This is a genomic window from Pontibacter sp. MBLB2868 (genome assembly GCF_051904785.1).
In the GTDB taxonomy this organism is placed as follows: Bacteria; Bacteroidota; Bacteroidia; order Cytophagales; family Hymenobacteraceae; genus Pontibacter.
On record NZ_CP196710.1, the window covers coordinates 461372 to 519042 of the forward strand.

Annotated in this window: 53 protein-coding genes (2 of these 53 running past the window's edge); 35 read left to right on the plus strand and 18 right to left on the minus strand. The window is 45.2% G+C overall.

Annotated elements, in window-relative coordinates; genetic code table 11:
* The 24 genes from ACSX1A_RS01990 to ftsZ all read left to right on the plus strand — a co-directional run.
* On the plus strand, nucleotides 1-704 hold the 3' portion of the coding sequence (locus ACSX1A_RS01990) for an enoyl-CoA hydratase/isomerase family protein (RefSeq protein ID WP_439881935.1). It extends 106 nt beyond the left edge of the window; 704 of the gene's 810 nt are visible here — the last part of the coding sequence; the start codon falls outside the window, past its left edge; its stop codon occupies nucleotides 702-704.
* 44 nt (nucleotides 705-748) lie between these two features.
* Nucleotides 749-1246 (plus strand): fatty acid hydroxylase, encoded by a 498-nt coding sequence (locus tag ACSX1A_RS01995; protein ID WP_439881936.1) that lies wholly within the window; start codon nucleotides 749-751, stop codon nucleotides 1244-1246.
* On the plus strand, nucleotides 1227-2102 hold the full coding sequence (locus ACSX1A_RS02000; protein ID WP_439881937.1) for a MerR family transcriptional regulator: 876 nt from the start codon (nucleotides 1227-1229) through the stop codon (nucleotides 2100-2102). Before ACSX1A_RS01995 ends, ACSX1A_RS02000 begins: the two co-directional genes overlap by 20 nt.
* Before the next feature lie 226 nt (nucleotides 2103-2328).
* The gene (locus ACSX1A_RS02005; RefSeq protein WP_439881938.1) at nucleotides 2329-2844 is read left to right on the plus strand and encodes an RNA polymerase sigma factor; all 516 of its coding nucleotides are present in this window, start codon (nucleotides 2329-2331) and stop codon (nucleotides 2842-2844) included.
* 23 nt (nucleotides 2845-2867) lie between these two features.
* Nucleotides 2868-4364 carry a phytoene desaturase family protein gene (locus ACSX1A_RS02010; RefSeq protein ID WP_439881939.1) on the plus strand — a complete coding sequence of 499 codons (1497 nt, stop codon included), beginning with the start codon at nucleotides 2868-2870 and terminating at the stop codon, nucleotides 4362-4364.
* Nucleotides 4365-4387: 23 nt separating this feature from the next.
* Nucleotides 4388-5221, plus strand: a complete 834-nt coding sequence (locus ACSX1A_RS02015; RefSeq protein ID WP_439881940.1) for a phytoene/squalene synthase family protein — start codon at nucleotides 4388-4390, stop codon at nucleotides 5219-5221.
* Nucleotides 5221-5754: a hypothetical protein gene (locus ACSX1A_RS02020; protein WP_439881941.1), complete on the plus strand. Its 534-nt coding sequence runs from the start codon at nucleotides 5221-5223 to the stop codon at nucleotides 5752-5754. Before ACSX1A_RS02015 ends, ACSX1A_RS02020 begins: the two co-directional genes overlap by 1 nt.
* A 90-nt stretch (nucleotides 5755-5844) precedes the next feature.
* Entirely contained in the window at nucleotides 5845-6543 is a 699-nt protein-coding gene (locus tag ACSX1A_RS02025; RefSeq protein WP_439881942.1) for a lycopene cyclase domain-containing protein, read from the plus strand.
* A 5-nt stretch (nucleotides 6544-6548) separates the two neighbouring features.
* Nucleotides 6549-7400 carry a 4-hydroxy-3-methylbut-2-enyl diphosphate reductase gene (locus ACSX1A_RS02030; protein WP_439881943.1) on the plus strand — a complete coding sequence of 284 codons (852 nt, stop codon included), beginning with the start codon at nucleotides 6549-6551 and terminating at the stop codon, nucleotides 7398-7400.
* Between the two features lie 75 nt (nucleotides 7401-7475).
* Nucleotides 7476-8168 (plus strand): fatty acid desaturase, encoded by a 693-nt coding sequence (locus ACSX1A_RS02035; RefSeq protein ID WP_439881944.1) that lies wholly within the window; start codon nucleotides 7476-7478, stop codon nucleotides 8166-8168.
* Between the two features lie 201 nt (nucleotides 8169-8369).
* Nucleotides 8370-8936 carry a hypothetical protein gene (locus tag ACSX1A_RS02040; RefSeq protein ID WP_439881945.1) on the plus strand — a complete coding sequence of 189 codons (567 nt, stop codon included), beginning with the start codon at nucleotides 8370-8372 and terminating at the stop codon, nucleotides 8934-8936.
* Between the two features lie 410 nt (nucleotides 8937-9346).
* On the plus strand, nucleotides 9347-9814 hold the full coding sequence (gene mraZ, locus ACSX1A_RS02045) for a division/cell wall cluster transcriptional repressor MraZ (protein WP_439881946.1): 468 nt from the start codon (nucleotides 9347-9349) through the stop codon (nucleotides 9812-9814).
* Nucleotides 9814-10728 (plus strand): 16S rRNA (cytosine(1402)-N(4))-methyltransferase RsmH, encoded by a 915-nt coding sequence (rsmH, locus tag ACSX1A_RS02050; RefSeq protein WP_439881947.1) that lies wholly within the window; start codon nucleotides 9814-9816, stop codon nucleotides 10726-10728. The genes mraZ and rsmH overlap by 1 nt, the downstream gene beginning before the upstream one ends.
* A gap of 56 nt (nucleotides 10729-10784) precedes the next feature.
* A complete protein-coding gene (locus ACSX1A_RS02055) occupies nucleotides 10785-11198 on the plus strand; it encodes an FtsL-like putative cell division protein (RefSeq protein ID WP_439881948.1) in 414 nt (137 codons plus the stop codon).
* On the plus strand, nucleotides 11188-13287 hold the full coding sequence (locus tag ACSX1A_RS02060) for a penicillin-binding protein (protein WP_439881949.1): 2100 nt from the start codon (nucleotides 11188-11190) through the stop codon (nucleotides 13285-13287). Before ACSX1A_RS02055 ends, ACSX1A_RS02060 begins: the two co-directional genes overlap by 11 nt.
* Entirely contained in the window at nucleotides 13287-14750 is a 1464-nt protein-coding gene (locus ACSX1A_RS02065; RefSeq protein WP_439881950.1) for a UDP-N-acetylmuramoyl-L-alanyl-D-glutamate--2,6-diaminopimelate ligase, read from the plus strand. The genes ACSX1A_RS02060 and ACSX1A_RS02065 overlap by 1 nt, the downstream gene beginning before the upstream one ends.
* Nucleotides 14751-14793: 43 nt before the next feature.
* Nucleotides 14794-16014, plus strand: coding sequence for a phospho-N-acetylmuramoyl-pentapeptide-transferase (gene mraY, locus ACSX1A_RS02070; protein WP_439881951.1), 1221 nt, complete (start codon nucleotides 14794-14796; stop codon nucleotides 16012-16014).
* Nucleotides 16015-16032: 18 nt separating this feature from the next.
* Complete coding sequence (gene murD, locus ACSX1A_RS02075) at nucleotides 16033-17376, plus strand: UDP-N-acetylmuramoyl-L-alanine--D-glutamate ligase (protein ID WP_439881952.1); 1344 nt, start codon at nucleotides 16033-16035, stop codon at nucleotides 17374-17376.
* 31 nt (nucleotides 17377-17407) lie between these two features.
* Nucleotides 17408-18571 (plus strand): FtsW/RodA/SpoVE family cell cycle protein, encoded by a 1164-nt coding sequence (locus tag ACSX1A_RS02080; protein ID WP_439881953.1) that lies wholly within the window; start codon nucleotides 17408-17410, stop codon nucleotides 18569-18571.
* Nucleotides 18564-19676, plus strand: a complete 1113-nt coding sequence (murG, locus tag ACSX1A_RS02085) for an undecaprenyldiphospho-muramoylpentapeptide beta-N-acetylglucosaminyltransferase (protein ID WP_439881954.1) — start codon at nucleotides 18564-18566, stop codon at nucleotides 19674-19676. The genes ACSX1A_RS02080 and murG overlap by 8 nt, the downstream gene beginning before the upstream one ends.
* Nucleotides 19673-21082 (plus strand): UDP-N-acetylmuramate--L-alanine ligase, encoded by a 1410-nt coding sequence (gene murC / locus ACSX1A_RS02090; protein ID WP_439881955.1) that lies wholly within the window; start codon nucleotides 19673-19675, stop codon nucleotides 21080-21082. The genes murG and murC overlap by 4 nt, the downstream gene beginning before the upstream one ends.
* Before the next feature lie 100 nt (nucleotides 21083-21182).
* Entirely contained in the window at nucleotides 21183-21830 is a 648-nt protein-coding gene (locus ACSX1A_RS02095; protein WP_439881956.1) for a cell division protein FtsQ/DivIB, read from the plus strand.
* A 10-nt stretch (nucleotides 21831-21840) separates the two neighbouring features.
* Nucleotides 21841-23142 carry a cell division protein FtsA gene (ftsA, locus tag ACSX1A_RS02100; protein ID WP_439881957.1) on the plus strand — a complete coding sequence of 434 codons (1302 nt, stop codon included), beginning with the start codon at nucleotides 21841-21843 and terminating at the stop codon, nucleotides 23140-23142.
* A 25-nt stretch (nucleotides 23143-23167) separates the two neighbouring features.
* Nucleotides 23168-24730, plus strand: coding sequence for a cell division protein FtsZ (gene ftsZ / locus ACSX1A_RS02105; RefSeq protein WP_439881958.1), 1563 nt, complete (start codon nucleotides 23168-23170; stop codon nucleotides 24728-24730).
* A gap of 122 nt (nucleotides 24731-24852) precedes the next feature.
* Here the strand turns inward: ftsZ and ACSX1A_RS02110 are convergent, their stop codons facing one another.
* The 4 genes from ACSX1A_RS02110 to ACSX1A_RS02125 all read right to left on the minus strand — a co-directional run bounded on the left by ACSX1A_RS02110 (nucleotide 24853) and on the right by ACSX1A_RS02125 (nucleotide 29082).
* Nucleotides 24853-25377 carry an NADPH-dependent FMN reductase gene (locus ACSX1A_RS02110; protein WP_439881959.1) on the minus strand — a complete coding sequence of 175 codons (525 nt, stop codon included), beginning with the start codon at nucleotides 25375-25377 and terminating at the stop codon, nucleotides 24853-24855.
* A 160-nt stretch (nucleotides 25378-25537) separates the two neighbouring features.
* On the minus strand, nucleotides 25538-26296 hold the full coding sequence (locus tag ACSX1A_RS02115) for a succinate dehydrogenase/fumarate reductase iron-sulfur subunit (RefSeq protein WP_439883578.1): 759 nt from the start codon (nucleotides 26294-26296) through the stop codon (nucleotides 25538-25540).
* 154 nt (nucleotides 26297-26450) lie between these two features.
* The gene (locus ACSX1A_RS02120) at nucleotides 26451-28385 is read right to left on the minus strand and encodes a fumarate reductase/succinate dehydrogenase flavoprotein subunit (protein WP_439881960.1); all 1935 of its coding nucleotides are present in this window, start codon (nucleotides 28383-28385) and stop codon (nucleotides 26451-26453) included.
* A gap of 25 nt (nucleotides 28386-28410) precedes the next feature.
* Nucleotides 28411-29082 carry a succinate dehydrogenase cytochrome b subunit gene (locus tag ACSX1A_RS02125; RefSeq protein ID WP_439881961.1) on the minus strand — a complete coding sequence of 224 codons (672 nt, stop codon included), beginning with the start codon at nucleotides 29080-29082 and terminating at the stop codon, nucleotides 28411-28413.
* Between the two features lie 225 nt (nucleotides 29083-29307).
* On the opposite strand from ACSX1A_RS02125, the gene ACSX1A_RS02130 reads away from it, so the two are divergent.
* The 3 genes from ACSX1A_RS02130 to fabD all read left to right on the plus strand — a co-directional run bounded on the left by ACSX1A_RS02130 (nucleotide 29308) and on the right by fabD (nucleotide 33551).
* Nucleotides 29308-32088: a gliding motility-associated C-terminal domain-containing protein gene (locus tag ACSX1A_RS02130; protein ID WP_439881962.1), complete on the plus strand. Its 2781-nt coding sequence runs from the start codon at nucleotides 29308-29310 to the stop codon at nucleotides 32086-32088.
* Nucleotides 32089-32100: 12 nt separating this feature from the next.
* On the plus strand, nucleotides 32101-32529 hold the full coding sequence (locus ACSX1A_RS02135) for a thiol-disulfide oxidoreductase DCC family protein (RefSeq protein WP_439881963.1): 429 nt from the start codon (nucleotides 32101-32103) through the stop codon (nucleotides 32527-32529).
* A gap of 143 nt (nucleotides 32530-32672) precedes the next feature.
* Complete coding sequence (fabD, locus tag ACSX1A_RS02140) at nucleotides 32673-33551, plus strand: ACP S-malonyltransferase (protein ID WP_439881964.1); 879 nt, start codon at nucleotides 32673-32675, stop codon at nucleotides 33549-33551.
* A gap of 90 nt (nucleotides 33552-33641) precedes the next feature.
* On the opposite strand, the gene ACSX1A_RS02145 is transcribed toward fabD, so the two are convergent.
* From ACSX1A_RS02145 to ACSX1A_RS02155, 3 genes are read right to left on the minus strand one after another with little or no spacing between them, the layout of a single operon-like run.
* On the minus strand, nucleotides 33642-34175 hold the full coding sequence (locus tag ACSX1A_RS02145) for a GNAT family N-acetyltransferase (protein ID WP_439881965.1): 534 nt from the start codon (nucleotides 34173-34175) through the stop codon (nucleotides 33642-33644).
* Between the two features lie 38 nt (nucleotides 34176-34213).
* A complete protein-coding gene (gene folK, locus ACSX1A_RS02150) occupies nucleotides 34214-34699 on the minus strand; it encodes a 2-amino-4-hydroxy-6-hydroxymethyldihydropteridine diphosphokinase (RefSeq protein WP_439881966.1) in 486 nt (161 codons plus the stop codon).
* On the minus strand, nucleotides 34692-35537 hold the full coding sequence (locus ACSX1A_RS02155; RefSeq protein ID WP_439881967.1) for an alpha/beta hydrolase family protein: 846 nt from the start codon (nucleotides 35535-35537) through the stop codon (nucleotides 34692-34694). The genes folK and ACSX1A_RS02155 overlap by 8 nt, the downstream gene beginning before the upstream one ends.
* A gap of 191 nt (nucleotides 35538-35728) precedes the next feature.
* Between ACSX1A_RS02155 and ACSX1A_RS02160 the strand changes: the two genes are divergently transcribed.
* Nucleotides 35729-36706 carry a polyprenyl synthetase family protein gene (locus ACSX1A_RS02160; RefSeq protein WP_439881968.1) on the plus strand — a complete coding sequence of 326 codons (978 nt, stop codon included), beginning with the start codon at nucleotides 35729-35731 and terminating at the stop codon, nucleotides 36704-36706.
* 101 nt (nucleotides 36707-36807) lie between these two features.
* Nucleotides 36808-37428 (plus strand): class I SAM-dependent methyltransferase, encoded by a 621-nt coding sequence (locus ACSX1A_RS02165; protein WP_439881969.1) that lies wholly within the window; start codon nucleotides 36808-36810, stop codon nucleotides 37426-37428.
* Nucleotides 37429-37522: 94 nt separating this feature from the next.
* On the opposite strand, the gene ACSX1A_RS02170 is transcribed toward ACSX1A_RS02165, so the two are convergent.
* Nucleotides 37523-38788: a peroxiredoxin family protein gene (locus ACSX1A_RS02170; RefSeq protein ID WP_439881970.1), complete on the minus strand. Its 1266-nt coding sequence runs from the start codon at nucleotides 38786-38788 to the stop codon at nucleotides 37523-37525.
* A 171-nt stretch (nucleotides 38789-38959) separates the two neighbouring features.
* Here ACSX1A_RS02170 and ACSX1A_RS02175 point away from each other — a divergent pair, with 171 nt between their 5' ends.
* Nucleotides 38960-41239, plus strand: coding sequence for an aconitate hydratase (locus tag ACSX1A_RS02175; RefSeq protein WP_439881971.1), 2280 nt, complete (start codon nucleotides 38960-38962; stop codon nucleotides 41237-41239).
* A gap of 74 nt (nucleotides 41240-41313) precedes the next feature.
* On the opposite strand, the gene ACSX1A_RS02180 is transcribed toward ACSX1A_RS02175, so the two are convergent.
* Nucleotides 41314-44571 carry a S8 family serine peptidase gene (locus ACSX1A_RS02180; RefSeq protein WP_439881972.1) on the minus strand — a complete coding sequence of 1086 codons (3258 nt, stop codon included), beginning with the start codon at nucleotides 44569-44571 and terminating at the stop codon, nucleotides 41314-41316.
* A 245-nt stretch (nucleotides 44572-44816) separates the two neighbouring features.
* Here ACSX1A_RS02180 and paaN point away from each other — a divergent pair, with 245 nt between their 5' ends.
* Complete coding sequence (paaN, locus tag ACSX1A_RS02185; protein ID WP_439881973.1) at nucleotides 44817-46490, plus strand: phenylacetic acid degradation protein PaaN; 1674 nt, start codon at nucleotides 44817-44819, stop codon at nucleotides 46488-46490.
* 80 nt (nucleotides 46491-46570) lie between these two features.
* Here the strand turns inward: paaN and ACSX1A_RS02190 are convergent, their stop codons facing one another.
* Nucleotides 46571-46867: a hypothetical protein gene (locus ACSX1A_RS02190; RefSeq protein ID WP_439881974.1), complete on the minus strand. Its 297-nt coding sequence runs from the start codon at nucleotides 46865-46867 to the stop codon at nucleotides 46571-46573.
* Nucleotides 46868-47225: 358 nt separating this feature from the next.
* Between ACSX1A_RS02190 and ACSX1A_RS02195 the strand changes: the two genes are divergently transcribed.
* A complete protein-coding gene (locus tag ACSX1A_RS02195; protein ID WP_439881975.1) occupies nucleotides 47226-47675 on the plus strand; it encodes a response regulator in 450 nt (149 codons plus the stop codon).
* Nucleotides 47676-47707: 32 nt separating this feature from the next.
* Here the strand turns inward: ACSX1A_RS02195 and ACSX1A_RS02200 are convergent, their stop codons facing one another.
* From ACSX1A_RS02200 to ACSX1A_RS02220, 5 genes are read right to left on the minus strand one after another with little or no spacing between them, the layout of a single operon-like run.
* Nucleotides 47708-49063: an ATP-binding protein gene (locus ACSX1A_RS02200; protein WP_439881976.1), complete on the minus strand. Its 1356-nt coding sequence runs from the start codon at nucleotides 49061-49063 to the stop codon at nucleotides 47708-47710.
* A gap of 7 nt (nucleotides 49064-49070) precedes the next feature.
* On the minus strand, nucleotides 49071-50105 hold the full coding sequence (locus tag ACSX1A_RS02205) for a SpoIIE family protein phosphatase (RefSeq protein ID WP_439881977.1): 1035 nt from the start codon (nucleotides 50103-50105) through the stop codon (nucleotides 49071-49073).
* The gene (locus tag ACSX1A_RS02210; protein WP_439881978.1) at nucleotides 50095-50544 is read right to left on the minus strand and encodes an anti-sigma regulatory factor; all 450 of its coding nucleotides are present in this window, start codon (nucleotides 50542-50544) and stop codon (nucleotides 50095-50097) included. Before ACSX1A_RS02210 ends, ACSX1A_RS02205 begins: the two co-directional genes overlap by 11 nt.
* Nucleotides 50492-50902, minus strand: coding sequence for an STAS domain-containing protein (locus ACSX1A_RS02215; protein ID WP_439881979.1), 411 nt, complete (start codon nucleotides 50900-50902; stop codon nucleotides 50492-50494). Before ACSX1A_RS02215 ends, ACSX1A_RS02210 begins: the two co-directional genes overlap by 53 nt.
* Before the next feature lie 7 nt (nucleotides 50903-50909).
* Nucleotides 50910-51782 (minus strand): STAS domain-containing protein, encoded by an 873-nt coding sequence (locus ACSX1A_RS02220; RefSeq protein WP_439881980.1) that lies wholly within the window; start codon nucleotides 51780-51782, stop codon nucleotides 50910-50912.
* 357 nt (nucleotides 51783-52139) lie between these two features.
* On the opposite strand from ACSX1A_RS02220, the gene ACSX1A_RS02225 reads away from it, so the two are divergent.
* Entirely contained in the window at nucleotides 52140-53228 is a 1089-nt protein-coding gene (locus tag ACSX1A_RS02225) for a PAS domain-containing sensor histidine kinase (RefSeq protein ID WP_439881981.1), read from the plus strand.
* A gap of 57 nt (nucleotides 53229-53285) precedes the next feature.
* Here the strand turns inward: ACSX1A_RS02225 and ACSX1A_RS02230 are convergent, their stop codons facing one another.
* The 3 genes from ACSX1A_RS02230 to ACSX1A_RS02240 all read right to left on the minus strand — a co-directional run bounded on the left by ACSX1A_RS02230 (nucleotide 53286) and on the right by ACSX1A_RS02240 (nucleotide 56596).
* Nucleotides 53286-53948 carry a cation transporter gene (locus ACSX1A_RS02230; protein WP_439881982.1) on the minus strand — a complete coding sequence of 221 codons (663 nt, stop codon included), beginning with the start codon at nucleotides 53946-53948 and terminating at the stop codon, nucleotides 53286-53288.
* Nucleotides 53949-54017: 69 nt separating this feature from the next.
* Nucleotides 54018-56207: a TonB-dependent receptor gene (locus tag ACSX1A_RS02235; protein ID WP_439881983.1), complete on the minus strand. Its 2190-nt coding sequence runs from the start codon at nucleotides 56205-56207 to the stop codon at nucleotides 54018-54020.
* Between the two features lie 80 nt (nucleotides 56208-56287).
* A complete protein-coding gene (locus tag ACSX1A_RS02240; RefSeq protein WP_439881984.1) occupies nucleotides 56288-56596 on the minus strand; it encodes a DUF6660 family protein in 309 nt (102 codons plus the stop codon).
* Nucleotides 56597-56805: 209 nt separating this feature from the next.
* On the opposite strand from ACSX1A_RS02240, the gene ACSX1A_RS02245 reads away from it, so the two are divergent.
* Both ACSX1A_RS02245 and ACSX1A_RS02250 read left to right on the plus strand, forming a co-directional pair.
* Complete coding sequence (locus ACSX1A_RS02245) at nucleotides 56806-57582, plus strand: LuxR C-terminal-related transcriptional regulator (protein ID WP_439881985.1); 777 nt, start codon at nucleotides 56806-56808, stop codon at nucleotides 57580-57582.
* A gap of 81 nt (nucleotides 57583-57663) precedes the next feature.
* A protein-coding gene (locus ACSX1A_RS02250) for a DUF4136 domain-containing protein (RefSeq protein ID WP_439881986.1) crosses the window boundary here: on the plus strand, nucleotides 57664-57671 show its 5' portion. It continues 535 nt past the right edge of the window; only the first 8 of its 543 coding nucleotides appear in the window; its start codon is at nucleotides 57664-57666; the stop codon falls past the right edge of the window.

Sequence of the window (57671 nt, forward strand, 5' to 3'; positions counted from 1 at the left end):
ATGCTCTTAACTTCGAGGTGGTATCTGAGCTGAAGCGAGCTTTTGCTTTTGCCGAGGAAGATGATGCCTGTAAGGTGATCGTGTTGCGTGCGGAAGGTAAGGTTTTTTGTGCAGGCGCCGACCTGGAGTATATCCAGCGCCTGCAGGAGAATGATTACCACGAGAATCTGCTTGACTCTACGCACCTGATGGAGTTGTTTAGGATGATCTATACGTTGAAAAAAGTAGTGATCGCGCAGATTCACGGTCACGCAATAGCAGGAGGTTGTGGCCTGGCTGCCATCTGCGACTTCGGATTTACGGTGCCAGAGGCCAAATTTGGTTATACAGAGGTTAAGATAGGTTTCATTCCTGCAATTGTAAAAGTATTCCTGCTGCGCAAAATAGGCGAGTCAAGAGCTAAGCAGTTGCTGCTTACCGGCGATCTGATAACTGCTGAAGAGGCAGAAAAGTATGGCTTGGTAAACTATGTAGTACCTGCAGATGAACTGGAGAAGCGTGTGTTTGCCTTTGCCCAAAAGTTGTGCAACGAAAACTCTAAGCAGTCGATGGAAGTGACGAAGGAAATGATTGCCAGGGTGCAGGGCATGGGACTGGAGGAAGGCCTGCAATATGCTGCTGAGATGAATGCTGTTGCCCGTGGTAGTGAAGACTGCCAACGTGGAATAGCTTCCTTCTTAAATAAGGAACAGATTAAATGGTAAAATTTTGTTTAAAGCTTAAAACTATTTATTAAACTGCTTGTTCAATGGGTATGCTATCGGGAATAGGAATCATGCTATTGACTTTTGTGGCAATGGAAGGAGTAGCTTGGTTTATGCACAAGTACGTGTTGCATGGGTTTTTGTGGGTACTCCATAAGTCACACCATACAAATCATAAACACGCTTTTGAGCTAAATGACTTGTTTTTTGCCTACTATGGAACACTGGCGATGCTCTTTTTTATCTTCGGCAGCGACCCCATTGACTATAGGTTTTGGATAGGTGCCGGCATTACATTATATGGTGTGGCCTATTTTGTGATCCATGATGTTTTCATACATCGGCGCATCAGGTTTTTTGGTAAATCGTCTAACGTTTATCTTAAAGCATTAAACATTGCACATAAGGTTCATCATAAAACCCAGGGGAAATATGGCTCTGAATCCTTTGGTATGCTTTGGGTTGCTCCAAGGTATTTTAAGACGGCATATAATATTTTAAGGAAAAAAGAAGAAGGGAAACGTGGCTCAGTATACTATTAAAGAACTCGAACAATTATCAGGCATTAAGGCGCATACCATCCGTGTCTGGGAGCAACGATACAGTATACTATCCCCGAAAAGAACAGAAACCAACATTCGTTTCTATGATGATGCTGACCTGAAGTCAATCCTTAATATTTCGTTGCTGAACGAGCAAGGCTATAAGATATCGAAGATAGCCAAAATGCCCCCTGAGCAGATATTGCAGAAAGTGCAGCAACTCTGTGAGGATTCGTGTCACGGCTCTCACCACATCAACACTTTGGTGCAGGCGATGATAGACATGGATGAAGATATGTTTGACAAAGCTTTATCTACAGCTACCCTCCAGATCGGCTTCAAAGAAACAATGGACAGTGTTATCTATCCATTTCTTAATAAGATAGGGGTGCTTTGGCAGACTGGTAATATTACCCCGGCACACGAGCATTTTGTGAGCAACCTGATCAGGCAAAAACTAATAGTTGCCATAGACGGCCAGGTTGTCCGGAAGCAGGAGGGAGCACCAACGTACCTATTATATCTACCCGAGGGAGAGCTGCATGAGCTGGCGCTCCTCTATATGAATTATACTTTAAGAGCGAATAACAAGCATGTTGTTTATTTGGGGCAAAATCTCCCTTTTAAAGATCTTGAGCTAACTTATAACCAGTTTAAGGCAGACTTCATCTGTACTGTATTAACTTCTAACCCAGAAAGGCATCAGTTGCAGGAATACATCAATCATCTTTCTGCCAGTTTTCCCAAAGCTACTGTTGTCCTCTATGGCTATCAGGTGCAAAGTAATCCCGTGGTGTTTCCTGATAATGTGAAGCGCGTAGATAAGATTGGTGAGGTTGTCCTTCTAAATAAATAATAGATATAACTTAAATCCAAGGCCCCTGCGGCTGTCGTTTATATGGCAGCCGCAGGGGCTGTTTTTGTTACATGCCGTTTGCCGTTAAAATATGTACATACACGCGTTTATTCTTGCTGTTTGTCTAAAACTGTTTAATAAATATCAATAAATTCTAGACAAAACAAGCTATAAATAAATTATAGTCGTATATTTGTTTAGAGTTTACACTAAAACACTAAACAAAATGACTGCTCTGGAATTCAATAACTTGGTACAGAACGTAGCCCAGTCCCTGAGGCCGGTAGCTATGAACCTAACCCGCGATGCGGATGATGCCAAAGACCTTGTTCAGGAAACAATGTTGAAGGCTTTAACAAACCGCGACAAATTTAAATCAGGTACTAACCTGAAGGCATGGCTCTACACGATCATGCGTAATACATTTATTAATAATTACAATAAGATCACCAAGCGTAGTAGCAACATCGACAGTTCTGAGTATCTCCAGTACCTGAACACGGATGAAAATTACGTTACTCAAAACAAAGGCACGGCTACTTTCGTCATGAACGATATTAATAAAGCTATTGCCAATTTAAACGAGGAGCACCGTACCCCTTTCATGATGTACTACCTGGGGTATAAGTACCTTGAGATTGCTGAAAAACTCAAAATTCCTATCGGAACAGTAAAAAACCGAATCCATATTGCCCGTAAAGAGCTGAAAAGCGTGTTAAAAGTATACAGGCAAGACGTATAACATCAAAACCCTTATCTGTCTTTATGGCGCAAACAAAAGTGATCGTGATCGGCTCCGGATTTTCCGGATTATCGGCAGCTACCAGTCTGGCCGATAAAGGATACGACGTGGTTGTACTCGAGAAGAACAGTACGCCCGGCGGACGAGCCAGAAGTTTTTCGGATCAGGGTTTTACGTTTGATATGGGCCCCAGCTGGTACTGGATGCCGGATGTTTTTGAATCATACTTTAACCGGTTTGGGAAAAGCGCCGCAGACTATTACGATCTAAAGCGTCTGGATCCGTCTTATACTGTTGTATTTGGGCAGGATGACTTTATGCAAGTACCTGCCTCCCTGGATGAGTTGCGCTCACTTTTTGAGCGTTTGGAAAGTGGTAGTGGCAGCAAGTTGGACAAGTTTCTGGAGCAGGCAGCCTATAAGTATGATGTAGGCATCAATCAACTTGTCTATAAGCCTGGACTTTCATTAACAGAATTTATGAGCCTGGGCCTGCTGCGCGATGTGCTTCGCATGGATGTGTTTCAGTCCTTCCACAAGCATATCAGGCGATTCTTTTCGAATGAAAAGATAATTAAGCTTATGGAATTCCCTATTCTTTTCCTGGGGGCGCTACCTGAGAATACCCCAGCCCTATATAGCCTCATGAACTATGCTGATATCAAATTAGGTACCTGGTACCCAATGGGAGGCATGTATAAAATTGTGGAGGGGATGGTGAAGCTGGCTGAAGAAAAGGGGGTGAAGTTTATTTTTGATCAGGATGTGCAACGGATAGAGGTGAAAAATGGCATAGCTTCTCAGGTGCTGACTGCTACGGATATCTTTGAAGCCGATGTTGTGGTGGCAAGCGCTGACTACCATCATGTAGAAAAAGAACTACTGCCTGGTGCTAGCCAAAGCTATTCTGATACTTACTGGGAAAAACGGGTGATGGCCCCATCGTCGCTCTTGTTCTACCTGGGGGTTAACAAGCGCCTAAACAACCTGCAGCACCACAACCTGTTTTTTGATGAAGATTTCGGGCCTCATGCTCATGAAATATACACAGATCCTAAATGGCCAGGCAAACCTTTGTTTTACGTTTCTGCGCCGTCAGTTACGGACACTTCCGTTGCGCCGGCGGGCTGTGAAAACCTGTTTTTGCTAATGCCTGTGGCACCAGGCCTGCAGGATACTCCTGAAATACGTGAGAAATATTTTGATATCATCCTGGAAAGGCTGGAGCGACTTACAGGTCAGAATATACGTAATTCAATAGTATACAAGCGCAGTTATGCGCATCGTGATTTTATAAATGATTACAATGCCTTTAAAGGCAATGCTTACGGATTGGCCAATACCCTGATGCAGACAGCCCTGCTAAAGCCAAGCCTTAAAAGTAAGAAAGTAAAGAACCTATATTATACCGGGCAGTTAACAGTTCCCGGGCCAGGCGTGCCACCATCACTAATTTCAGGCCAGGTGGTGGCAAAGGAGATAGAGAAGGAGTACGCAGTGCCGGTTGCAGTAAAAGTATAACATACCAATACCACCCAAAGCGCATGGAGCTATTTAAAAACACTTGCCTGCAATGCAGCAAAATCATTACTGAGGCCTACAGCACCTCCTTTACCCTGGGCATTAAAACGCTGGATAAAAAGCTGCATGCCCCCATCTATGCCATCTATGGCTTTGTTCGCTGTGCCGACGAGATTGTGGATACCTTCCATGAGTTTAACAAACGTAAGTTGCTCCAGGATTTCAAAAAGCAAACTTTTGAGGCTATCGAGACAGGTATCAGCCTGAACCCTGTGTTGCACGCTTTTCAGTGTGTGGTCAAAGAATATAGCATCAACCATGATTACATCGAAGCCTTTCTTAAAAGTATGGAAATGGACCTTGATGATCATCAATACGACCATAATCTATACGAAGAGTATATTTACGGCTCTGCAGAAGTAGTAGGATTGATGTGCCTGAAAGTATTTTGCAATGGAAACGAAGAGCAGTTTGAGCGCCTGAAGAAGCCTGCGTGCAGCCTTGGTGCTGCGTTTCAGAAGGTAAATTTTCTGCGCGACATGAAGAGCGATTATAAAGAACGGGGACGGGTATACTTTCCTAAAGTAGAATACCAGAAATTCAACAATGCCAGCAAAGCCGAAATAGAGGCCGATATCCTGAAAGACTTTAATGATGCTTACGTGGGCATTATGGCCTTGCCCCGTTCAGCACGCATGGGGGTTTACCTGGCTTATGTTTATTATCTCAAACTTTTCCGAAAGATACAGAGGGTGTCTGCAACCCACATCCTTAAAGAGCGCGTAAGAGTACCTGACAATACGAAGCTGGCATTGCTGCTAAGCTCCTACCTCAAGTACAGACTTAATGCAATCTAATGATCAAACCCTTTTTACTACTATTTCTGACATTTACTTGTAACGTGGTTCTGGCAGATACAAATAGCCGTTACAAACTCACAGATCTTAGGAAAGAATACCTGGAAGCAAGTAAAAATGAAAAGGCCGGTGGGCGGTTTTATGATAAAATGAGTGCTTATCATCAAAAAGACCCCATAATTCTGGCCTATAAAGCAGCATCTGAGGCAGTAATGGCAAAATATGTCTGGAACCCTTATACAAAGCTGAAGCACCTGAAAGCGGCGGCAAGCTTTTTTGAAGATGCTGTTAAACTGGATAAGTATGCGCCGGAGGTTCGGTTTTTACGTTTTACAGTAGAATTTTATGTACCGCGCTATCTGAATCTGAGTGAGCACCTGGAGGAAGATAAAAAGGTAGTTATACTTGGTTTAAAACAGCACCCTGAGTCTGGAATGACAACGGAGCTGGCGCGTGCCATCCGTGAATTTATGCTGTCTAAAGATCACTGCACACAAAGGGAGAAAAAGCAACTGGAGGAGATTCGGATCTGAGTTTAACCGGAGTGCATAAAGGTATAGAACAGGGCGAACTGCGTGTGCGCCGGTTAGTAACTTCTTATTTTAACTGTCATCCTTGATCAAATGCACATTTACCTGTACCTGAACATTTTTACTATTCTTTTTCCATTGCTACTTTCTTTTGATAAGAAAGTAGCCTTTTACAGGAATTGGCCTGCTTTGTGGCCTGCTATACTTGTAAACGCTGCTATATTTATTGTTTGGGATGTGCTCTTTACCAAAGCAGGTGTCTGGGGCTTTAATGAGGCTTACCTTACTGGTATTTATTTCTTTAACCTGCCCCTGGAAGAAATCCTGTTTTTTATTACAGTGCCCTATGCCTGTGTTTTTATCTATGATGTACTGATCGCTTATGTTCAAAAGGACATTCTTCAGCCTTATGCAAAAATTATAGCTTTTGTATTGCTACTGGTTCTGCCACTGATCGCTATTTTCAACATAGGGCAGCTTTATACCTCCATTACATTTATTCTCCTGGCCATAGTACATCTGGTGCACCTGCGATATTTTAACACACACTATTTGGGCCGGTTTTACATGGCTTACCTGGTACACCTGGTTCCTTTCCTTCTGATTAATGGTGTATTGACATATTTGCCGGTTGTGTGGTACAATGACAATTATAACCTCGGATTACGTATAATATCCATACCTGTGGAGGATACCATGTACTCCATGTTAATGTTGCTCATCACCATTTCTGTGTACGAAGGGTTGCGACAACGAAAGACAGTTAAACAAAGTGAAGCTTTAGTTGTATAGAAAGTATGGCAAGTTTAAGCGTAACCATAGACCCAAATTCCGGCTTCTGCTTTGGTGTAGTATATGCTATCCAGATGGCTGAAGACTTGCTGGCAGAGCAAGGTTATCTGTACTGTCTGGGTGATATCGTACACAACGATGAAGAGGTTGAGCGACTTCAGAAGCGTGGTTTACGCATTATCAACCATCAGCAGCTGCGCGAGCTTCGAGATGAGGCAGTGCTGATACGTGCACACGGCGAACCTCCTGAGACCTACCAAACTGCGCTGCACAACAACCTTACACTCGTAGATGCTTCCTGCCCTGTTGTGTTAAAGCTGCAGAACCGTATTAAATCATCTTACGACAAAGATGATAAGATCTTTATCTATGGCAAACACGGGCACGCAGAAGTGCTCGGGCTGCTAGGCCAGACAAATAACCAGGCCGTTGTATTCGAAAGCATGGAAGAGTTGTTGCAGCATGAGTTGCCGAATAACATCACGCTTTACAGCCAGACGACCAAAAGCACTGATAGCTTTTATCGAATAAAAGGGGCTTTGGAGGAGCGTGGCTTTGAAGTGAATGCAAATGATACGATCTGCAGGCAGGTGTCAAACCGAGACAAAGAATTGCGTAAATTTGCTTCTCAATATGCAAAGGTCGTTTTTGTGTCCGGCACTAAATCATCTAATGGTAAAGTGCTGTACCAGGTGTGCAAAGACACAAACCCTGACACACATTTTATCTCTAAAGTAGAAGAGTTGCTGCCGGAGTGGTTTAAGCCAGGTGATTCTGTTGGTATTTGTGGGGCTACTTCTACGCCTATGTGGCTTATGGAGGAGGTCAGGGACTATCTGTTACACGTGGAAGTATAAACCTGGCATGCTGTGCAACAGGTAAGTATGAAGCGGATTTTTGTTTCGGATAGTGTTCCAGAGTTATAAAACCGGATGGCAATAGCAAGAAAAGCAGATTATAGGGGTGTTGTAGTAGCTAGCCTGATAGGAGCAGCCTGGATGGGGTTGCTGGTGTATTTACTTGCTTTTTACACAGTTGATTTTAACTCTCCGCTAACATACCTGTTAGCTTTACTACAGATGCACCTGTATACCGGTTTGTTTATTACGGCCCATGATGCCATGCATGGCGTTGTTGCCCCCGGTAAGCCAGCTCTGAATAGGGCTGTCGGTACGATTGCAGCTTTTCTTTTTGCTTATAACTGGTACCCCCGTTTGCTGCCTAAGCACCACGAGCATCACCGGTTTGTGGCTACGGAGCATGATCCGGATTACCACCATGGCTCCTTCTGGCCCTGGTATTTCAGCTTTCTGAAAAACTACATTACCTGGTGGCAGATATTGCTAATGGCTGTTACTTACAATGTGTTGCAGCTGTTTTTTCCGCTGGAGAATGTGGTATTATTCTGGATGCTGCCTGCTATACTTGCAACCTTCCAGTTGTTCTACTTCGGAACTTACCTGCCACACCGCGGAGAGCATGCGCCTGATAACCCACATAAGTCTACCTCCCAAAGCAAAAATCATTTGTGGGCTTTCTTAAGCTGCTATTTCTTTGGGTATCATTACGAGCATCATGATAAGCCTTACCTACCTTGGTGGCAGCTGTATAAGACCAAAGCATAAGTGCAGGGTGTTACCGGTTATTCAGCCATGAATGAAGGGGGTTGGTGTTGCTTTGAAATATACATTTTTAAGTGATGTGATTTTTAGATTGTGTAATGTAACAATTTGAGGTGTTGTAAGTATAGGGAGGAGATACTTCGCACTCCGAACACTAATAAATCTGAAAAACAGCGTATAGCTTTACACCCTTATAACCTAACTATGAAGTTACCTTTCCGCATTCTGTTCCTTTTTATAATTCTATTTTTGGCAAATACTTCCAGGGCTTCGGCGCAAAGAGATCCGACCATGCTGAAAGCCGGGGTTAGCTTTGTGTGGCTTTCAGACTATGATAGCCAGGGGTTGATGTTTAGTAACAAACTCAGCCACTATTTCACAAAGAACATCACTGTCGGTATGAATGTGGGCTTACTTTCAGCCTTTCGATACGATGACATCAAGGAGATCTATTCTATACAAAACACTTTCCTGATGGCCACGCTTGAGGGGAGTGTAGACATGATCAACAATGAGTCAGTTATTTTTAGGGTCGGCGGGGGGCCTGGTATCCGATACCGGGCAGAAATTAATTCCGATGCAGAGGATGTAGGTACTGTTGACGGATCTGTGGTGCATGTGAAAAGTACGGATATAGGGTTTGACGGATACCTCGAAAATGATTTTAATATTCTGCGTAACGGGGTGGCCGGCGGTAGGATAGACTATTTCTACTACACGAGTGGTACACCCGTCCTGGCACTCGGATTTCACATCGGGTTTAAGTTTTAATAAGATCCAAAAGTACTAGTATAAAGGGGAGCCCGTGTAGGCTCCCCTTTTTTGTTTTCCTCCATTTCATAGGTAACTCCTCCCACTTTGCCCCACATCCTCCACTTTGACCCACTTTACCTGTGGGAAACTATATAAAATACTATATATGCTATATGTCGATGGTTAAAATGTTGATAATCAGTTTGTTTAACTTTGTGAAGCTCGTATTTTAGTTAAAAGCATGATGCATTGCAAAAAAACTTATACCCAAAATATAGCGTTTATGATGTGGATAATGTGGATAAGTGGGGTGGATAACCATAATTTATCCACAAAGTGGTAAAAAGTGGTAGATAGTGGTTGTGAGAAATCGTTGAATCGCTACATTTGTAAAGTCCGAATACCATACGGACTAAACTGTTATTGTTATGAACTTCCTCTCTGGCGAATATGAGTGCAAGATTGACCCAAAGGGAAGGTTGGTTTTACCTGCAAAGATAAAAACCAATCTGCCGGAGGCATCTGGTAATCATGTTGTGCTGATGCGGGGCTTTGAGCCTTGCCTGGTATTGTACCCGAAGGCAGAGTGGAAGGTGATTTATGATAAGGTAGCAGGCTTAAATGAGTTTAATGAAGAGTACAGGCATTTTCAGCGTAACTTCTTTCGTGGCAACACAGAGATAGAACTGGATGGCGCTGGACGCTTTATAGTGCCAAAAACAATGGCACGCTTTGCTTCTCTAGAGAAAGAGGCTATTGTGGTAGGATTGGGTAATCGGGTAGAGATATGGAACCCTGATCAGTATGAAGAATTCCTGATCAAGGACCAGCAGAATTTCTCTCAGCTTGCCCAGAAGTTCTTAGGAGATAAACCGGCAGAAGAGCCTTTGATCTAATGGAGTACCATCGCCCAGTATTATTTGAGGAGTCAGTAGATGCTTTGGCAATTAAACCAGATGGTGTTTACGTGGACGTAACGTTTGGTGGTGGCGGGCATTCCTCCTCCATCGTGAGCAGGCTTACAACCGGTAAGCTGTATGGTTTTGACCAGGATAAAGATGCGGAAGAGCAGTCGAAGAAAATAGCTAGCCCTAATTTTCAATTTGTGCGAGCTAATTTCAGAGACCTCAAAAAGTACCTGCGACTGTATCGAGTGAAGGAGGTAGATGGGATACTGGCTGACCTGGGAGTTTCGTCGCATCAGTTTGATGTTCCGGAAAGAGGCTTCTCTACTCGTTTTGAAGGTCCTCTGGATATGCGAATGAACGCCGAGGCTGGTATGACAGCAGAGGAAGTGTTAGAAACATATTCTGAAGAACAGCTGCACCGCATGTTCGGGATTTACGGGGAGGTAAAAAATGCCAGAACCCTTGCCAGAACGATCGTGGAGAAGAGAGCACGGGGCGCATTTCAGTCAATAGGTGATTTTAAGAAAGCCATAAGCTCGTGCACACCGAAGGGGAAAGAGAATAAGTATCTGGCGCAGGTGTTTCAGGCACTCCGTATTGAAGTGAACGATGAGATGAAGGCCCTGGAGGAGATGTTGGAGCAGGCGGCAGAAGTACTTAAGCCCGGAGGCAGGTTGGTTGTAATATCCTATCATTCACTGGAAGACAGGCTGGTAAAGAACTTTATTGCGAAGGGTAAGTTCTTTGGCGAGGTGGAAAAGGATCTGTTTGGGAATGAGATCAAGCCACTGGATGCTGTAACAAGAAAACCGATTGTACCATCAGAGCAGGAACTGCTCGAAAACAGTCGCTCCAGAAGCGCAAAACTCAGAATAGCGGAGAAAAGAAAATTAGATGATTGATTAATTGAGCTAGTGAATAGCTTTTAAAATAACTGAATAATATGGCTTCTAACGTTATGATTAAGCAAGCAGGCACGCCAAGATCAAACTCGGTGCGCATGAAGCCAGAACAGAAGTCAGAGAAACCGAAGCGTAAAGGCTTCAGCCTTTTTAAGTTTTTAGATAAGTATGCCAACGTTGATGCGTTGTTTGAGGAGGGGGTGCCGCTAAAGTACCTGCCCTACATACTTTACCTGACACTTATCACCCTCTTTTACATCGGTAATACCCACTTTGCCGAGAAAACCATCCGTAGAATTGATAAGATTAAAATAGAGACAGAAGATCTGCGTGCGGACTATACCACGCTGAAATCTGACTATATGGAGGCTAGCAAGCAATCGGAGGTCGCGCGAAATGTGGCGCCGCTGGGTCTTATTGAAAGTTCATCACCCCCTTACCAGGTAATAGTTCCGGCTGATGAATATTAAGAAATCCATAGTGATCCGGGTGCGGATAGCCTTTTTGGCTGTCTGCCTTTTTGCATGTGCTATTGTGTATAAAGTAGTATACATACAGTTCATGGACGGAGCCCGCTGGAAAAAAATCTCTAAGGAGCGCCGGATCCGTTACCAGCCTGTGTATGCTACCCGCGGAAACATTTATTCTGATAACGGGAGCATCCTGGCAACTTCACTGCCATTTTACCGTGTAGCTTTCGACCCAACGGTTTCTGACGCGGCCTTATTCAACTCCGGCGTTGATTCGCTGGCATTGTTGCTCTCCCGGTTTTACCAGGATAAGAGTGAGGATTACTACAAGCGTAAGATCAAGAACGCCCGTCATTCCGGGAAAAGATACATCCGCCTGAACAGTGGACAGATCAATTACCAGGAAAAGAAAATGATGGCAAAATGGCCTATTTTCAGGGCTGGTAAGAACAAAGGCGGGGTAATATTCGAGAAAGTAGAGAAACGCTTCAAGCCTTTCGGGCTGCTGGCAGAGCGTACCATTGGCTTTATAAACGAAGATAAAAACGGAGCCGGTCTGGAATTCAGTTTTAACAGTGATCTGGCAGGTACTGACGGGGAGGCACTTTTTGAACGTATTGCAGGAGGCAACAAGCCTATTTATGATGGAACAGAGGTAAAGCCTCAGCATGGATATGACATACAAACGACCATTGATATAAACCTGCAGGACGTTGCTGAAAATGCCCTTTACAAAGCTCTTGAAAAAACCGATGCCGAATATGGGTGCGTAATACTGATGGAGGTAAAGACGGGTGAGATAAAGGCTTTGGCTAACTTAGGGAAGACAAAAGGGGGGTATATCGAAGATTATAACTATGCTGTTGGTAACCAGGGACGTACAGAACCAGGGTCTACTTTTAAGTTGGCTTCGATGATGGCTCTGTTTGAGCATAACCCTGAGGTGAGCCTGACAGACACCATCGATACTGGTGATGGTACTTACCGGATCAAGAACACTACCATGTCTGATTCCAAACATGGCGGTTATGGGAAACTGGCAGTGCATCAGATCTTTGAAAAGTCTTCTAATATTGGAGTCGCCAAGCTCATGGAGCAGTACTTCAGCGATCACCAGACAGCTTATGTGGATTATCTGAATAAGTTTGGTTTAAATACTACACTTGGTTTCCAGATGGAAGGTGAAGCCCGGCCATACATGAAGAGCCCACAGGATAAAAACTGGTATGGTACAACTTTAACGTCCATGGCCATCGGGTATGAAATGAAGATCTCACCACTCCAGACGCTGGCTTTTTACAATGCTGTAGCTAACAACGGAGTAAAGGTTCAGCCTATCATTGTTAAAGAGATACGTAAAGCAGATAAAGTGATACAGTCTTTTCAGACGCGTGTGCTTAATGAAAAGATATGTTCTGATGAGACCCTGAAAAAACTGAGGATCATGCTGGAAGGGGTTGTGGAAAATGGTACAGCAAAGAACATTCATAGCAATGACTATAAAGTAGCCGGTAAAACAGGTACGGCGCGCAAAGTGAAAGACGGGCATTATGTGAGGGAATATTCTACTTCATTTGCAGGTTTTTTCCCGGCAGATAATCCAAAGTATAGCTGTATCGTGATCATTGATAGTCCGCAGGGAGTGAATGTGTACGGTGGCGACGTAGCTGCACCGGTTTTCAAAGAACTGGCCGATAAAGCTTATGCCCGTGACCTGGCGATGCATAAACCGTTGCGCGCACGAGTAGCACCTAACAAAGACAGTATGCCGGGTGTCGCGGCTGGCAACCAGGAGGACTTGGCGTACATCTGCAACATGATCGGGGTCAGCAACCATCCGAATGGTAGTGATGAGGAATGGGTGAAAGTGGAGCAGAAACGACGCTCACTAGAGTTTAAGCCAAATCCGGTTTTAAATCAAAAAGTGCCTGATGTAACAGGTATGACGCTACGCGATGCCCTGTTTATACTGGGTAATCAGCACATTAAAGTTCATGTACAGGGGGCCGGCAAGCGAGTGCAGAAGCAGTCGTTGGTACCGGGTACTGATATAGTTAAAAACACAAAAATAACGATTGTATTAAGCTAATGGCTTTGCTGCAAAATATATTACAAGGTGTAGAGGTACTTGGGATAAAGGGCGACGGGAACGTGGCCATTGATGCCATTACTTTTGACTCCCGACAAGTGCGTGAGGGCGTAGCTTTTGTGGCAGTACGGGGCGTGCAGACGGATGGGCATGATTTTATTGCTAAAGCAGAAGAAGCAAAAGCGGCGGCAATTATATGTGAGCAGCTGCCGGAAACGCTGCAGCCAACTATAACTTATGTGCAGGTGCCTGATTCAGGAGATGCGTTGGGCAAAATGGCTTCTGCTTTTTATGGGCATCCATCACAAAAGCTGCACCTGGTAGGAGTAACAGGCACAAACGGAAAAACAACTTCTGTTACCTTGCTGCACAAGCTTTTTCGTGAGCTGGGCTACCATGTGGGCATGCTCTCAACAGTACAGAACCAGATTGACGAAGAGATCATACCATCTACCCACACGACGCCTGATGCAGTAAAGCTGAATGAGCTGCTGGCACAAATGGTGAAAGCGGGTTGCACTTACTGCTTTATGGAGGTGAGTTCGCATGCCATGGTGCAGAAGCGAGTAGCTGGTCTGCAGTTTAGCGGAGGACTGTTTACAAACATTACCCATGACCACCTGGACTACCACCAGACGTTTGATGAGTACATCAAAGCAAAGAAGCTTTTCTTTGACGGAATGCCAAAAGGAGCTTTCGCTTTGATAAACGCTGATGATAAGCGTGGTCCTGTTATGGTGCAGAATACCAAGGCCGACGTGCATTACTTTGCATTGCGTAAAGCCGTGGAGTTTAAGGCACGCATCATTGACAATACCATTCAGGGCCTTCACATGGAAGTGGACGGACATGAGATATGGTGCAAACTCATCGGAGCCTTCAATGCTTATAATCTGCTGGGCGCATATGCCGTTGCTGTTTTATTAGACGAGGACCCGGTTGAAACCCTAACCGTACTTTCCAACCTGAGTTCTGCGGCCGGGCGTTTCGATTACATCGTATCTGATTCACAGATAACAGGTATCGTGGATTATGCACACACACCGGATGCACTTGAAAATGTACTAAGCACTATACAGCAGATCCGTATCCCGACTCAAAAAGTAATAACCCTGGTTGGTTGTGGAGGAAATAGAGACGCTGCAAAGCGCCCGCTGATGGCAGACATTGCCTGCCGCTACAGCGACAAAGTTATTCTTACTTCAGATAACCCTCGTTTCGAAGAACCGCAGGCTATTTTAGAAGATATGCAGAAAGGTGTAAAACCTCTTGACTTCAAAAAAACTTTGTCGGTACTGGATAGAAAGGAAGCCATAAAAACAGCCTGCATGCTAGCCGAACCCAATGATATTATCCTGGTGGCAGGAAAAGGCCATGAGACGTATCAGGAAATCAAAGGCGTTAAGTATGGCTTTGATGACAAGCAGGTGCTTCAGGAGATGTTTAAACAACTAGGCAAGTAATTTATATTAAACCATAAGCCAAAGGAACCCGAACAACAAGTAAATGTTATATCACCTTTTTACATACCTCGACCGCGAATACGATTTTATCGGAGCGGGTGTATTTCAATACATCTCCTTCAGGGCAGGTATGGCAACACTTGTATCGCTGTTAATAGCGATGATATTTGGAGGCAGGCTCATCAAGTTGCTGCAGCGCAAGCAGGTTGGCGAAAGTATTCGTGACCTGGGGCTTGACGGCCAGCTTGAGAAGAAAGGAACTCCAACCATGGGTGGCCTGATCATTATTCTGGCAATCCTGGTGCCAACGCTTTTGTTTGCCCGCCTGGATAATATTTACATTATCCTGATGCTGGTATCAACCGTATGGCTTGGTTTGATTGGCTTCCTGGATGATTACATAAAAGTATTTAAGAAAAATAAAGAAGGGTTGGCTGGCCGCTTTAAGATTCTGGGGCAAATTGGCCTGGGACTAATTGTTGGCCTGACGCTATACTTCAACGATGATGTGGTTGTGCGTCAATACCTTTTTTCTGACGGTACTACTTCAGCGGTGAACGCTTCCAGCAAATGGATGGATGTGCACAGTATGATCACTACCATCCCTTTCCGGAAAAATAACGAACTGGACTATTGCAATCTGTTTTCTTTTGCCGGGCCGTTGTTCCAGGGCTGGTCTTGTTATTTGTACATACCATTTGTGATCCTGGTGATTACAGCGGTGTCAAATGGAGCGAACATAACAGATGGTATCGACGGATTAGCAGCAGGTACGTCAGCAATTATTGGCATGACACTGGCATTTTTTGCCTACCTGTCCGGTAACACCATTTTTGCGGATTACCTGGATATTATGTTTATCCCTAACTCAGGTGAGCTTGCCATTTTCTGTCTGGCTTTTGTGGGGGCTTGTGTCGGTTTCTTGTGGTACAACACGTACCCCGCGCAAGTATTTATGGGCGATACAGGTAGCTTGTCCATCGGTGGTATCATAGCTGTACTGGCACTGATTGTTCGGAAAGAACTTTTGATCCCGATATTATGTGGCATTTTCCTGATAGAGAACCTGTCCGTGATGCTGCAGGTCAGTTATTTTAAGTATACCAAGAAGAAGTATGGGGAGGGGCGAAGGATCTTTAAGATGTCGCCGTTGCATCACCATTATCAGAAATTGGGTTACCATGAGTCCAAGATTGTGGGGAGGTTCTGGATTGTAGGAATCATGCTGGCTATTTTAACATTGGCAACTTTAAAATTACGCTGATCAAAAAGAAGATAAACGATGAAGATAGCGATACTAGGAGCGGGTGAAAGTGGAGTAGGGGCAGCCTTACTGGCACAGGCAAAGGGACTGGAGGTCTTTGTCTCGGATATGGGGCAGATCAAAGAAAAGTATAAAGCCAAGCTAGCGACCGCTGCCATTCCTTTTGAAGAAGGAACACATAATTTTGATCGTATTCTGGCAGCAGACCAGATCATTAAAAGCCCTGGTATCCCTGACAAGGCACCGATAATACAGGAAGCTATCCAAAAGGATATTCCGGTTATATCGGAAATAGAGTTTGCAGGAAGGTATACGGATGCAAAGTTTATCTGCATTACAGGTACAAACGGCAAAACAACAACTACACTGCTTACCTATCATCTGCTCAAAAATGCCGGTCTGAATGTTGGTCTGGCAGGGAACATTGGTGACAGCCTGGCAGAAAAAGTGATCGACAATGAATACGATTATTATGTAGTGGAGCTGAGCAGCTTTCAGCTGGACAACATGTACCAGTTTAAAGCGCACATTGCCGTGCTTCTCAATATCACCCCAGATCACCTGGACAGGTACGGGTATAGCATGGAGAAATATGCAGCCTCTAAACTGCGCATTGCTCAGAACATGACAGGTGCCGACTTCTTTGTGCTGAATGCGGATGATGAAAACATCCAGAAAGCATTTAAATCAGAAGTATTCGGCGGAACTACTATCCCTTTCAGCTTACAAAAAGCAGAAGGAGCCAAAGTATACTTTGAAGGCGATGCCATAAAAGTAGAAGAGAAATTTTACGAAGGCATTATCGATACCTCAAAATCAGGGCTGATCGGGAAGCACAACCAATACAATACCATGGCAGCTGTTACCATAGCCAAGTTAATGGGTATCGGAGACGAGCAGGTAGAGCAGGCCCTGGAGACGTTTGAAAATGCTGAACACCGCTTGCAACAGGTAGGAGTAGCAAAGGAAGTTACTTATATAAATGATTCGAAGGCGACCAACGTAGAAGCTGTTTGGTATGCACTTGAAGGTATAAAGCAGCCTATCATCTGGATAGCAGGAGGGGTAGACAAGGGCAACGACTACAGCACGCTGGCAGAGCTGGCGCGTGAAAAAGTAAAAGTCTTGATTTGCCTGGGCAAGGATAATGAAAAACTGAAGCAGGCTTTTGGTAGAATTGTACCGATTATCGCGGAAACAACATCGATAGAGTATGCCGTTCGCCTGAGCCGTTCGTTGGCAACCCCCGGAGATGTGGTACTTCTGTCGCCGGCATGTGCCAGCTTCGATTTATTTAACAATTACGAACACCGTGGACAGCGCTTTAAGGAGGCTGTAGAGAAAATAGTTTTGAAGAGATAATAACAAGCATAACCGATTTAGCCAGAGGTTTATGATAAAGGAATGGTTACAGCAGAACCTGAAAGGGGATGCAGTACTTTGGGGGATTGTGTTCGCCTTCTCGCTGATAAGCGTGGCAGTAGTGTATTCTGCTACGGGTACGCTTGCTTATAAAAACAGGGACGGTAACACCGAGTATTTTCTTTTCAAGCATTCATCCCTGATCCTGTTAGGGCTCGGCTGTATGTGGGTGGCTCACAAGGTGCATTACCGGTATTATTCCAAATTATCTCTGGTGGCACTCATACTGTCAGCCCCGTTACTGATAGTTACCTACTTTTTTGGCTCTAACATAAATGAGGCAAGCCGATGGGTTACCATTCCTGTTATTGAGCTTACCTTCCAGCCTTCCGACCTGGCAAAACTCGCCCTTATTTCATACCTGGCAAGTATGTTATCTAAAAAGCAGCAGGAGCTGCAGAACTGGAAGAAATCGCTGGTACCCATGATGGTCTGGACAGTGGCTATATGCGGTCTGATCGCTCTTACAAACACTTCAACAGCTGTACTGCTTTTCTTAACATGCATGTTATTGATGTTTATCGGGCGGGTGCCATTTAAGTATCTGGCCTCTGTGGTGCTGATTGGTATTGTGGTTGGAGGTACTGCACTGGCACTTGGGCAGCGATTGGATACAGCCGTAAGCCGGGTAGAGGATTTCATGGATCCCGATAAAACAGCTTTTCAGCTGGAACAGTCTTACATAGCCATTGCTACGGGAGGCATTGTAGGCAAGGGTCCTGGAAACAGTGATCAGCGCGACATACTTCCACACCCTTATTCAGACTTTATCTATGCCATCATTCTCGAAGAGTACGGGTTGATCGGAGGTGTTGCAGTACTCTTCTTATACTTGGCCCTGCTGTACCGTGGGCTTGTTACGGTTCAGAAAAGCAATGGAGCCTTCGCTGGTTTATTGTCAGCGGGCCTGAGCTTTAGTCTTGTAATACAAGGCATGATAAATATGGGAGTAGCGGTTGGGCTTGGCCCTATTACCGGTCTTCCATTGCCCTTGCTGAGTATGGGAGGTACCTCACTGATTTTTACCGGTATTTCTCTAGGAATCATATTGAGTGTAAGCCGCAATGATGAACAATTGAAGCAAGAAGCGATGGGCATCGTAAATTCACCTGTCAAATCACCAGTAAATGCCTGATAAGCAAAGACCATATCGCGTGATAATAAGTGGTGGCGGCACCGGCGGGCATATTTACCCGGCCGTAGCTATTGCTAACCAGCTGAAAGCATTGAACCCTGCAACAGAAATACTTTTTGTTGGAGCGAAAGGGCGTATGGAAATGACGCGCGTGCCTGAGGCAGGCTATAAAATTGTAGGACTCTGGATAAGCGGAATACAGCGAAGACTAACGATCGATAACCTGTCTTTTCCTATAAAAGTGATCTCTAGTATTCGCGCTTCACATAAAATCATCAAAGATTTTAAACCCGATGCGGTAGTAGGTGTAGGAGGGTATGCAAGCGGACCCTTATTGTATGCGGCAACCGCCCGCAACATCCCTTCGCTTATCCAGGAGCAGAATTCTTATGCCGGCATTACCAATAAATTGCTGGCTAAGCGAGTTAATAAAGTATGTGTTGCTTATCCGAACATGGAGGCTTTTTTCCCGGCAGAGAAATTGGTGCTTACCGGAAATCCGGTTCGGAGCGATATCATGGATAGTAATTCCAAGCGGGAAGAGGCGCTGGCCCACTTTGGATTACAGAAGGACAAGAAAACAATACTTATAATAGGTGGTAGCCTGGGAGCCCGAACCATAAACAAAAGTATTGCAGCTGGGCTACAGCAGATAGTGGAGGCCGGTTATCAGCTTGTGTGGCAGACAGGCAAAGCCTTTTTTGAGGAAGCACAGGCACAAGGAGAAAAGTATGCAGTTAAGGGCGTTAAAGTATTCGACTTTATAAAGCGCATGGACCTGGCGTATGCAGCTGCCGATGTGGTTATTTCCAGAGCCGGGGCCCTGTCTATTTCAGAGTTGTCATTGGCTGGTAAGCCTTGTATACTGGTACCTTCGCCAAACGTGGCTGAAGATCATCAGACCAAAAATGCGATGGCGCTTGTACAGCAGCATGCAGCCATACTGGTGCGAGACATAGATGCACAGAAAGAACTGATAGATGCTGTGTTAACACTGGCAAAGGATGAAGAAGAGCAGCAGCGCTTGTGTAAAAACATACTTAAAATGGCCAAGCCAAATGCCGCTGCGGATATTGTGAACGAGCTAATAAAACTGATCAGGTGAAACTAGAGGATTATACATATATCTATTTCTTAGGCATCGGTGGCATCGGAATGAGTGCTATTGCCCGCTGGTTCAATGCGAAGGGCTACCCTGTATGGGGTTACGATAAAACACGTACGCCCCTGTGCGAAGCTTTGGAGCAGGAGGGGATAAAGGTGCATTACGAGGATAACGTAAGCCTGCTGCCGCAGGAGATCCTGCAGAATAAAGCGCAGACATTGGTTGTGTTAACGCCAGCCATACCCGCAGAACATACAGAATGGGCTTACCTGAAAGAACAGGGCTATACCATAAAAAAGCGCTCAGAAGTTTTGGGTATCATCACGTCAGCAGCTTATACCGTAGCAGTTGCAGGAACGCATGGTAAAACGACAACGTCATCCATCGTTACCCATTTGCTGCATCATGCAGGTGTGGATTGCTCAGCTTTCCTGGGTGGTATTTCTACCAACCTGAACTCAAACCTGCTGGTTGGCAAAGGGAGCGTGGAAAAGGAAGTGATTGTGGTAGAGGCAGACGAGTATGACAGGTCGTTTCTGACACTGTTTCCTGAAATTGCAATTGTAACTTCCGCAGACCCAGATCATTTGGATATTTATGGTGACAGGGCGGAACTGATACGTACTTTTCAGCGGTTCATTAGCCAGGTGAAGCCGGGTGGATACCTCTTCCTGCACGAAGATACCGATCCGTCTTTAACTAATTTAATACAGGAAGGGGTAAAAGTTATCAGGTATAGCCTTAACAATGGAGAAGCGCATGTTCAGAATCTAACTATCAATGGCCGCTGGTTTGAGTTTGATGCTGTAAGCCCTTTCAATAACATAGCCTCACTTCGTCTTGGGTTGCCAGGTTTCCATAATGTAGAGAACACCCTGGCGGCTATACTTGTAGCCCAGGCAATGGGTGTAGAGCCGGATAAAGTAGCTTCCGGGGTTGAGACATTTGCAGGAGTTAAAAGGCGTTTTGAATTTGTGTATGAGGGTGGAGGTATCGTGTATATCGATGACTATGCACACCATCCAAAAGAGATAGAAGCTTTTATGGCTTCGCTGCGGGCTTTATACCCAAACAAGCGGATTAAGGTACTATTTCAACCACACCTGTACACCCGTACCAGAGACTTTGCAGAGGAGTTTGCAGAGAGCCTCAGCAAGGCAGATGAACTGGTGCTGCTGGATATCTATCCGGCGCGTGAAAAACCTATCCCGGGGGTGACATCAGAGATGATTTTAAAGCAGGTGAATTGTGATGTAAAGGAGATATTGCAAAAAGAAAATATAATAGCAAATCTCTTTAAAAACGGCGATTTTGACGTACTGGCTACTGTGGGAGCAGGAGATATTGATACACTTGTTAAGCCTATTAAATTTTTTTTAGAAAAAGAACGTCATGGGCTTGAATAGTAAAATAAAATCTTTAATTTTTGCAGGTTGTAGCATCGTATCAATCGGCGCACTTGCAGGTTTTGCTTCTTCTAGGCAAAGTGAAAAAATCTGTAAAAAAGTGACAATAAAAGTTGATAATGAGTACAACAATTACTTTATTGGGGATAAGGAAGTAAGAGACCTTTTAACACGCGAAGGAGAGCGGAACTTAGAAGGCTTGCCGAACCACAATATCGACCTGAAGAACCTTGAAAAACGCATTGAAGCTAATAAGTTTGTGAATGATGCGGAAGTTTTCAGGGGCTTAGACGGGAACATTCATGTTAAAGTAAAACAAAACAGGCCTATTGCAAGAATTATACGACCAGATCAAGATGTATACATTGATGTGGAAGGGCATACCCTTCCCCTTTCTGACAGATACACCGCTCGTGTAATACCAGTCACTAAATCGGCTTTAATTAAGTCCCTTGATAATGGGTTCTTTCAGGACTCAACGGGGGAGGATTACCTTTCTTTGCTGAAGTTTATTGAAAACGATCAGTTTTGGAAGGCGCAAATTGCCCAAATGCACATTGATGGCAAAGGGAAAGTGTCATTTTTACCTCAGGTTGGAGAGCACACGATAGAGTTTGGAAAGCCTACGGAGGTAGAAGCGAAATTCAGGAAACTGATGATCTTTTATAAAGAAGTGCTGCCTGTGATGGGCTGGGACAAATATAAAAGGGTAAATGTAGAGTACGAAGATCAGATTATTTGTGAATAATATAAAGGATATGCAAAACGACAAAATAGTAGTAGGCTTGGACATTGGCACAACCAAAGTTTGCGCACTTGTTGGTCGGAAGAATGAGTTTGGGAAGCTCGAGATACTGGGCATGGGCAAGGCAGCATCCGAAGGGGTGGTGCGCGGAATCGTAAGCAATATCGATAAGACGGTAGAAGCTATCAAAAAAGCGATCCGTCAGGCCGAGGAACAATCTGGTATTAACATTGGCGTAGTGAACGTGGGGATTGCCGGGCAGCATATCAAAAGCCTGCAGCACAATGGCAGTATAACGCGCCAGGTGACAGACCATGAGATTACAGTGGCAGACGTAAACCGCCTGACCAATGATATGTACCGTTTGGTTACACCACCGGGAAGCGAGATCATCCACGTGATGCCACAGGAGTATAAGGTAGACTTTGAAGAAGGCATTGTAGATCCGGTTGGTATGTCAGGGGTGCGTCTGGAAGGGAACTTTCACATCATCACTGCACAGTCTAATGCCATCAATAACATTAACAAATGTGCTACGCGTGCCGGTTTAACAGTAGAGAACCTGATCCTGGAACCACTTGCATCCTGCATGTCGGTGCTTAGTGACGAGGAGAAAGAAGCCGGTGTGGCACTGGTTGATATAGGAGGCGGAACAACAGATTTAGCGATCTTCAAAGACAATATAATACGCCATACAGCAGTTCTGCCATTTGGAGGTAACATAATAACTTCCGATATTAAGCAAGGGTGCATGGTAATGCAAAATCAGGCCGAGCAACTTAAAGTTAAGTTTGGTAAAGCTATTGCCGACGAAGCCTCTGAGAATGAGATCGTTTCGATTCCTGGTTTAAGAGATCGTACACCGAAAGAAATATCGTTGAAGAACCTTGCCTACATTATTGAGGCAAGAATGGAAGAAATTGTTGAGCTGGTATATGCAGAGATTGTACGTTCTGGGTATGCTAACAACCTTGCCGCCGGTATAGTAATTACAGGTGGAGGTGCACAACTACAGAACCTGGTGCAATTAGTAGAATACATTACAGGTATGGATACCCGTATCGGTTATCCGAATGAGCACCTGGGTAAGTCAAAGATTGATGCTGTGAAGAGCCCGATGTACGCCACTAGCGTGGGTCTCGTGCTGGCCGGTTATCAGTCTATTGATCAACTTGCAGCCGGTTATTCTGATACGCCGGAGCAAAATGAATATCAGAAACCAGCTCAGAAGGTAGCCAAGGAAAGCAACGGCGGCTTGTTCCAGATGATCAAAGGTTTCTTATCAGACGACATAGACAATAAACAAAGTTATTAACTCATTAAGAGCAGGAGAATTTAGCATGACTTCAATGTACACTTTTGACTTACCATCTAGTAGTAAGTCCATCATTAAGGTGATTGGCGTCGGGGGCGGTGGAAGCAACGCTGTTAATCATATGTATAACCAAGGCATCAAAGATGTTGAGTTTATCATATGTAATACCGATGCACAAGCCTTGAAAAGTAGCAGCGTACCTAATAAACTGGGTATTGGCCAAAACCTGACCGAAGGTCTGGGAGCAGGTGCCAATCCTGAGAAAGGTAAGCATGCGGCCCTGGAAAGCAAGGAAGAGATCAGAGAAATGTTAAGCTCTGATACGAAAATGGTGTTTATAACAGCCGGTATGGGTGGCGGAACTGGTACAGGTGCTGCTCCAGTCATTGCTAAAGTTGCCAAAGAATTAGGTATCCTTACAGTAGGCATCGTTACAGCTCCTTTTGCTTTCGAAGGAAAGAAAAAGAAGATCGCCGCTGAAAACGGCGTGAAGGAACTGAGCGAGAACTGCGATACTATCCTGGTTATCCTGAATGATAAACTTCGTGAGATGTTCGGAAACCTGACCATACGCGAGGCTTTTGCAAAAGCAGATAATGTGTTGACCACAGCTGCGAAGTCTATTGCAGAAATCATCACGGTTACTGCTGAAGTAAACGTTGACTTTGAAGACGTTAAAACGGTAATGAAGGACTCTGGTGCTGCAGTGATGGGATCTGCAACAACAGAAGGTGAAGGCCGTGCTTTACGTGCTGCTGAAGAAGCTCTTTCTTCTCCGCTCCTGAATAATACAGATATACATGGTGCCCAAAAGATCCTTCTTTCTATCATGTCTGGTGAGCAGGCTGAGTTGGAGATGGATGAATTAACTGAGATCACTGAGTATATCCAGGATAAAGCCGGACAGGAAGCAGAAGTTATTTTCGGCCACGGCATTGATTCGTCTTTGGGTCAGAGCATTCGTGTAACTGTTATTGCCACTGGTTTTGCCAGCAGCGCGGATAGCATTATCGAGCCTAAGAAGACAGTTTTTGATCTGGAAAGCCAAAAAAAAATAGAAGTAGCTGAGCCAGCCAAGGCAGAGCATGCTGAAGTAGCAGCCTTTGTTGCGAAACCTGTTGTAGCCCCTGTGTCTATGCCTCAGGCGCCTTCTGCTCCTGCAGCACCAGCACCTCAGCAGCACAACACTAACAATAACAGCTTTGATGCACCACAGCCTGTGCGTAAGCCGATAGAGCAGGCACAGCCAACACGAATTGTTTTTGAGTTAGACGGTAACTCGCAAAATGACGTTTATGCATCTCGTGATGAGGAGCGCTCTACAAGTGAGGCAGAAAGAATCGCGGAAGAGCGTGAAATCATGCAGCGCCGTGCAGAGGAGCGTCGTGAGATACTGCGCAGACTTAGCAGTTCTGAAATAACATCAGAGGCTATAAAGGAGAAATTGGATGTTCCAGCTTACCTGCGTCGTAATGTATCGCTGGAAAAGGTGTCTCACTCCTCGGAGCGTAACATTTCCCGCTTTAATCTGAATGATGATAATGAGATGTTAGGTGACAATCGTTTCCTGCACGACAATGTTGACTAAGCTACTAAGTAGTCAATAAGTATAAAAGAGAAGGGGCCGCTGAAATTTTCAGCGGCCCCTTCTCTTTTATACTTATAAATTCAGTTGGCTATGGGCCTATGCTTTGAACTTCAGTGGAGGTTCTAAAACTTTAGAAACTGGTCAACATGCTGTACCAGTAATTCATTGTAGAGCTTATTGGTTAGCCTATACCCATCAAAATTCTTTTCTATATGAGCAAGCTTTAGCTTCATTGCCATCGTGTGCATTCCTAAATAATTAAGAATATCTGTCAGGTGACTTAACGATAAGCCACTTCCCTGCATGCCCGATGAAATTCCAACTAATGCGCCTTTCTTATCCTTGAAAATATTTGGATAGGACAAACCATCAATAAAAGCTTTTAATACCCCTGGAAAAGAGGAGTTATACTCTGGCACAACAAATACAAATTTGTCTGATGTGGCGATCATACTGCTGAGTTTGTTGAATTGCTCATTCTTGCCTATGTTGTCATACAGCGCCGTTACAGTAAAATCTGATGGAAGATCTGCAAGGTCAAGAATCTGGTATACTATGCCGCGTTCTTTCAGTAAACTGGCATATAGCTCCACAATAGCTCTAGAGTTTGATTCAGGTCTGTTGGTTCCTGAAATGAGTGTGATCATAATTGTTTATTGATTTACCCCTTAACAGTTTTTTTGAATTAAGGTTATGCCATTAGCTTCAAAGTAGGACTCAAGCCTACTGAAAAATTTGTTAAGAGCGAAATAAAAAAGGCGAGGAGCCTTGACAGCATCCTCGCCTTTCAATGTATAACCGTGTTAATTAAGACACTACGTTCTCTGAAGTTAACTTAGCGCCAAGGTACTCGCGGTTCAGCATCGCAATGTTCTCCAGCGATATACCAACCGGGCACTCTGCCGCGCAGGCTCCGGTGTTTGTACATGCACCAAATCCTTCCACATCCATTTGAGCAACCATGTTTTCGGCACGTGTTTTACGCTCCGTTTTACCCTGCGGTAACATAGCAAGCTGAGAAACTTTAGCTGATACAAAGAGCATTGCGGAAGCATTCTTACAGGCTGCCACACAAGCACCGCAACCAATACAGGTAGCGGCATCAAAAGCCTTGTCTGCAATAGTTTTCGGAATCGGAATTTCGTTTGCATCAGGTACACCACCCGTGTTTACAGAAATGTAACCACCAGCTTGTTGTATCCGGTCAAACGCAGAACGATCCACAACTAGGTCCTTGTGTACCGGGAAAGCCGCAGCTCTCCAGGGCTCAATTGTAATTGTATCTCCGTCTTTAAAATGGCGCATGTGCAACTGGCAGGTAGTTGTTCCTTTTTCAGGTCCGTGGGCACGGCCATTGATAAACAAGCTACACATACCGCAGATACCTTCGCGGCAATCATGGTCAAAAGCAACAGGCTCTTCACCAGCAATTAGCAAATCTTCGTTAAGCACATCCAGCATCTCAAGGAATGACATGTCAGGAGAGATGTTCTTAACAGGGTATGTAACCAGCTGACCAGCTGTGTCTCTATTTTTTTGGCGCCAAACCTTTAGAGTAAGATCCATTGGTTTTGCATTTGGATTACTTCCAGCCATTTCTTTTGAATTAGAAATTATAAATTATGAATTAGAAATTATCAGATATGATGCCTCGTTTATAACAACTGTGAGGGGCTTATCATTTCTGTTTTTGCATTTCTAATCTTTAATTATCAGTTTATTACTTATAGCTACGCTGCGTTAACTTCACGTTTTCGAACTTCAGTTCTTCCTTGTGCAGAACCGGCTCATTGCCTACACCTGTAAACTCCCAGGCTGATACATAGGCATAGTTCTCATCGTCGCGCAGGGCTTCGTTCTCAGGCGTCTGGTATTCTTCACGGAAGTGACCACCACAAGACTCATTTCTGTTCAGGGCATCATCCACCATCAGTTCTCCAAGTTCCAGGAAGTCAGCAACTCTGTTCGCTTTCTCAAGTGTCTGGTTCAGTTCTTCGCCAACACCGGTAACTTTTACATCGCGCCAGAATTCATCGCGTAGTTTGCGTATCTCGCCTTTGGCAAACTTAAGGCCTTCAGCAGTACGCGCCATACCACAGTAATCCCACATCAGCAACCCTAATGCTTTATGGAAATCATCCACGGTACGAGTACCTTTTATAGAAAGTAGGCGATTGTTTTTATCAATAACAGCCATCTCAGCTTCCTTAAAGGCAGGATGGTCTGTGCTAACCTTCGCATAAGGCTGCTTGGCCAGATAATCGCCAATGGTGTAAGGCAACACGAAGTAACCGTCTGCAAGGCCCTGCATCAATGCAGAAGCACCAAGGCGGTTGGCACCATGATCAGAGAAGTTCGCCTCACCGGCAGCATAAAGGCCCGGTACATTTGTCATCAGGTTGTAGTCAACCCACAAGCCACCCATGGTATAGTGTACAGCCGGGTAGATGCGCATCGGTCTTTCGTATGGGTTCTCATCTGTGATCTTGGCATACATCTCAAATAAGTTACCATACTTGGCAGCAATTGCCGGCTGGCCATCGCGTTTGATCGCATCGGCGAAGTCAAGATATACGGCAAGGCCTGACGAGCCAACACCTCTTCCTTCATCGCATACCAGTTTCGCGTTACGTGATGCCACGTCACGAGGAACTAGGTTACCGAAGGCTGGATATTTACGCTCCAGGTAGTAATCACGGTCAGCTTCAGCGATATCATTTACTGTGATCTCGCCTCGTCTTAAACGTTCTGCTGTTTCTTTAGTCTTAGGTACCCATACACGGCCGTCATTACGAAGTGATTCTGACATAAGCGTTAGCTTAGACTGATACTCGCCTGAAACCGGGATACAGGTTGGGTGGATCTGTGTAAAGCAAGGGTTAGCGAACAATGCCCCTTTCTTATGCGCTCTCCAGGCTGCAGTAGCATTTGAGCCCATAGCGTTAGTAGAAAGGAAGAAAACGTTGCCGTAACCACCTGTTGCCAGTACAACTGCGTGAGCACTGTGCGACTCAATTTTACCAGTTACTAAGTTACGCACCACAATACCACGTGCCTGACCATCAACAAGTACCAGGTCAAGCATTTCTGTACGTGGGTACATCTTCACTTTTCCGTAAGCGATCTGGCGGTTAAGGGCAGAGTAAGCACCTAATAGAAGCTGCTGTCCAGTCTGGCCACGAGCGTAGAAGGTACGGGATACCTGTGCGCCACCAAAAGAACGGTTAGCAAGCAGTCCGCCATACTCACGTGCGAAAGGCACACCCTGCGCCACACACTGGTCAATGATATTTACAGATACCTGTGCAAGGCGGTATACATTTGCCTCACGGGCACGGTAGTCACCACCTTTGATCGTATCGTAGAAAAGACGGAAGACAGAGTCACCGTCGTTTTGGTAATTCTTTGCGGCGTTGATACCACCCTGAGCAGCAATGGAGTGTGCCCGGCGCGGAGTATCCTGAAAGCAGAAAGCTTTTACATTATAACCCAACTCGCCAAAAGTAGCCGCAGCAGAGGCTCCTGCAAGGCCAGTACCAACAACAATAATATCGTATTTACGCTTGTTAGCTGGGTTAACCAGCTTCACATCGAATTTATGCTTGTCCCATTTTTCGGCTAAAGGGCCTTCAGGGATTTTTGAATCTAATATCATATTAAACTATAGCAGTTTGTTATAATTAAAAGAAAAAGAAAAAGTATAGAGGCATGATCGCAAAACCAAGGCAGATAAGTACCGAGAATGCGTAACCAAATGCCTGAATAAATGGCGTATACTTCTTGTGTGTAAGGCCCAGTGTCTGGAATGCACTCTGGAAACCGTGGATCAGGTGATAAGCAAGGGCGATCATAGAGATCACATAGATTGCTACGTACCACCACATCTGGAACGAATCAACCACTACCATGTACAGGTTCTCAACACCTGCTGCATCCTCAGGTACATCGCCGAAGCGGGCACGCCAGAAGAAATTATAAAGGTGGATGATCAGGAAAACCAAAATAACGGTACCTAGTAAGCCCATATTACGGGAAGACCATGTTGAGTTCTCCTCCGGATGATTATTTGCGTAACTAACAGGGCGGGCTGCCTTATTTTTACGCGTCAGGACAATGGCATCATAAATATGAAAAATGAAGCCAAGTAGCAACACGATCTCCAGGGTGCGGATGACAGGATTATGCCCCATGAACTCGGAGTAAACGTTAAAGGCTAGTCCGCCATCGTCTTTAAAAAGCTGGAAATTGCCAATAAGGTGCACCACCAGGAATGAGCACAGGAAAAGACCCGTGATCGACATAATGATCTTGCGTCCGATTGTACTGGAAAACGTCTTAGTAAACCAATTCATCTGTATTAGTTATAGGTTAATTAATTATGCTTTTTTTAATTCTCAAAGGTACTAGTGACCCTTTTATAAAACAATTTTAGGTTAATATTTTGAATCAATCTAAATTGGCATCCGTAGGACATAAAACCTTTACTGTTACAACCTACTTTTCTTACAATTGTTGATAATAAAATTAAACTTTTTTAGTTTACTTTATAGCTGATTTTATTGCCAAACCCTATTTTTATGCCAAACAGTTTACGCACGAAGTATCTGCTGCATGGGGGTCTGCTCTGGGTGTTGATATTGTTGTTGGGAGTTTTCACAGACGCACAGGCCACGCACATTAGAGCGGGAGATATTGTGGCCAGACGGGACACAACGCCGAACCCTAACCCGTTTCGATTTTTCTTCACCATGAAAATTTACACGGACCGGGCTTCGCAAGCAGATGACCCTACCGTTCAGATACAGACCGGGGATGGCAATACGCTGACCGTACCTAAATTCTCGCATTCAGAGGTCGGCGATCCTGCAGACCTGGTTGACCTGGAAGTATATAAGTGGGAGTATACGTACCCTGCTGCCGGTGAATACACCACCTCCTGGACCGGAATTAACCGAAATCCCAATATTCTGAATGTCACCCCTCCCTCTGATCAGCTGACGTTTTATATTGCCACAACGATCAATATAAACCCTCTGCGAGGTTTTAATAGCACTCCGGTACTTACAGTTGCGCCGGTTGACCTTGCTGCCGTTGGGCGTGTATTCGTGCATAACCCTGGCGCCTTTGATGCTGACGGTGATAGCCTGGCCTTTAAACTGCGGGTGCCTTTACAGCGCAGTGCTCCAACCGGAGCCGTTGGCCCTGTGCCCGGTTACGTGCTGCCAAGCCTAAGATTTGCCGGTGCCAGTTGTACAACCTCTTCGGGAAACGGAGCCGCTTTTCTGACCTTAGACATCACGAATGGGCAGTTGGTATGGGACTCGCCCTGCGTTAAAGGGGAGTACAATATTGCCTTTGTAGTAGAAGAATGGCGTGTTTCGGATGTTGGTGCCGTTAAACTTGGAGAAGTGATCCGGGACATGCAGATTATCGTGAAGGAAACTCCTAACAGGCCACCTAAGCTTACACCTAAAGATACTTGTATAGTTGCGGGTACAACACTTACCGGTGTGGTGCGTGCGACTGACCCCGATAACGACTTTATAGTTTTAACTGCCATAGGAGGTATAATTCCGCCAGCAACATTTACTCAAACTATAAATAACGCGGGAGTTGCTGCAGGCCGCTTCAGCTGGTCAACTAACTGCAGCGATGTACGTGAGCGCCCTTACCAGGTGATCTTTAAGGCTGAGGACGTAAGGCCTCCTAATGAAACCGACCTGGCCGATCTGCAGCCATGGAACATCACTGTTGTAGGGCCCCCTCCGCAAAACCTGGGAGCAGTAGGAGCTGATAGAAACGTAACGTTGACATGGGATCCTTATATCTGCCAGAACGCCTCAACCATACGCATCTACCGTCGCGAAGGGCCATCAGGTTTTGTGCCGGATGAGTGTGAGACTGGTGTGCCAGCCAGTACGGGGTATGTGCTGATCGGAGAGGTAGATGCAGACGAGGTTACCTTCTTTGACAATAATAATGGGGCAGGCCTTAAGGCGGGTGTAGAGTATTGTTATATAATCTATGCCGAATTTCCTGCGCCAGCCAGAGGAAAAAGCCTTGCTTCTAACGAGGCATGTGTGGCCATTGATCAGGATATTCCATACTTGACCAACGTGACCGTAGACCAGACTGATGTAACTAATGGACGGATAACGGTTAAATGGACCCAGCCACGAAATGTGGATAAGCTTACCCCTCCATTGGAGTACAGGCTCTACCGCAAAGAAGGAGCTCAGACAGGTGCTGGGTTCACAGAAGTGAAGCGAACAAGGGTAATGACGGATACCACTTTTGTAGATACAGGGCTTAACACCGTAGAAAAAGCATATCGTTACAGGCTGGAATTTTACCAGTCTCCGGCACCAGGAGGGCAGCCAACTTCTTTACGCGACAGTACAGAGGCTTCAAGTGTATTTCTTACTGTTACCCCTGCCACAAATGGCTCAAAGGAAATTGCTTTAAACTGGACCTATAGTGTACCGTGGAATAACAGCTTAAATAAGCACCGAATTTACAGAGCTATAAATGGTACCTTTACCCTGATTGACAGTATAACTGCAACAACATCTGCTGGCGCCTACATCGATCGGGGTACGTTCCAGGGTGCTGAACTGCAGCGTGGGGTAGAATACTGTTATTATGTACAGACTTCAGGCTCGTATCAGATCAAAGATCTGCCAGAACCACTGCTGAATAACAGCCAGCGGGTCTGCGTTACCTTGCCAAAAGAAATTTGTGCTCCGGTGCTAAGTATTGAACTGCTGAATTGTGATGTATTTAATCAGAATCCGACGAAGCCGCCTTATCAGAATGTACTGACATGGGAGCCGCAGGTCACCGGCGACTGTACAGCTGACATAGACTTTTACACGGTTTACTTTAAGCCAACCACCGATGCTGACTATACGGAGATAGGAAGAACAGAGGAAACTACTTTTACGCATTCAGGACTTCAGTCTTTTGCCGGTTGCTACCAGGTAACAGCCACAGATGTTAACGGAAGACAGAGCCCACGAAGCAATGAAGTATGTAATGATAACTGTATCAGCTTCAAACTGCCTAACATCATCACACCAAACGGCGATGGTAAGAACGATGTGTTTAAACCAGACAATAAGACTTCGTTTATAAAGAGCACAGACTTTAAGGTGTATAACAGATGGGGTGTGCAAGTATACCATAACAAGGCAGAAGGCGGGGGAGATGATGTATATCTTAACTGGCCTGGTGTTGACAATGAAGGCAATCGCCTGACTGACGGAACCTACTACTACGAAGTGGATGTAGAGTTTTTCACCCTCGACCCTTCCAAATCCAGAGCAAAATTTAAAGGCTGGGTTGAGATTGTCAGGTAACAGTTTTAAAAAATGGGGCTAACAGCAACAGATATAGAAAAGTATTCCACAAGAGCCATCGTTTTTTACGATGGCTCTTGTGGGTTTTGCCAGGCTAGCGTTCAGTTTGTGCTCCGGCATAATAAAGACCAGGACCTATACTTTGCCCCTTTGGATTCTGATGTGCTCAAGGAAATTATGCCTAACGCCTTACTGCCTGATCCTCTGCCCGATTCGGTTTTATTTTATGAGAACGGGATGCTTTTTAATGAGTCAGAAGCGGCTCTTCGTATTGCCGGCCACCTGAAATTTCCATTCTCCCTGCTTTCACATTTTCGCATTATTCCTTTATCTTTCCGCACTTTTGTGTACCGGTTTATCGCAAAGCATCGCTATAAGATAGCTGGCCGGCGGCAAGCGTGCCTGTTGCCAAGCCCTGAGCAAAGGAGCCGTTTTCTTTGATTTGGCAAATTGCTGAATACCCATCAGCTATCGGTATTGCAGGTGTATTTACAAGTAACTGCTTTAGTAAGCTGATAATTTGCAACTAAGCAGCGGTACAGAAAATGTAGACAACAGACAGTAATTAAACAATTTATTCCATAATGAAGAAGGCATACGTTTTCCCGGGACAGGGGTCACAGTTTGTGGGTATGGGCAAGGACCTGTACGAGCAACATGAAGAAGCAAAGCAGTTGTTCGACAAGGCAAACGAGATCCTGGGCTTTGATATTACAGCGATCATGTTTAATGGCACCGATGAGGAGCTGAAACAAACAAAGGTTACACAACCTGCCATTTTCCTGCATTCGGTTGCCCAGGCTGCCGTTGCAAAAGACTTTCATCCGGACATGGTAGCAGGTCACTCTTTGGGTGAGTTCTCTGCATTAGTAGCCAGCAAGGTATTGAGTTTTGAGGATGGGTTGCGCCTGGTTTCTAAGAGAGCTTTGGCTATGCAGGCTGCCTGCGAAGCAAACCCTTCGACAATGGCCGCCATACTTGGCCTGGAGGATGAGAAGGTAGAGGAAATATGTGCCTCTATTGATGAGGTAGTAGTTGCGGCTAACTATAACTGCCCGGGCCAGTTGGTTATTTCAGGCTCGAATAAAGGAATTGAAATTGCCTGTGAGAAAATGAAAGAGGCAGGCGCTAAACGTGCTTTGCCACTCCCTGTTGGTGGAGCATTTCACTCGCCGCTGATGAAGCCTGCTGAAGAGGAATTAGCAAAGGCAATCCAGGAAACTACTTTCTCAGAGGGTATTTGCCCGATTTACCAGAACGTAGATGCGCTGCCACACACTGATCCTTCTGAGATCAAGCAGAACCTGATAAAGCAGCTGACCGCACCGGTTCGCTGGACGCAGTCTGTACAACAAATGATTGCCGATGGCGCCACACATTTTATTGAGTGCGGGCCAGGCAAAGTATTACAAGGGCTTGTGAAAAAAATAGACCGTAATGCTGAAGTAAGCTCTGCGGAATAGCATTTGTAAAATGCGATAAATACAAACGCCCTCCCTGGCTTAAATGCCGAGGAGGGCGTTTGTATTTAAGTACAGTTGTTTATGCATTGTTTAATGCTTCTGGGTATCCAGGTTTAGCTTGTACAACAAGAGCTCTTCCTCATCATGCTGCAGCTTCACAAATCCTGTGCAGCGCAGGCCCAATTTTTCAAGTAACCTTTGGGAGGCGGTGTTTGCTTCTGTGGTAATGGCGCTGATCTCCCGGATTCCAAAAAGATCAGTGGCAGCTGTCTTCAGTTTATCGGCCGCCTCAAACGCATACCCCATTTTCGAAAATTGCGGGAGAAACGCGAAACCAATGTCTATCCCTTCCAGTCCTTCCCTGTCATAAAGGCCGCAGGTACCTATTTTCGCACCGTCCGATTTTCTGGTAACAGTATAGTTCCCGTAGCCAAGACGTTTCAACTGGGGCATCATTCTATGCTTGATGTAGTCTTCTGCGTCTTTGATAGATTTAACATTTCTTTCACCTATATTCTGAAGCCATTCGGGCGTATTCAGGAGCTCCAGAATGAAAGGGGCATCCTTGTAAGAGGTAGGGCTTAAAACAAGCCTTTCAGTTTCAAATGATCTGTAAGAAGGCATCTTAATGTATAACTGGTAAGGTTACTGTTATTAACTAATTATTCCTGAAACTCCCACACTTCCAGTGCATCAGGGCAGTGTTCTAATAACTGGTGGATGTTCTTATGCAGTACCGGGTGCACCATGTCAGGCGCTACTTCTACCAGCGGGAGTAACGTAAATTTTCTGAGGTGCAGTTGAGGGTGGGGGATGGTAAGACGCTGGGTCTGCAACACAAGGTCATCGTAAAAGAGAATGTCGATATCAATTAAGCGTGCCCCCCAATGCTCCAGGCGTGTTCTTCCCAGTTCATTTTCTATGAAGTTGATCGCTTGCAGTACGTGCTCCGGCGAAAGTGTTGTTTGCACCTGTAAAACCTGATTCAGAAAATTAGGCTGGTCAGTTTTGCCCCAGGCTGCCGTTTCGTACAATCGGGAGCTGCTTATAACTGAGCCAACTTGTTGTGTAATGGCTTCCCGGGCCAGCTGCAAAAAAGTTTTACGCTCGCCAAGGTTGCCTCCTAATAGCAGATAAACGTTAGGCATGTCTGCGGAAAAAGTCTATCGTTTTATCGGCTGCTGCCTGTGCGGCGGCAGGCAATTCTTTATCGTTGTAAGGATGCTGGCCACCAAAAGAGTGATCTGTCTCCGGTAGCAGGTGCATTTCGGCATCAGGCTTCCATGTTTTCAGGTCATGCGCCATTTGGGTAGGCAGCGTTTCGTCCTGTTCGCCATGTAGCAGGAGCAGAGGCTGTTTCATTCGCTTGACTACTGTCGGAATGTCCAGGCGGTATTTGTTTTCGATGAAATCCTCCACAATCTGGTAATACAGTGGCATTTTCATGCCAGTACGCCCGTTTAAGACATATTGTACGCCTTGCTCTCTCCATTGGTCCATGTGCAATTCGTCCCAGTGGTTATCATACCTGTTCACAGATGCCCAGGTGGCTACAGCTTTTACCAGTGGTTCTTCTGCGGCCTTTAATATGACTGCGCCTCCGCCACGGCTGTGCCCGATAAGGTAGATGCGGCTGAGATCCAGTTCCACCGCTTCGATAGGAGGGTTGTCGGAGTGAAGTAATTCGATCAGCGCCTGCAGGTCATCAAGCTCTAGGCTGAAGTTGTTTTTTCCGAATGCCTCCATGTCGTGCATATCAGAGTGATCATCTACAGAAGTGCCGTTGTAGGCAAAATTAAATTTGATAAACACAAACCCTTGTTTTGCAAAATAAGTAGCCAGCAGGTTAAAGTGCCCCCAGTCTTTAAAACCTTTAAAACCATGTGCAAAGATCACGACAGGCTTGGGGGTGCTGTCGGGCCAGTAGGTAACATCTGCGGTAAAAGGGCGACCATGTTCAGGATATACTACAAAATCTACTTTCATCTGTTTACTATTAAAGGCAAAATTGATAAAGTGGGTATCAACATGAAATTCCCTTATGCTAAAGGACAGATCAAGACTCATCCTTTAACAATTTAACATCTCAAATGACGGCAATTTAACAATTATACTCTGTTTTGCTAACACACGTTTGGAAACCACTAAAGGAGACTGTAATATTGTAGACTTAACACATGAGCATCAGCCTAAAGGATATACAAGCCCCCATTGCGCCCGAAATGGAGCTGTTCGAAAAGAAGTTCAGGGCCTCGATGAAAACGAGAGTTTTGCTTCTTGATCGGATCATGAGTTATATCGTGAAGCGAAAAGGGAAGCAGATGCGCCCGATGTTCGTTTTTTTTACTGCTAAGCTCTTCCACGAAAACATAGATGAACCCACCTATCGTGGTGCTGCACTGATCGAGTTGCTGCACACAGCTACCCTCGTGCACGACGATGTGGTGGACGATGCCAACTATCGCCGCGGTTTCTTCTCGGTTAACGCACTCTGGAAAAATAAGATTGCCGTTTTAGTAGGTGATTATCTCCTCTCTAAAGGCTTACTGCTCTCGCTGCAGAACGATGATTATGAGTTACTCAAGATCGTTTCGAATGCGGTGAAGGAGATGAGCGAAGGGGAGTTGCTGCAGATAGAGAAGGCACGTAAACTGGACATCACCGAGGATGTTTATTTTGATATCATCCGCCAGAAAACAGCTTCGTTGATAGCTTCCTGCTGTGCTGTTGGTGCAGCCTCTGCAGGGGCATCTAAAGAAGATATAGAGAAGGCGCGTCTGTTCGGTGAAAAGGTTGGAATTGCTTTCCAGATAAAAGATGACCTGTTCGATTATGGCACTGCCGAGATCGGCAAACCTGTTGGCATCGACATTAAAGAAAAGAAGATGACCTTGCCATTGATCCATGCCCTGCGTGAATCAGATTGGTTAACAAAGCGCCGTGTTATCTACAACGTGAAGAACAACAATGGCGAAAACAAGCGCGTGCAGCAGGTAATTGAGTTTGTGAAAAGCTCCGGAGGCATTGAGTATACCATTGGCCTGATGAACAAGTATCATGCTGAGGCGCTGGCTATACTTCATACTTTCCCTGATTCTCCCTCCCGCACTTCCCTGGAAGAACTGATTGCCTATACCATTGAAAGGGAAAAGTAGTTTTCGCATTCAATCCTGAATTTTACAAGCATCCATTATAATTGTGTAACAGACACAGGACCAAATCAGGTAAATTGCTCTGGCAAATTAACCTATGAAAAATGAGTCTGAATACCAACACCTGGAACCGCCTGCGGTACACACTTTACCTGCCTGTTTACGATCTTGTGGCTGATCGGATTTTTCGAAAATACAGGAAGCGCTCCATTCAACTTCTGGCTGCCAACCCCTCGGATAACATATTGTTGCTTGGTGCCGGAACAGGACTTGACCTGACATACTTGCATGGCTTCCATAACCTCACAGCAATTGATATTACACCTGGTATGATTGCCAGGCTGAAGCAGCGGGCAGAATCTTTACATCTTCCGGTACGGGCCGAGGTAATGGATGGTCAGAAACTTGACTTCGCTGACAATAGTTTCGATGCGGTTATACTTCACCTTATACTTGCTGTGATACCTGATCCGGTTGCCTGTATTGAAGAGGTGGAGCGGGTGCTTAAGCCGGGAGGCACAGCCATGGTTTTCGATAAGTTCTTGCCAAACGATCAGAAGCCGTCCCTGCTTCGTCGGTTCTTTAATCAAATTGCCAGCACCCTTTTTTCCGATATAAACCGCAGCATTGGCCATATTATCAGTTATACTTCACTGCGCCAGGAAGTAAATGAGCCGGCGGCGCTGGGCGGAACATTTCGGATTGTGAGGTTGCGAAAGCCGTGAGTAAGTATAGTGATACTTACGGAGTATCCATAACAAAAACGACAGCGGCCACTCCTGAAGAGGAGTGGCCGCTGTCGTTTTTGTTATGGATCAACTATTTCTCAGCCAGCAGCTGGTTCATTGTTTTATTGAAATCCGCTACCCACTCTTCGTAGTATTTTCCGGTACCTGGGCCTGAAAAACCGGTATGTATCTTACGTACTTTTCCGTCGCGGCCAATAATGATCGTTGTCGGGAAGGAGAGTACGTGGTTAAGGGCCGGAAGTGCTTTAGCTGCAGCCTCTTTATCTGATACGCCAGCCACTAAAAGATCGTAATCAATGTTGAAGCGCTCCTGCATTTTCTGTAGCCTGGCAGCAGCTTTTTCGAACTCAGGACTGCGTTCAAAACCCAGTCCGATTATCTCAAGGCCGCGGTTCTTATTGCTGTCATAGTATGGTGATAAAAACTTAGTCTCATCCATACAGTTAGGGCACCATGAGCCCAACAGTTGAACAATCACCACCTTGTTTTTATACTTTGGGTCTGAAAGGGAAACTTGCTTGCCCTGCAGGTTAGGGAACGTGAAGTTTAGCGTTTCATAACCTGGGTTCAGAAAGGTAAGGGAGTCGGCATTTGCCAGGGTAGCCGTAGCGTTTCGCTTTGCAGTCCAGCTTTCGTAGCCTTTCATGCCAGAGTAAAAGTCTCCGGTTAGTGTGCTGTCGTTCTCGGGCTTAGCTGTGAACAGGTAAGCATGGTTGCCATCGAAAGTAGAAAGTTTTAACTGGTTCCCTTCAACCCGACCTTCCAGGTAACGATAGTCACCGGTTTCCGTCAGAAACGTACCGGTCACGTTATCGTTCTTTTGCTCAAACACGCCGATGGCATCATAGGTGTTCCCATCTTCTTCCTTAAAAACTACTTCCCATTTGCCGTCAAAATCAAACGTAGCTGGGGCAGAAGCAGCTGCAAAACGACTGGTGTTGCCATGTTCAGCAGTAAAAGGTACTGAATATGGTTCGGCTGTATCATTTTTAACAAACCGGCCAGCCATTTTATCTCCATCTACTTTAGCGATCAGGTCTGCGTCAAAAATATGTAGCCTGATCTTTAAAGAATCACCTTCCTGCTTAATATCGTCTACCAGGATGCGCTCTTCGCCATTCACCAGGTAAAGAACAGTTTTGCCGTTCTGTTCTTCTGCTTCCATTATAAATGGAATTTCATGTCCGTCGGTACGTTGCAGCGCAACGCGCCATGTGCCTTCTTGTAGCAAAACGTTGGTTGATGTTGTAGAGGTACAGGATGTTACCATCAGAGTTAATGCCGAAGCCAAAAACAAAATCAGCCTGGCAGGGGTATTAAAAAGATATCTGTTCATAATGCAAAGTTAGGACAAAGTGCATGTAAATACTACTGCTACAGTATGCCTGTATTTTAGAATTAGGTGTACTGTATATTCATCCTGACGAATGTTGTTCAAAATACCTTATATTTCGTACATTTGTGAACTTTATAAAGAAGAGTTTAAAACACTAACAATAGCAAAACTATGGCATTTGATTTAGAAATGATCAAGGCAGTTTATGCCGGCATGGAAGAGCGCGTAACTGCTGCCCGCAATAAAGTCGGCAGACCGCTTACTCTGACAGAGAAGATATTGTATTCACACCTTTACGAAGGCGCGGCTACAGGAGCACATGAGCGTGGTCAGTCTTACGTAGATTTCGCTCCGGACAGAGTAGCCATGCAGGATGCAACAGCACAGATGGCCTTGCTTCAGTTCATGCAGGCGGGTAAGCCACAAGCGGCTGTACCGTCTACTGTTCACTGCGATCACCTGATCCAGGCACGTGTTGGCGCTGACCAGGATTTGCAGGACGCTTACGATGAGAACAAAGAGGTTTATGACTTCCTTGCTTCTGTATCAAATAAATATGGCATCGGTTTCTGGAAGCCGGGTGCTGGTATTATCCACCAGGTGGTATTAGAGAACTACGCCTTTCCGGGTGGTATGATGATTGGTACTGACTCCCACACACCAAATGCTGGTGGCTTGGGTATGGTAGCGATCGGTGTTGGTGGTGCTGATGCCGTAGACGTGATGGCAGGTATGCCTTGGGAGCTTAAATTCCCGAAGGTTATCGGGGTAAAGCTGACAGGTAAACTGAGTGGCTGGACATCACCAAAAGACGTTATCCTGAAAGTAGCTGGTATCCTGACTGTAAAAGGTGGTACAGGTGCTATCGTGGAGTATTTCGGCGAAGGTGCTGAGAATATGTCTTGTACCGGTAAAGGTACTATCTGTAACATGGGTGCTGAGATCGGTGCAACTACTTCGGTGTTTGCCTATGACAACAGCATGCGTGCTTACCTGAATTCAACTAAGCGTGAAGAGATTGTGGAGATGGCCGATGAGGTTGCTCAGCACCTGCGCGCGGATGATGAAGTATACGCTAACCCTGCGTCTTTCTACGATCAACTGATCGAGATCGACCTTTCTACACTGGAGCCACACGTTAACGGACCGTTCACTCCGGATGCCGCATGGCCAATTTCGCAGTTTGCTGCTGTAGTTAAAGAGCACAACTGGCCAGCTAAACTGGAAGTAGGTTTGATCGGGTCTTGTACAAACTCTTCTTATGAGGATATTACACGTGCCGCTTCCATTGCGAAGCAGGCCGTAGAAAAAAACCTGACAGCCCAGGCTGAGTTCACTATCACTCCCGGATCTGAAATGGTGCGTTTCACAACAGCGCGTGATGGTTTATTAGATACATTCGCAGAGATGGGTGGAGTTGTACTGGCAAATGCTTGTGGTCCGTGCATCGGACAGTGGGCGCGTCATACAGATGACCCGACTCGCAAGAATTCTATCATCACTTCTTTCAACCGTAACTTCGCGAAGCGTAACGATGGTAACCCGAACACGCACGCGTTCGTGGCATCTCCAGAGATCGTAACGGCTTTCGCTATTGCCGGTGATCTTACATTTAATCCGCTTACGGATACCCTTACAACCAGAGATGGCAAGCAAGTTAAACTTGATGAGCCAGTAGGTATTGAGTTGCCGACAAAAGGTTTCGCAGTAGAGGATGCAGGTTATATCGCTCCTGCAGAAGATGGAAGCAGCGTGGATGTAGTTGTGGACCCTAAATCTGATCGTCTTCAGTTACTGGAAGGCTTTAAGCCTTGGGAAGGCACTGACCTGAAAGGCCTTAAACTACTAATCAAAGCACAGGGTAAGTGTACTACAGACCACATCTCGATGGCTGGTCCGTGGTTGAAGTACCGTGGTCACCTGGACAACATTTCTAACAATATGTTGATCGGTGCTATCAATGCTTTCAACGGTGAGGCAAACAGTGTTTACAATGACATGACCCGTGGTTATGATACAGTACCGGCTACAGCCCGTACGTATAAGGCTGCCGGAATTGGTACTGTTGTAGTAGGTGATGAGAACTACGGTGAAGGTTCATCCCGTGAGCACGCTGCCATGGAGCCACGCCACTTAGGAGTTAGAGCGGTTATCGTGAAGTCATTCGCGCGTATCCACGAAACTAACCTGAAGAAGCAGGGTATGCTGGGACTTACTTTTGCTAATAAAGCTGATTACGACCTGATAGAGGAAACAGATACGTTTGATATCCTGGGTCTTGAGGACTTTACACCGGGCAAACCATTGAAAGTAGTGTTAACTCACTCTGATGGCAGCCAGGATAGCTTCATGGTAAACCATACATATAACGAAGGACAGATCGCATGGTTTAAAGCAGGTTCTGCTCTTAACCTGATCCGTTTACAGCAGAAGCAGGCGGCAAACGCTTAAGCTGCTGATCAGATAAAATATAAAAAGGCCTCTCCGAAAGGAGAGGCCTTTTATTTTGACCATTTTTTGAGTGGCTATGGCTTTACGACTACAATCCGTTTAATAAAACTTGCGCCATCGTAAGTAATATGGGCAAGGTAAACACCAGCTGACAAAGCAGAGAGATCTGCAACAGTTTCCCCAGCTGTTTGCCTGAAACCAGGGGTGATGATGCTCCTGCCCGTTACGTCAGTGATGGTAAGCTGTAATTGTTCCGGAAATTTACCTAAACCTTCATAGCGTATGTAAAGCTGCCCTGTAGTTGGGTTAGGATAGAGCTTTAGCTGCTTATTCTCCGCTTCAGAAATTCCTGTGGGTGTTGCTGCCTGTACAACCACTGTTTTAGTTACAGAGATTTCAGAGCAGTCAAACCTATCCGTCATGGTGAGCCTGATCGGGTAGCTGCCCGGCTGGTCAAACGTATGTGTTAAGTTTTTGTCGGTAAACGGAGTAACACCGCCATAATCCCAACGCCAGTTTTTACCATTCAGGCTCTTGTTAATAAAAGTTACCGCTTGATTTACGTGTACCTCCACGGGCTGATACTCAAAGTCAGCTATGGGTTCCAGAGGCAATGAAAAGGTGGCAGATGCTACAGCGCTTTCGAAAACAGAATCGATTCCGGTAGCATAGATGGTAGTATCTTTTAAAAAGTTTTGCAGTGTATAGGCTGCACCTGTGGCCAGCAACTGTGCTTTATCGGGGTCAGCATAAAAATTGAATTTAGTGCCTCCTTCAGGAGCCCAAGTCAGGTTTGTAGCCGCGCATGCCGTGTCAGTTACAGCTACAGGTGTTTGACTCGTCCTGAAACTGATATACTTCTGCTGTGCCACCTCTGCATTTGCCTTTAAAGCCGGCAGGTTGTCGGCAACCAATAAAGCAAATGCTACCACTTTTGTTTCGCCGGGCTTAAGACCCGCTATTGCTGCACCAACCACATGCGATACATTGTTGCCATTTGTGAGACCGGCTTTTTTACGTGAAACACCTCCTGATAAAGTCTTGAATTTTTCAGCAGAAGTAAAATCGTCCTCGATTGTCAAGTTATCATCCGTTGCACCCATATTATCTATGGCATAATAGGTTGGGGCATCCTTTGTAAGCAACTTGAGCCCGGCATACGGAAAAGTCTTGGAAACATGGTACACATAGCCAAGCTTTGTTTCATCATCCCAGTTGGCAGCATTCATGTAATACTCCCCAATATCCCAGTCGGCGAACAAACCAGCGTAAAGTTTATCAAAAGCAGCGCTTGTAGTGTTTTTAATATGATATTCCAGGATGATGAAATTCTGATTTGCCGCATCCTCCCAGGCATAGGATATCTGTTTTACCTGCACACCTACGTTAGGCTCGTTGGGTGTATTGTGGTTGTCATGCATCACAGTTCGAATTTCCTGTGTGGCAAGAGGCGTATTCAGATGACGGCTAGCTATGCTAACAGGGATAAAGTCGCCATCATTTTCCCACATTTTTGATCGTAGATTGTCAGAAACCTCTGTGGCGGATTTGGCAATCAGTAAGCCGCCTTCAAATAGCATGGGGTTCCCATTTTTATACTTGATGCCTTCGCCCTGGTTAAAATTAAACCCGTTATAGCCGATATTGCCCTTGCTGTTAATAGTTACCTCCAGGTTGTTCGCATCCAAGGCTACAAAGTCGGGATTCACCATCACCGTAAAATATTGGAAATCTTCGTAGGTGCCATCCTTGAAAGAGATACGAAAAGGGATGTTGGTGTTAGCCGGCGTATTTTTTGCTACAGTAAAAGTAAATGGTATTCCAGTGTTAGTAACGGAAGCCATTGTGCCCAAACTGCCTGCCATCAGCTTATCCTGTGTTATGGTAACATAAGGAGACGTGGACGTTAGGGTTATCTGCAGGTTAGAGACCGGTTCGAGAAAGTTGGTAAAGCTGGCGTTGATTGAGGCGCTGGTACCTGCAGGAGGAAGGTGCTTTTCGAGCAACTTAAATGAACTGCAGCGAACAGATTTGACCTGCTGTTGTTTCAGCGCTTTCTTGAGATTTACCCTTCCGGTGCCCAACATCTCGAAATAGGGTGTGTTGCCGGAAATAGTATAAATATTATCTGTTGTCCTGCGAAGGCGCTCCATTACCTGCCGGGCATTCAGATCCGGGTATTTTGACCTGACCAGGGCAGCACAGGCAGATACAATGGGTGCAGAAAAGGAGGTGCCGTTAGCTGCCCCGTAACCAGCGTCACCAGATGGCGAAGCCGTATAAATTCCGCGCCCCGGGGCAGCAAGGTCGATGTTATAGCTATAGGTGTAGGACGAATATTTAACGTCCTGCGGATCAGTCCCTGCTATTGACAGAACATTGTCGTATGAGGCAGGGTAAATATCCAGATAACCCGGTGAGTTTCCGCCTGAAGCAACAATTACAGCATTTTTTTCAAGGACAGCATAGTTAATTATATCCTGTTCGTATTCTGAGTAACCTTCACCGCCCCAGGATAAGTTTATGACGCTACACCCTTTGTTAGCAGCATATACAATGGCCTCGTAACCGCCAAAACCCCCGCTTGTAGTAGAAGAGAAAACCTTTAGAGGCATGAACTTAATGTTATACCCAACACCAGCCATGCCTACGCCGTTATTGGCAGCTGCAGCAGCTGCCCCAGCAACACTTGTTCCGTGTCCGCCAAATAACACATTATCGACTACGTTGTTGTCCCAGTCACCAAAGTCCCAGCCGTTGTAATTGTCAACATAACCGTCTCCGTCGTTGTCTAAGCCATCAATAGGATCGTTATAATTTCGTTTTACTTTACGTGCCAGGTCCTGGTGGGAGAGCCGGAAGCCTGTATCCAGTACGCCAATCACCACATTTGTATCTCCTTTCTCTACAGACCAACCTTCATAGGCGTTTATAAGCTTCAGATAATACTGGGTGGTTTTTGTTGAATCAGCAGCAGGGTCGTTTGGCTGGCTTAAAGGTACTCGCTCGTATAATGGCTCCACATAGGCTACCTGACCTGTGGCTAATAATAAGCTTTTAACTTTTTGAAAGGAGACGCTGGGGGAATACGTTAACTCATAGATCCGGCTCAGTTCCGGGGTACTGGTGGTCCGGACATTAACAGGGTTGGTTATTTCCGGAAATTTTTTCTTAACACCCTTGGCTCCGATGTTTAATAAAGCCTTTTGCAAAGGCTCACCGGAAGTGCGTAGATTCTCTGCCTGAGGCTTGAGTTTGTAGACTACGGTGTATGGTTTTGTTGTTGTGCCTATACCTGCTGTATGCTGTGCGTACGTAAAGGGAATGCTCAATAAAAACACAAAAAAACAGGAAAGGAATTGCCTCAGCATCATTCTGACTATAAACATTTTATCAAGGGCTCGTAGTGTGTTTTAAATAAACAGGATGATGGAGGTGCGTGTTGGCAAGCGTAAAACCTCGATTCTCAAAGTTATAATGAAAATCAATACTACCTCCCTAAAAATTTAGTTTTTTTACGTAACTTTCCAGAACAAAGTCGAAAAATATAGGAAAATAATTATATAAAACAGGAACTATGAAACTAGACTTGCTGAACAAGCATCAAGACGCTATAAATACAGCTGTTAAAGCTTTGCACGAGAGAACATTTTACGCGCATTACCCTGAAAACCCTTCCCCGGAAGTGTATGGCGAAAACGCCGACAAAGAAGGCCGTGAAAAGTATAAATCGCATTTAAATAGTAAGTTCAGCGAACTACTGCAAAATGACCCTGAACAGTGGGTAGGGCAGGAGGAGTCTCCTTACGAGCAGCAGCCGTTAAATGTAAAGTATCCGTTTTTCTCACCGGAAACGTTGGTGAACAGAGCCGAAGAGGCGTTTCATCAGTGGCGTAAAGTACGGCCAGCTGACCGTGCAGCTATTCTTGTAGAGTCGTTAGAGCGGGTTAGGGAGCGCTTCTTTGAAATTGCTTACGCCACCATGCATACTACAGGCCAGGCTTACATGATGTCTTTCCAGGCATCGGGGCCACATGCCGCTGACAGAGCCCTGGAGGCTATTGCCGCTGGCTTTGAAGAGCAGACTCGCTTCCCGGAGTCAACCGAATGGGAGAAACCGATGGGCAAGTATAACCTGAAATTAAATAAGACCTGGAAAGCGGTACCAAAAGGAGTAGCCCTTGTAATTGGCTGTTCTACTTTCCCTACCTGGAATACAGTGCCCGGCATGTATGCCAGCCTTGTGACAGGTAACCCGGTTATTGTAAAGCCGCACCCAAAGGCAGTGCTTCCTATCGCAATTTTTGTGGCAGAGGTACAGCAGGTGCTGCGCGATAATGGCCTGAATCCGAACATTTGCCAACTGGCAGTTGATGCGGATGATTATCTGATCACCAAAGACCTGGCAGAGCATCCAAAGGTGAAACTGATTGATTATACTGGCGGCACTGAGTTTGGCAACTATGTTGAGAACCTGAAAGGAAAGACCGTATTCACAGAGAAAACAGGCGTAAATTCTATCATTCTTGATTCTGTTGATGACCTTGATAAGGTGGCGCAAAACCTTGCTTTTTCAGTTACCTTATATTCTGGCCAGATGTGTACGGCTCCGCAAAATTTCTTTGTCCCTGAAAAAGGTATCAAAGTAGGCGGCGAACAAGTACCGTTCGAGGATGTGGTACAGAAGATCACAGAGGCTGTTTCAGGGCTTGTGAACAACCCAAAGGCGGGGCCACACATTCTGGGTGCCATTCAGAACCCGGCTACAGCCGAACGTGTTAAAAGCGCCGCCACTGTAAATGGCAAAGAAGTATTGAGCACCTGTGATTTCAGCAACCCGATGTTTGCCAATGCCCGCACCTGCACCCCTGTTATTTATGAGGTAGATGCCACGGAGAAAGAAAGCTATAGCCGGGAGCTGTTCGGGCCAATCGTGCTGATTATTAAAACAAAAGATACAGATCAGTCTATTGCACTGGCTAAAGAGATGGCCATGGAGTACGGCGCAATTTCTTGCGGTGCTTATACTACTGATCCTGACGTGAAGGAGAAGATCATGGACGAAATGAGCCTGGCAGGTACGCCAGTGTCTTTCAACCTGACGGGCGGGATATATGTGAACCAGAATGCAAGCTTCTCAGATTTCCATGTAACTGGTGGCAATCCGGCTGGCAATGCATCATTCACAAACCCGGAATTTGTGATAAAGCGTTTTACCTGGGTAGGCTTCAGAGAGCCGGTTCTTGGGTAATATGTGCTGATAGTATAAAAAAAGCCCGGTGTGCTACTGCACACCGGGCTTTTTTTATGAAAAGGAATGTCGGCTGACATTTATAGAATAATGTTATCTGCATCGTTGTGCAGGTTATTTATATTGCTGTTCAGGTCCTGCCACTTCTGCTGCGATTCGTCAGTATCGTTTATTTTACCCGCAATCAGTTCACGTTTCTTTTCCAGAGCAGCGATGTGCTCGTGGTAGGTGTTGTTTGAGTCAGATGTAGTTGCATTCACCCGCCCGCGCAGGGTCTTTATTTTATGGTCTAATTCTTCAAGGCTCTTTTGTACTTCTTCTCTGGTAAGGTGATCCGGAGCTTTCATGTGTTCGGGTTTTAAGTTATAAGTATCCATGATTCTTTCTTTAGGGCATACCTGTACCTCTCTGGCACGTTATTACTTTAAATACAGGTAAAGTTGAAAAAAAGATATAGGCTTGACTTTCGGTCTCGGGCCCTATTATACCTACATGTCTGTTTACGGCAATTGCCCTGCCTTCATAACACCAGACATCCCTTACAGGTAGCAGGATTTTCTGTTTAAACACCAGCGATACGTTGGTTACAGGTTTTTTAGAAAAAAGTAAGTGTATAATGTTGACAATTAATAGGTTATATTAATTTAAGGCGAATTTTGATTTGTAGGTTACAAAAAGCGATATTTGCATATATTAAACAAGTATAGCCTGTAGTATAAATATAGCGTTGTACTTTTGGAGATCGGAGCAAAAATGGATAATTACAATCAGTCGCTGGACCTGGTTATGCTTGTGGATGACGACACCACTACCAACTATTTAAATGAGCGCCTCTTAAAGGAAGTGAATGTCGCAAAGGAGATAATAGTACTGAAGAATGGGAAAGAAGCTTTTGATTACCTGAAAGCTGCAGCAGTAGGTACCGAAGGGTTTAAATCACCTAACCTGATCTTTCTGGATATTAAAATGCCAGTGATGGATGGATTTTCCTTTTTAGAAGAATACCAGTCTGAAGGGCTAGATGCAACTGACCAGGTTATTATACTGATGCTTACATCCTCTGCAAGTTTCTATGACCTTGAAAGGCTAAGAAGTTTTAAAAAAGTAAAAAAACATTTTTCTAAGGCGCTCACCAAGCATGACGTTCGCGATATAATGGCTGAGTATTTTGCCTCAAAAAAATAAGCTTATCCAGGAGGGCAGAATATAGCCCTCCTTTACTCCCCGTTTTCCCTCACCAGGTCGTCTGTTGGCCAGGTAAACAGGAACTTGCTCCCTCTGTCTTCTGACTCTACCCAAACGTTTCCCTGCTTTTCCGTTACGATCTTCTTCACAATAGAGAGGCCAAGGCCGGTGCTGCCAAACATTTCATTGTTGATGCCCCGCTCAAACATATCGAAAATATGCGCCTGGTATTTTTCCCCGATTCCAGGACCATTGTCTTCTACTGAAAAAAGGAGTCGGTCAGGGTGCTTTTCATACCGGATTTTAATGATCGCTTTTTCCGGTGCATCATGGTACTTTACAGCATTACCGATAAGGTTGCTTAGCACCTGCTGCATGTAGATCTCCTGCGTGTACAGGTTGGGTAGGTCTGACTGTACTTCTATCGTAAACGTTGCCGGTATTTTTAAGGAGCTAATCACCTGCTGAAGCAATACAGGCATCTCCACAAACCTACGCTGAATATTATGGTGGCCAGCTAAGGAATAAGCTAATATCCCTGTTATCAGCCTGTCCATTTTATCCGTCTGCTCACGCAGCATAGGTAGTAGTATTTCTGTATCTGACAGCTGGTTTTTTTCAATACTGGATTCCAGTGCCGCGGTTAAGCCGTCGATGTTCTGAAGCGGAGAACGCAGGTCATGCGACACTGTATGCGCAAATGCGTCGAGGTTATCGTTGATCTTCTGCAGGAGTCGGTTTTTGTTATCCCGTTCTTCCAGTAGTTTACTGATCTCGGAATTAGACTGTTGAAGCTTCATGTTCAACCTTCTGATCTCCTGTAACTGCTGCTCGGCCTCCAGGTTTCTGATGCGCAACTGCTCCAGAAGCTGGATCAGCTGCATGTTCTGTTTCTTGAGCTCGGCATAAGGCGATATATCCGATTCCTGCTCAAATTCTAAAGTCCACTGGTCTAATACTGCTTTGGTAACAAGGGCTGCTTTAGCAGGCACCTTTCGGCGCAACGTTACTTTTGTTCCTTTCTCAGATTCCGTTTCGATGTGAAACTGATCAACCAGTTTTTTTGAGTTGATAATGCCTGTGCCACGACTGTTACCAAACGGGCTGTTCTGGTTAAGGAGTAGATCAAGATTGCCAATACCGCGGCCTCTGTCACTGATCACGGCTTCTAAATAATTGACGCCAGCCTCTTCCACAAAATTAAACTGGATGCTGCCATCGCCCACATACTCTATCACATTACGGCAAATCTCAGAGACAGCTGTAGCAAACTTTGTTTGATTGGCAAGGGCAATTCCTAACCTTTCAGACAGCTGCATAGCCCTCTTGTAAGCCAGCACTATGTCCAGTTCATTGCTAATGTCAATTTTTAGTATGTTACGAAGCATGCGCTAGCTATAATTTTGCTTTACACACCACCACTAAAGTGTCGTCGGTGTGGCGGCAATGTTCTAAGTAAAGTACGGCTGCAATTATAGTCGGGTGGTGGCGCAGTAAATTCGGGTATTTAGAAAGATCCCAACGCGACTTGAGGCCGTCTGAATGCAGCACAATCGTTTTATTGCGTACCCAGTCCAACTGCTGATTGTTAAGTGTGGTGGGTATGTTGTGGCCAAGTATACCGTTGTAGGAGATAATATTTTTGTACTGCATTCCGGGTATGGCTGACTCAGTTGCGTATAACTTGCCGCTGATGTTTCCTACGCCGCAATACGCTATGGTGCCATTGCTTATAGTAGCCGTAAATCCTACGGCACCCCGTGTTCGCTTGATGCTGTTATGGATAGCACGCAGCCTGTTGGCCGGATCAAGCGGAAGATGCTCCCGGAATGCCTTAATCGCCTGGTTGGAAGCATCATTTGCATTTAACCCATGGCCAAGGCCGTCCAAAACCATAATATCAGTACGGTTGTTGTTTGTGCTGATATCAAAACCATCGCCGCAAACTGTTTCCTTGGGCTTCGGAACCATCACGTAGCCGATCTCCAGTCGGGGTGGTGGCGGTATGATTTTAGATGCAGGCTTACTCTTTGTAACATGTACAAGTGCTACTGTACCAAAGCCTGGAAAAGAGTAAAGGTCGAAAAGGGAAGACTGCCTTTTAATAGCTCCTAAGCCTTCGCCGGAAGATCCGAAGGTAGATACTCCGTCCTCCTGCATACGCAAAGGGTCACTCATGCCAGGGCCTTTGTCCAGGCTCAGAATTTCGAGGGTATGCACAGGCAGCCCGATGGGCCTTAGAAGCAACTCACCTCCTTGCGGAGAAAACTTTACAAGGTTAGTGACCAGCTCAGAAACAGCAATATTTATTTTACCAACTTCTGTTTCAGTAAAACCCCATCCTTCAGCCAGCTTCGTAATATCGCGCTTGGTTATACTTATAAAGCTTCTGTCAGGTATGATAAAACGCAGGTGGTGATTAGCGTCCATGTTTCCAGTGTATTATTGTAACGGTAGTGCCGGAACCGAAGGTGCTTTTCAGATCAAACTCATTCACCAGACGCTTGGCGCCAGGCAGTCCCAGTCCAAGGCTTTTGCCTGTGGTAAATCCGTCCTGCATCGCCTGATTTATATCTGCGATACCAGGGCCTTCGTCTATAAACGAGAGCCTTACCCCAGTCTGGGCATTCCTGCTAATGATCTCCAGTATCACCTTCCCACCATTGGCATACTTCAGCATGTTACGGACCAGTTCGCTGGCAGCCGTGATCAGTTTTGTCTGGTTTACCAGGCTCATCCCGATCTTCACGGCAAATTCCCGCACTCTGTTTCTGAAAGGCACTACATCTTGTTCACGCACGATCTGCATCGTGTCTTTACTCAGTACGATCATCGGGCTCTTCCTCTTCGTCTTCTGATGACCTGCCATGCAAAACAATCATGCTTTGCAGCAGCTCCATGCCTCTTTCTACATTAAGTGCTGTATGCACTCCCTGTAAGGTAAGGCCTAATTCGACCAAGGTAATAGCCACAGCTGGCTGCATGCCAACTACTACGGTTTCGGCATCCATGATGCGCGACATAGACGCAATGTTGCCCAGAATGCGACCCATAAATGAGTCTACTATACTTACAGCTGATATATCGATAAGCACACCTCTTGCCTCGGTTTTGCTTACCATAGAAATCAAATCGTTTTCAAGATTGAGGGCCAGCCTGTCATAAAGATCTATCTGTATGGTGACAAGTAGGTAAGGCCCCATCTTTAAAATAGGAATTCTTTCCATCTCAAAATTATCGGGCCAGGCCAGGGCTAGCGGTTCTATTTATTTTTCTTACTTCTACGTTTCTCATGCTAAAGGCCAGTTGTAAAGCACTTGCAAGACTTGCTTTTGTTTTGATATTAGACAAGTCTATACCAAGGTGCACGATCGTTTGGGCGATCTCTGCGCGAATACCACTGATGATACACTCAGCACCCATCAGGCGTGTGGCACTTACAGTTTTAATCAAATGCTGTGCTACCAGGGAGTCAACAGCAGGCACACCGGAAATATCAAGTATAGCTATGGTGCTGCCGGTGTTAACAATCTCCTGCAGGAGGTTCTCCATCACAATTTGTGTACGGGCACTGTCCAGCGTACCAATAATTGGTAGGGCAAGTATGCCATCCCACACCCGGATAACAGGAGTGGATATTTCATTTATCTCATCCGTCTGGCGAATTATTACCTCTTCGCGTCCTTTAATAAAAGTTTCAAACGTAATGATGCTTAGCTGGTCGAGCAGGTTATTGATTGTGGTGATCTCTTTATAAAGAACTTCCGGACTGTCGCTGTACTCTTTTTCCAGTACAGTTTGGATAGCCTTTTTTAAGCTCAAAACAAACATGGCTGTTTCGCGCGGGCTAAAACCCTGGCGGGCACGTGTAATAGAAACATCGCTCAGGATCTCTGTGATCTGATCGAATTCAGAGGCATAAATATTATCTGTGTTACCAGACTTAATTGCACGCCCCAGGGAATCCAATAATTCTTCAGACTGCTTTAAAAGCTCGTCGTTTGTCATTAGGTCATCACGTAATGCATTATCCGTTAATTGGTTCTGCATCCAGATTTCCAGTATTTTCTTTTTTTGCTTTTGCAAGAGATCAGGTATAATGTCCATGTTGTCAGGAATGAACGGGTTAGATATTGATTAATGTGGTGAATTTTGTTTTGGGCCAGGTGCCAAAGTGTGCTTAGACCTTCTAAAGGTACAGAAATAAACTCATAAGAGCTGACAAATTGCATTAAACAAGACTGACTACATAAGACAAAGGCTGTACGAATATCTGACAGGAAAGATTTAAGAGGCAGGATTCAGGGATTGTCTTGGGGATTCAGGAATTTGAGAATTGATCGCTTGTGGCTGTATGGTATAGCTTAGCTAATAAGTTGCCAATAAACAACCTGCAATAACACATTAGAGCGTATAAAGGTGTGAAGTTAGTAGGACCATTTAAATCTTTAAAAAGGAGCCCATATGAATGAAGAAAAAGCTTCCGAGATTTTTAAAGAGTACATTAACGACTCAAACAAAGTAGCGTTTACTTTTGAAGTTGATACACGGACCATAGATTTTTTAAGTAATGGTTTTGAACATGTATGGAAACTTCCGAAGGAACGCCTGTTAAATAACCCCGCTTCAATTTTAGATACCATCCATTCAGAAGATAAGGACTACCTGGTAAAAGAGTACAGCGATGTGCTGGCTGGTAAAGAGGGGGATAACATCGAGTTCAGGATAGTACAAGAAGATGGTTCTGTTAAATGGTTGTTATCACATGTGAGGCTGTTTATTGATAAGCAAGGAAAACGCTCTTTAACAGGGGTAGTGGATGATATCACAACACTGAAAGATAATATCAGCATTCTTCAAAAATTCGCAGCTAAAAAGAACGCCATTCTGGAGGTGCTCTCCCATGACCTTGCTGGGCCGCTCGCTAACATTAAAAATCTTTCAGGGCAGCTCACCAAGCACCTCCACGATTATAAGAGCGAGGACATAGCCAATATTTTGCAAATTATCTATGAGAGTAGCGCCAGGAGCGTGAGGCTGATCAGAGACTTTGTTGACCAGGAGTTTATGGAGTCTACCAATCCCGGCTTGATCAAAATAAGGATGAACCTGGTCGAGAAGCTAAAGGAAATTGTGGAAGAGTATATGGAAGCGGAGAGGATTATTGGTAAAACCTTTAAATTCCTGACCTCCAGCGACCATATTTATGTTTACATAGACCAGGGTAAGTTTATGCAGGTAGTGAATAATCTTATTTCCAATGCCATAAAGTTTACCCCTGATGGGGGCACCATCACTATAAAGTTAACAGAACACAAGGATTCTGTAACTCTTGTTATCAAAGACAATGGTATAGGAATACCTGTTGAACACCATGACGCGCTTTTTGATAAGTTTACCAAGGCGCGGCGCGAAGGCCTGAAGGGTGAACCTACCATTGGGCTTGGTATGTCAATCATTAAAACAATAGTAGAGTGGCATGGAGGTGAGATAAGCTTTGAATCGAAGGTGAACCAAGGCACTACTTTTTACATTGAGCTTCCTAAAAAATAACCCTACAAATGAAAGCCTGCCGGTTTGCCGGCAGGCTTTCATTTGTAGGGTAGTTCATCAACAGCTGCAGTTACTGCTACATAATGCGTCACTGTTCGCTTTTTCAAAACACTCGCGTCCTTCCCTGAAAGCAAAGTAAGCAATGCCGAGCGTGCCGATGCTGTCAATGTAGGCAAGTCCGGTTAATTCGTAGATGCCACTAGCTATCAGAAGTATAACAGACATGTAAATACAAACCCTTGTGCAGCCGGCATCAGCCAGAATTGCATCCGAGTGTAGTTTTTTGCCAACGTGCACTTTGCCATAGACCAACGCCCACATCACAGCTATTGAAATTACCGAAATAACGACACCCCAAAATGTTGTTTCAGGTTTATGGCCTGTCCAGATATTAAAAATGCTGGTAAAGGTCAGGCCTGCGACTAAGGTATAAAAGGCGAAGCCCGTAATTTTTAGGGCCGTTCGCTCAAAGGAGTCCCGGGTACTGTTGTCGTTTTTCTGAATGCGTAAGACCATGTGTGCGATCCCAATGCCGGAGATAACCTCTATAAAACTGTCGGCACCAAAACCAAACAGCGACAGGCTCTCATCTTCATACCCCAGGTAAGTGGAAACAAGGCCTTCTATGGTATTGTAAGCGATGGTAAACAGGGCAAGCCAAAAAGCTACTTTATAAAGCTGTACTTTATTCTCTGAATCTAAAATAGAAGTCGTTTTCATGGTACCGTAACAAATTTTGGAAAGAAAAAGTCTACTGCCGCTGTAGAAATACGCGCACTGCTCACAGGATCAAAACAGATCCAACTTTATGCCGCCGTTTATAACTCTGCCGTCCACAGGTGCATAGATCTCATTAAACACAGGATCTGTGATGTTGCCACTGTAAATGCTGTCGAACTTGCTTTGCCTGGTGTCAAAGATGTTCTCGAAATTGAGGAACAGGGAAAACTTAGGAAACATTTTCTCAATCATCACACCGTTTATCCAGTAGTCGCGGCCCTTACTGCCATCTGATAACCTTTGCGGACTGAAGTAGTATGCTTCCAATCCAACCCGGAAATTATCTTCCTTCTCAAGCATCAGGACGTTGTTAACTCTATGCTTTGGAGTTAAAGGCATACCCGTTACCTTACCATTATAATGTTGCCGGGCATCGGTATAGGTATACCCAAGCAACAGTTTCACCCATTCATACCCAAACTTTATGTTTGTTTCAACACCTTTGGTATCTATATAACCGCTGGCATTCCGGAACTCATACAAGTTGTCGGGGCGCAGGGAAAGTATGAGTGGGTTGTTCAGGTAAGTATAGAAAAACATGTGGTTGATGCTGAAGCTGATCTTTTCACCGATCAGGGTATTAAAGTTGATGTCAGCGTTACCACCGATAGAAGTTTCAGCAGCTGCCTGGCTGGTATTGAGGGGGAGTATGTTTCGGAAGGTAACATTCTCTGCTTCCTGGGTGAAAATTGTAGGGGTCTTGTAGCCCATGCCGCCTCCAACACGCGAGGTCAGGTTGTCTGTGATCCTGAAGAGGGCAGATAGCCTGGGTAGCAGGAAAAGCCCTTTAGATTTATTGGCAGGTGCAGGAGTTACCAGGTCGGTACGGAGGCCTGTTTCCAGCACAAACCAATCCACAGGTGTGAACGTGTTTTGGGCAAAAATGCCAGCTGTGGTGTTCTCGTAGTCTCTTGCCCCTACGGCACCTGCATTTTGCTCCCGAAACTTATCTGTCCACAGGTTTGCACCGAGCACCCATTCGTGCTTGTCCCGGTTTAAGCTGTAGGCCGCTTCACTAAAGCTGGAAAACTGCCCTCCCTCAAAAGCATAACCAGGCACAGCAATGTCTCTGTCATAAAAGCTGAAGCTGTTTTTTACAGAGAGTATAGCCGCATCAGAGAGCCTGTGCTCGATGTTGAACTGTGTGGAGAGGCGCCTGGTGTTGTTCAGTTCAAAATAGTAGTTGCTCTCTTTTTCACCATCTATGTAGCGCAGATCTCCCCCCAGGCGTTCCTCCTGCGATGCGTTGACGCCCAGAGACAGATGGGTGCTTTCGGTTGGGTAAAAGTATAGTTTTGGATTAACAGTATAGCGTTCAAATTCAGGGATCGCAGATAAACCGATGTCGGCCGGGTCATACGCTTTGTTGGTGTTGCGAGAGGCAAAAAGTGTGACACCGAATTTTCCGAACTTCTTTCCGTAGAAACTGCTAAGATCCAGGCCTCCTGCGCTGGTGGCATTTGCCATGAAACTAAGTTCTCCTTCTTCGGTGGGTTTCTTAGTGATCAGGTTAACTAATCCTGCAATTGCACCCCCTCCGTACAGCGTGGATGAGCTTCCTTTTATTACCTCCACCTGGTACAGGTTCAGGGGAGGAATCTGCATGATACTCAGGCCACTCGAAAAACCAGAGTAGAGCGGAAACCCATCCTGTAGGATCTGTGTGTAGCGTCCGTCAAGGCCCTGGATACGAATGTTTGCGTTGGCGCTGATGGCAGAGGTCTGCTGCGTCTGGATGCCTGTACTCTCACTCAGCAGCATCCTGATATCGCCGGGTTTCATGTTACCCTTTTCACCTAATTCTTCCAGGGTGATGGCTTCCATGCGTGTTGGGATGTCTTCGATAGTTCGGCTGCTGCGCATGGTAGAAATTACGACTTCTTCCAATTCCTCGCCGCTGCGCTCCAGCAAGATAATGAGAGGAGTGGTTTGGGCTAACGGAAAGGTAAGTGTTTCCTGCCTGTCCTGGTAACCCACATAGCTGAACCTGATCACCTGCTGTCCGTCCGGAATTCCTTTCAGCTCAAGCGCACCGCTGGCATTAGCGCTTGCCCCTATGGTGGTTCCCTTAACCGATGCTGTTGCGCCGATAAGCGGCATCCGGTTTTCACTGTCTTTGATGATAAGGCTTAAGGTATTCTGGCTAAATGCCCATGTATTGCACAGTATGAGGAGCAATACCAAAAAGTATTTCTTCATTTTAATTATATAAGGCTGAATAAAAATTGCTTACAGTGCTTTAATAAAGCGCCTGAAGCGTGATAAAAGCACAGGGGTGTTCAGCCCATTCTCGGGGGTTGCCAGATAGAATGATGGAAACTGGAAATGAAAGCAGCGGGATAGTGCTTATAGAATGATGGTGTAGTTATCTGAAATGGAACCGCAACAGTAGCCTGGACCTCCCAGGTAAAGCCTGTACAGGCAGCGCAACTGTAAAAAGGGGAGCAAACTTTGCCTTCAGAAGGGTGGCTGTCCGGAGCAGCGTGTTCTACTATTGCTTTTTCGCTATCACAATTGCCACCCGGGCAACAAGGCAGTACAGAGAGAATAGTTATCAGCAAAGCCAATATGGTAGTCAGCAACTTCACGGTGCAAATATACGAATCCTTTACCTGTTTTGGAAAAGCTGATGAAGTATGGCTGCAAGCTTTATACTTTCAACACTATTGCAGGCAATCAAACGCCTTGGCCACGCAGGAAGAGATAAATTGGATATATATGTAAAAATATATTAAATTTATTCAGATGTTCTACACCTGGAGCAATACAACCGGCCTCCCCATTCAATCCAACCTGTATGAGAAAGGAAGATCTTTATGAATACCACCAAAAGAACTGGTATAATGCTGCGGGCATTGATTACGATGCTATAAAGCCTCATATAAATGATTTTAAAAGGGTAGATGAACTGGTACCTCCTGGCCCCAGGTTTTACCTGCTGATTAACCTCCATACTTATAAGTATGAATATGTTGGAAGAGGCCAGCAGTTGTTAACCGGCTATAGTAATGAAGAAGTAAGAGAGCAGGGGATAAAATTTCAGATGGATCATATTCATCCGGAGGACGGGGAGTATATATTAAAGCACAGCTACGGGAAGTTTACGGAGCTTCTGATGTCATTCCCGGTTGAGGAAAGACGTGATCTGCTGTTGCAGAATAATTATCGGTTCAGGCATAAAAACGGGAAGATGCTGCACCTGATAGAGCAGGTGTGGGTCTTAAAGCTGGATGATCAGGGGGGAGGACTGCTAATGTTAGCACATGTGTACCAGTTGCCCATGATGAACCCCTTTAAAATAAATGTGCTGATCAAGAGACTGCTTCCGAATCAAACGTATGAGACACTTTATAGCAACACATACCCCGAGGGAGGGCAGGATGTACAACTAAGTGACCGGGAGAAGCAGGTTGTAAGTTTGTTAACAGAGGGACACGGAAGTAAAGAGATTGCAGAGAAGCTTTTTATCAGTGCGAACACAGTGAAGACACACCGGAAAAATATCCTGAACAAACTGGAAATGAATTCTACAAATGAACTGATAGCCTTTGCCATTACCAATGGCCTGGTATAGTGCAGGGTAAATCATTTGCTGCACAAAGTAACATCTCTGGCGTATATAGCACCTGACATCGGTACTAAAATTTAGAAGATCATGAAGAA

What these genes read in the sequence shown, in the direction of transcription:
- ACSX1A_RS02225 (WP_439881981.1), top strand. Translation starts at nt 52,140, where the DNA reads ATGAATGAAGAAAAAGCTTCCGAGATTTTTAAAGAGTACATTAACGAC.
- ACSX1A_RS02145 (WP_439881965.1), bottom strand. Translation starts at nt 34,175, where the DNA reads ATGCCTTCTTACAGATCATTTGAAACTGAAAGGCTTGTTTTAAGCCCT.
- mraZ (WP_439881946.1), top strand. Translation starts at nt 9,347, where the DNA reads ATGAACTTCCTCTCTGGCGAATATGAGTGCAAGATTGACCCAAAGGGA.
- ACSX1A_RS02040 (WP_439881945.1), top strand. Translation starts at nt 8,370, where the DNA reads ATGAAGTTACCTTTCCGCATTCTGTTCCTTTTTATAATTCTATTTTTG.
- ftsZ (WP_439881958.1), top strand. Translation starts at nt 23,168, where the DNA reads ATGACTTCAATGTACACTTTTGACTTACCATCTAGTAGTAAGTCCATC.
- ACSX1A_RS02175 (WP_439881971.1), top strand. Translation starts at nt 38,960, where the DNA reads ATGGCATTTGATTTAGAAATGATCAAGGCAGTTTATGCCGGCATGGAA.
- murD (WP_439881952.1), top strand. Translation starts at nt 16,033, where the DNA reads ATGAAGATAGCGATACTAGGAGCGGGTGAAAGTGGAGTAGGGGCAGCC.
- paaN (WP_439881973.1), top strand. Translation starts at nt 44,817, where the DNA reads ATGAAACTAGACTTGCTGAACAAGCATCAAGACGCTATAAATACAGCT.
- ACSX1A_RS02130 (WP_439881962.1), top strand. Translation starts at nt 29,308, where the DNA reads ATGCCAAACAGTTTACGCACGAAGTATCTGCTGCATGGGGGTCTGCTC.
- ACSX1A_RS02125 (WP_439881961.1), bottom strand. Translation starts at nt 29,082, where the DNA reads ATGAATTGGTTTACTAAGACGTTTTCCAGTACAATCGGACGCAAGATC.
- ACSX1A_RS02005 (WP_439881938.1), top strand. Translation starts at nt 2,329, where the DNA reads ATGACTGCTCTGGAATTCAATAACTTGGTACAGAACGTAGCCCAGTCC.
- ACSX1A_RS02110 (WP_439881959.1), bottom strand. Translation starts at nt 25,377, where the DNA reads ATGATCACACTCATTTCAGGAACCAACAGACCTGAATCAAACTCTAGA.
- ACSX1A_RS02235 (WP_439881983.1), bottom strand. Translation starts at nt 56,207, where the DNA reads ATGAAGAAATACTTTTTGGTATTGCTCCTCATACTGTGCAATACATGG.
- ACSX1A_RS02020 (WP_439881941.1), top strand. Translation starts at nt 5,221, where the DNA reads ATGATCAAACCCTTTTTACTACTATTTCTGACATTTACTTGTAACGTG.
- ACSX1A_RS02055 (WP_439881948.1), top strand. Translation starts at nt 10,785, where the DNA reads ATGATTAAGCAAGCAGGCACGCCAAGATCAAACTCGGTGCGCATGAAG.
- ACSX1A_RS01995 (WP_439881936.1), top strand. Translation starts at nt 749, where the DNA reads ATGGGTATGCTATCGGGAATAGGAATCATGCTATTGACTTTTGTGGCA.
- ftsA (WP_439881957.1), top strand. Translation starts at nt 21,841, where the DNA reads ATGCAAAACGACAAAATAGTAGTAGGCTTGGACATTGGCACAACCAAA.
- ACSX1A_RS02210 (WP_439881978.1), bottom strand. Translation starts at nt 50,544, where the DNA reads ATGGCAGGTCATCAGAAGACGAAGAGGAAGAGCCCGATGATCGTACTG.
- ACSX1A_RS02205 (WP_439881977.1), bottom strand. Translation starts at nt 50,105, where the DNA reads ATGGACGCTAATCACCACCTGCGTTTTATCATACCTGACAGAAGCTTT.
- ACSX1A_RS02065 (WP_439881950.1), top strand. Translation starts at nt 13,287, where the DNA reads ATGGCTTTGCTGCAAAATATATTACAAGGTGTAGAGGTACTTGGGATA.
- ACSX1A_RS02010 (WP_439881939.1), top strand. Translation starts at nt 2,868, where the DNA reads ATGGCGCAAACAAAAGTGATCGTGATCGGCTCCGGATTTTCCGGATTA.
- ACSX1A_RS02135 (WP_439881963.1), top strand. Translation starts at nt 32,101, where the DNA reads ATGGGGCTAACAGCAACAGATATAGAAAAGTATTCCACAAGAGCCATC.
- ACSX1A_RS02190 (WP_439881974.1), bottom strand. Translation starts at nt 46,867, where the DNA reads ATGGATACTTATAACTTAAAACCCGAACACATGAAAGCTCCGGATCAC.
- ACSX1A_RS02015 (WP_439881940.1), top strand. Translation starts at nt 4,388, where the DNA reads ATGGAGCTATTTAAAAACACTTGCCTGCAATGCAGCAAAATCATTACT.
- murG (WP_439881954.1), top strand. Translation starts at nt 18,564, where the DNA reads ATGCCTGATAAGCAAAGACCATATCGCGTGATAATAAGTGGTGGCGGC.
- ACSX1A_RS02120 (WP_439881960.1), bottom strand. Translation starts at nt 28,385, where the DNA reads ATGATATTAGATTCAAAAATCCCTGAAGGCCCTTTAGCCGAAAAATGG.
- folK (WP_439881966.1), bottom strand. Translation starts at nt 34,699, where the DNA reads ATGCCTAACGTTTATCTGCTATTAGGAGGCAACCTTGGCGAGCGTAAA.
- ACSX1A_RS02230 (WP_439881982.1), bottom strand. Translation starts at nt 53,948, where the DNA reads ATGAAAACGACTTCTATTTTAGATTCAGAGAATAAAGTACAGCTTTAT.
- ACSX1A_RS02200 (WP_439881976.1), bottom strand. Translation starts at nt 49,063, where the DNA reads ATGCTTCGTAACATACTAAAAATTGACATTAGCAATGAACTGGACATA.
- ACSX1A_RS02165 (WP_439881969.1), top strand. Translation starts at nt 36,808, where the DNA reads ATGAGTCTGAATACCAACACCTGGAACCGCCTGCGGTACACACTTTAC.
- mraY (WP_439881951.1), top strand. Translation starts at nt 14,794, where the DNA reads ATGTTATATCACCTTTTTACATACCTCGACCGCGAATACGATTTTATC.
- rsmH (WP_439881947.1), top strand. Translation starts at nt 9,814, where the DNA reads ATGGAGTACCATCGCCCAGTATTATTTGAGGAGTCAGTAGATGCTTTG.
- fabD (WP_439881964.1), top strand. Translation starts at nt 32,673, where the DNA reads ATGAAGAAGGCATACGTTTTCCCGGGACAGGGGTCACAGTTTGTGGGT.
- ACSX1A_RS02160 (WP_439881968.1), top strand. Translation starts at nt 35,729, where the DNA reads ATGAGCATCAGCCTAAAGGATATACAAGCCCCCATTGCGCCCGAAATG.
- ACSX1A_RS02155 (WP_439881967.1), bottom strand. Translation starts at nt 35,537, where the DNA reads ATGAAAGTAGATTTTGTAGTATATCCTGAACATGGTCGCCCTTTTACC.
- ACSX1A_RS02170 (WP_439881970.1), bottom strand. Translation starts at nt 38,788, where the DNA reads ATGAACAGATATCTTTTTAATACCCCTGCCAGGCTGATTTTGTTTTTG.
- ACSX1A_RS02030 (WP_439881943.1), top strand. Translation starts at nt 6,549, where the DNA reads ATGGCAAGTTTAAGCGTAACCATAGACCCAAATTCCGGCTTCTGCTTT.
- ACSX1A_RS02035 (WP_439881944.1), top strand. Translation starts at nt 7,476, where the DNA reads ATGGCAATAGCAAGAAAAGCAGATTATAGGGGTGTTGTAGTAGCTAGC.
- ACSX1A_RS02115 (WP_439883578.1), bottom strand. Translation starts at nt 26,296, where the DNA reads ATGGATCTTACTCTAAAGGTTTGGCGCCAAAAAAATAGAGACACAGCT.
- ACSX1A_RS02080 (WP_439881953.1), top strand. Translation starts at nt 17,408, where the DNA reads ATGATAAAGGAATGGTTACAGCAGAACCTGAAAGGGGATGCAGTACTT.
- ACSX1A_RS02220 (WP_439881980.1), bottom strand. Translation starts at nt 51,782, where the DNA reads ATGGACATTATACCTGATCTCTTGCAAAAGCAAAAAAAGAAAATACTG.
- ACSX1A_RS02060 (WP_439881949.1), top strand. Translation starts at nt 11,188, where the DNA reads ATGAATATTAAGAAATCCATAGTGATCCGGGTGCGGATAGCCTTTTTG.
- ACSX1A_RS02025 (WP_439881942.1), top strand. Translation starts at nt 5,845, where the DNA reads ATGCACATTTACCTGTACCTGAACATTTTTACTATTCTTTTTCCATTG.
- ACSX1A_RS02215 (WP_439881979.1), bottom strand. Translation starts at nt 50,902, where the DNA reads ATGGAAAGAATTCCTATTTTAAAGATGGGGCCTTACCTACTTGTCACC.
- ACSX1A_RS02245 (WP_439881985.1), top strand. Translation starts at nt 56,806, where the DNA reads ATGAGAAAGGAAGATCTTTATGAATACCACCAAAAGAACTGGTATAAT.